This is a genomic window from Marinobacterium aestuarii (assembly GCF_001651805.1).
GTDB classification, from domain to species: domain Bacteria; phylum Pseudomonadota; class Gammaproteobacteria; order Pseudomonadales; family Balneatricaceae; genus Marinobacterium_A; species Marinobacterium_A aestuarii.
Genome location: NZ_CP015839.1, coordinates 113,390 through 171,060, shown reverse-complemented (window position 1 = coordinate 171,060; position 57,671 = coordinate 113,390). Strand labels below are relative to the sequence as shown.

Sequence of the window (57,671 nt, the reverse complement as noted above, 5' to 3'; positions counted from 1 at the left end):
GCCGCGCGGTGCGCTTTGCGCTGCAGATTGATGAACGCGCCGCCAATACGGTGCCCTCGACCAAGGGAAGCCTGTAAATGTCGAGCATTGCTGTTATCGATTACGGCATGGGCAACCTGCACTCCGTCGCCAAGGCGCTGGAGTTTGTGCAGCCGGGTGTCGAGGTGCGCGTCACCGCCGACCCCGAGCAGGTGCGCAGTGCCGACCGGGTACTGCTGCCGGGCGTGGGCGCCATCCGTGACTGCATGGCGGAAATCCGCCGTCTGGGCGTTGACCGCGAAGTGGCCGAGGCCATCGCCTCGGGCAAGCCGTTTCTGGGCATCTGCGTCGGCTATCAGGCCCTGATGCAGCACTCGGAAGAAAACGGCGGTGTCGACTGTCTCGGCCAGTTCGATGGCCAGGTGCGCTTTTTCGGCGACAGCCTGAAAGACAGCGCCGGTGAAAAGCTCAAGGTGCCGCACATGGGCTGGAACTGCGTCGAGCAGACCAGGGATCATCCGCTCTGGGCCCAGATCGACAACGGCAGCCGTTTCTACTTCGTGCACAGCTATCATGTTCAGCTGGGCCAGCGCGACCAGGTTGCCGCCACCTGCGAATACGGCACCCAGTTTGACGTCGCCCTGCAGCACAAGAACGTGTTCGCCACCCAGTTCCACCCCGAAAAAAGCCAGAAGGCCGGGCTGCAGCTGCTGAAGAATTTCCTGAACTGGGACGGCACCCTGTAGCCACGGCTGCAGACGCGTCTGAGTCCCACCCTGAACGACGGTGATGGCCCCTGCACAGCGGCGGTCACCGGCATCAAACGATCAGCGAGACCATTATGCTTATTATCCCTGCGATTGATCTGAAAGACGGTAAATGCGTACGCCTGCGTCAGGGCCGGATGGACGACTCCACCGTATTCTCCGACAACCCGGTCGAAATGGCCGCCAAGTGGGTTGACGCCGGCTGCCGCAGGCTGCACCTGGTTGACCTGAACGGCGCCTTTGCCGGCACGCCGGTCAATGGCGAGATCGTCAGCGCCATCGCCAAGGCCTACCCTGAGCTGCCGATCCAGATCGGCGGCGGCATTCGCAGCGCCGAAACCATCGAAGCCTATCTCAAGGCCGGCGTCGAATACGTCATCATCGGCACCAAGGCGGTGAAGGAGCCCGAGTTCGTGACCGAAATGTGCAAGCGTTTCCCGGGTCACATCATCGTGGGCATCGATGCCCAGGACGGCCTGGTAGCCACCGATGGCTGGGCTGAGATTTCCAGCGTCAAGGCGATCGATCTGGCCAAGCGTTTTCGTGACGACGGCGTATCGTCCATTGTTTACACCGATATCAGCCGTGACGGCATGATGCAGGGCGTCAACGTCGAAGCCACGGCGGAACTGGCCCGTGAATGCGGCATTCCGATTATCGCTTCCGGTGGCGTCACCGATATCAACGATATCCATGCACTGGCCGCCGTGGCGGATCAGGGTATTCTGGGTGCTATCACCGGACGCGCTATCTATGAAGGCACCCTGGACGTAGCCCAGGCCCAGCAGCTCTGCGACCAACTCGGCAACTGAAGTCGGCAACTGAAGGAAATACCGCCATGGCATTGGCCAAACGTATCATTCCCTGTCTTGATGTCGAGAACGGCCGTGTCGTAAAAGGCGTGCAGTTCCTCGATATCCGCGACGCCGGTGATCCGGTCGAGATTGCCCGCAAGTACGATGAGCAGGGCGCCGACGAAATCACCTTTCTGGATATTACCGCCAGCCACGAAGGCCGTGACACCATGGTGAACACGGTCGAAAAAATGGCCTCCCAGGTGTTTATCCCGCTCACCGTCGGTGGCGGCATTCGCACCTGTGACGATATCCGCCGCATGCTCAATGCCGGCGCCGACAAGGTATCCATCAACACCGCCGCAGTGTTCAACCCCGAGTTCGTGCGCGAAGCCGCGCAGCGCTTTGGTTCGCAGTGCATAGTGGTGGCCATTGATGCCAAGAAGGTGTCGCTGCAGGGCGAAGCGGATCGCTGGGAGATCTTTACCCACGGCGGGCGCAAGCCCACCGGGCTCGATGCGGTGGAGTGGTCACGCAAGATGGTGGAGTTTGGCGCCGGCGAAATCCTGCTGACCTCAATGGATCGCGATGGCACCAAGAATGGCTTTGACCTGGGCGTTACCCGGGCCATTTCCGAAGCGGTGCATGTGCCTGTTATCGCCTCCGGTGGCGTTGGCAACCTGGATCATCTGGTAGCCGGCTGCATCGAAGGCAAGGCCGATGCGGTACTGGCGGCGTCCATTTTCCACTTCAACGAATACAGCATCCCCCAGGCCAAGGCCTATATGCGCGAGCGCGGTATCGAAGTACGCCTCTGACAATCGCACTGCCCGCGAGTGACGCCGCCCGGTGTCACTCGCCTTTCTGCTTACGGCTTACGGCTTACGGCTTACGGCTTACAGCCTTCTAGCCGACCTCGACTTCCCCCAGCCGTTCCAGCAATTTATCCAGCGCCATGGGACGCCCAAGCAGGTAACCCTGGGCATGGGTCGCCTTCATTTCCCGCAGCGCCTGTAGCTGAGATTCCGTCTCCACGCCTTCGGCAATAGACTGAATGCCCAGCGACTTGGACAGCGCCAGTATGGCTTCCACCACCGGGCAGTAGCTGCCAGGCAGCTGGTTGCTGATAAAGCTGCGATCAACCTTGAGGCCGTCGATCGGCAGGGTGGTCAGATAGCTCAGGGAGGAGTAACCGGTGCCAAAATCATCGATCAGCACCCGCAGTCCTGCGTTCTGCCAGTGTTGCAGGGTTTCGGCGCACTTCTCGATATTGCGCATCATGGTGGTTTCGGTAATTTCGATACGCAGATTGCGCGGTGGCACCCGCTCGCGCAGCAGAATTTCAAGAATGCCATCACGCAGCCGATCAGACTGCAGTGCCACACCGGATACGTTCAGTGACAGCTTGAAGTCCGGCATTTGCGGCAGAATATGCTGGCGCAGCGCCCGGCAACTGCACTCCATCACCCAGAGCGTCAGCGCCTCGATGCGATCGGAATCCTCCACTATGGGGATAAAGCGTCCCGGTGGAATAAGCCCGTACTCCGGATGATTCCAGCGGATCAGTGCTTCGCCGCCACTGATCTGATTGGTCTGCAGGTCGAAAATCGGCTGATACTCCAGAAACAGCTGCGATTCACTGATCGCCGCGTCTATCCCCTGCAACACCATCAGGTGGTCCTGCAGCTGGGACTTCAACTCCTGACGAAAGAAGCAGTACTGATGACGCCCGGCGTGCTTGGCGGCGTACATGGCGATATCGGCGTGACGCATCATGTCCTGGGCCGTTTCACCGTCCTCGGGATAGAGAGTAATGCCGATACTGGCCGACACACTGTAACGCTGCCCGTCAAGGCTCACAGGCTCAACAAAGAGTTCACTGACGCGCTGGGCCAGGGTTTCGGTGCAGACGGAGTCACAGAGCGGAAACACCAGCGTGAATTCATCGCCGCCCAGGCGCGCAATCAGCGGCTTGGTATCACCGGCCAAACCGTCCAGCGATGCATCGACCACCAGCTGCTGCAAACGTGCCGCGACGACCTTCAGTACCTGATCACCGACATCATGGCCGGCCCCGTCGTTGACCTGTTTGAAGTGATCCAGATCGATAAACATCATGGCCAGGGATTTACCCCTTTGCTTGCAGTCCAGCAGCATCTGTTCAAGCTCCTGCTGCAACAGACGCCGGTTGGCCAGCCCGGTCAGGGGATCATGGAATGCGAGGCGTGACACCTCACCATGGCTGCTCTGCACCCGCAGGCGCATCTGCTCCAGCGCATCGGCCAGCTCTCCGACTTCATCTTCGCGCCCCAGGCTAAAACTGATGCAGTCGTCATGGGCACGGAACTTGCGGCTGCGGGCCGCCAGCTCCTTCAGCGGTCGCGTCAGGCCGCGACTCACCGCCACCGACAGCGCCAGGGTAAACAGCGCCAGCACGACAAAGCCAAGCAGCAGCACCAGCTTGACCTCCTGCCGCAATCCTCCCAGCGTCTTCGTCAGCTGCCGGGAAGCATTGTCGATATCGGTCTGGGCTGCGCGGTAAGACATCGAGAAACGCACCGCACCCAGGGTGACAGAGCCTGACTTGATGGGGTAAACCACATGCAGATACTCGCCCAGCGGCCGCGCACCCGGCTGAAAGTGGTTGCCCAGCCCCGCCGGAACGCGGTCCCCAAGAGGCTCGCCGTAGGACAGCAGGTCGGCGCTACCGTCGTGCAGAATGCGCCTGTCCGCATCGTAGACATAGATGTAGCCGATCTCGGTACGTTCTTTGAGCTGCGACAGTATGCCCTGAATCTGACTGAAATCGTGCAGGTACACAGGATCCAGCAGGCTATTGGCCAGGGTCTCCCCAAGCAGCAGGGCATCGCGACTGACCTGGCGCACCATGCTGGTTTCGATCGCATCCTGCCCGGCAATAGTGATGCGGCTATATACGCCCTGCAGGACGTAGAGCGAAAACACCAGCAGCGCGCTGCTGGTGCCAAAGGTGATCAGCATCAGAATGGCGCCGTAGCGGGTGGCGATGGAGCGCCGCAACAGGGCTACCACGTGCGGCTACTTTGGTAGATATCATTCAGCAATTGCATATCATCCGGCAGGATCGGCTCAAAACCAGTCGTTTGTTCGTAACGCGCCAGCAGATCAGGGGCGCTCTCGGGCGTCAGGCGCTGCAGCAGCTCTTGCAGCGCAGTCACCAATTCGGGCGCGAGCCCGGCGGATACCAGCTCCAGTGCCCGCGGGTACGAAGGCGAGCGAAAAATAATGCGCAGCTCATCTCGCAGCGCCGGCGGCACCCGGGCCGGGTTTTCCCAGTCATTATTATTCAGCGCACCGGCAACAATGAGCGACTTGTGCACCCAGAGTGCATTGTTGCGCTCATTACGACTGAAAATATAGCTGACACGCCCAGGCACTGGCGACTGATGCATGTCCAGCATCGGATTCAACGCCAATCCCTGCTGCTCCAGCAAACGGCGGGGCAGATAATAACTGCTAAATGAGTCGGCATGTTCAAAGGCAATAGACCGACCCACCAAATCCTCAAGGCTGTGCACCCCAGAATCCGCCCGGGTATAGATAATGCTCTGATAATCCCGCTGGCCGCGTTTCCACTTGCGCAACAGCAAGCGTGCGCCGGCTTCATGCACCAGGCGCGCGGCTGTATAAGGCGTTTCGGTCACCCAGTCCACTTCGCCCCGGCGCATCGCCGCTATCAGATCAGTGGCCTGCGCAAACAGTCGCACTTCTGCCGAGGTGATACCCAGGGGAGCCAGCTGCAGGGCGGCATACTCCGCCATCGGGCGCAATTGCTCGTAATCCTTGCCGGGCCTGTCACTCACCTGCCCCAATACCAGCACTCGGGCCTCGGCCGCAGAGAAAATAACCAGCCCCAACAATAAGGGTATCAGTCGTGACAACATCTTATTCTTCATATTATATGATTGGCCATCAAACCAAAGTACTTGAATTTATTGGGAAATAAAAGGCTCTCACAGAGTTTCAGAGCCCCATAGAGGCCCCGCAGACATCCGCACAAGACACTGTACACCGCGCCAAAGCCGCATGGCGCGGCGCCAGCCCCCCTCCCCGTGCGGTTCCCGCCAACGGGCGCTCAGCGTATCATTGGCCTAACCCTGTTGCAGCCGCCCGGCGCCGACCTGCTTTGGCTCCTGTTATCCGGCTGTCACACAAACGCGATCTAATTATTGACCAGACAAGAGGTAGTTTCCCGTGGCCTTTAACGACAGCCAGCGCATGTACCCGCAAACCCGCCTGCGACGCATGCGCGCTGACAGCTTTTCGCGCCGTCTGATGTGCGAGAATCAGCTGACACCGAATGACCTCATCTACCCGGTGTTTGTCATCGAGGGCAAGGATCAGACCGAAACGATCGCCTCCATGCCCGGTATCGAGCGCATGACCATCGACCGCCTGGTAAAGGATGCCCGCGAGGTACAGGCCCTGGGCATTCCCGCCATAGCCCTGTTTCCCGTCACTCCGGCGAGCGCAAAATCCGAGCTGGCTGAGGAGTCCTGGAACCCGGATGGCCTGGCCCAGCGTGCAGTGCGGGCAGTCAAGGATGCCTGCCCGGAGCTGGGAGTTATCACCGATGTGGCACTGGACCCCTTCACCACCCACGGCCAGGACGGCATCATAGACGCGAGCGGCTATGTACTGAACGACCGCACCGTTGAAACCCTGGTGCGCCAGGCGCTGTCCCACGCCGACGCCGGCGCCGATGTGGTGGCACCGAGTGACATGATGGACGGTCGCATCGTTGCCATCCGTGACATGCTGGAAGCCGAGAATCACGTCAACACCCGTATCATGGCGTATTCTGCCAAGTATGCGAGTGCCTACTACGGCCCCTTCCGCGATGCCGTCGGATCGGCGGCGAACCTGGGCAAGAGCAACAAGTTCAGCTACCAGATGGATCCGGCCAACAGCGACGAAGCACTGCACGAAGTCGCCATGGATCTGGCCGAAGGCGCCGACATGGTAATGATCAAGCCCGGCATGCCCTACCTCGATATAGTGCGCAGAGTGAAAGAAGAGCTCAAGGCGCCGACCTTCGTCTATCAGGTCAGCGGCGAGTACGCCATGCACATGGCCGCCTTCCAGAATGGCTGGCTGGACGAGCGCTCGGTAACGCTTGAATCCCTGCTGGCATTCAAGCGCGCCGGTGCCGACGGCGTGCTGACCTATTTTGCCAAGCGCGCAGCGCGGGCACTCAACGAATAACAGGCTGCCAGGCACAGGCCTGCGACAATAAGGAGCACAGGGAATGAATACTCAGATCGCAGAAGCAACCGCTGAAGTCAGCACCGCACCGGTGGTCATTGAGCAGGCCGAGATTGAAGCCGCGGAGGCGGCTCAGGCCCTGCTGGAGAGCCGCGAAAGCCTGCCCATTACTGAACCGGTGGAACAGACACCGCTGGATCTAAAGGCACCAGAGCTTTATATCAATCAGGAACTCAGCCATCTGCAGTTCAACGTGCGGGTACTGGAGCAGTCGCTGGACCCCAGTTATCCGCTGCTGGAACGGCTGATGTTCCTGCTGATTTTTTCCAGCAATCTGGACGAGTTCTTCGAAATTCGCGTCGCCGAGCAGCTGCGCCAGCTCAAGTATGGCCGCGAAGCTGTTGGGCCCGATGCCATGCATCCGCAGAAAATGCTCGAGCGCATCAGCGAAATTTGCGATATCAACGTCACCCGCCAGTACAAGATTCTCAACGAGACCATATTCCCGGAAATGGCCCAGCAGGGCATTCGTTTCGTCCGCCGCGGCGACTGGAGCGACGAACAGCGCGCCTGGGTAAAGGACTGGTTCGAACAGAATGTGGTGCCGGTTATCAGCCCCATCGGGCTCGACCCCTCGCATCCTTTCCCGCGGCTGGTCAACAAGAGCCTGAACTTCATCGTCCAGCTCGATGGCAAGGATGCTTTCGGCCGTGAAACGGGGCTGGCCATAATTCCCGCACCGCGTTCACTGCCACGCCTGGTGCGCCTGCCCGACGAACTCTGCGAGGGCGGTGACAACCTTATCTTCCTGTCGTCGATGATCCACGAGTTCGCCGAAGACCTCTTCCCCGGCATGAAGGTCGAGGGCTGCTATCAGTTCCGCATCACCCGCAACGCGGATTTGACCTTCGACTTCGAGGAAATAGAGGATCTGGCCCGCACTCTCAAGGGAGAACTGCACTCGCGCAAATATGGCGACGCGGTGCGACTCGAGATCGACAACCGCACGCCGGACAGGTACATCCACTTCCTGCAGCAGGAATTCACCATCAGCGACAGCCAGGTGTACCGCGTCGATGGTCCGGTCAACCTGACCCGCCTGATGGCGGTGCGCGACATGGTGGAACGCGCCGACCTGCGCTGGAAGCCGTTTTCACCCGGCATTCCGAACAAGCTCAAGGACGAGAAGACCGTCTTTGAAAGCCTCACGGCGAGCGAGCAGCTGCTGCTGCACCCCTGGCAGTCGTTCTCGCCGGTGGTCGACCTGCTGCGCCAGGCCGCCAAGGACCCCAAGGTACTGGCCATCAAGCAGACGCTGTACCGTACCGGCGTCAAGTCCGACATCGTCAACGCCCTGGTGGAGGCCGCGCGCAACGGCAAGGAAGTCACAGTGGTGATCGAGCTGCGCGCCCGCTTTGACGAGGAGAGCAACCTCAACCTGGCCAGCCGCCTGCAGGAAGCCGGCTGTCTGGTGGTGTACGGCGTGGTGGGCTACAAGTGCCACGCCAAGCTGATGCTGATCGTGCGCCAGGAAGGCACCCGGCTGGTACGCTATTGCCACCTGGGGACCGGCAACTATCACTCCGGCACCGCCCGGCTGTACACCGACTACAGCTTTATGACCGCCGATCAGGAAATGTGCGAGGACGTGCACAAGGTGTTCCAGCAACTCACCGGTATGGGCAAGATTCAGCGCCTGAAAAAGCTCTATAACGCGCCCTTTACCCTGCACGCCAAGATGCTTGAACTGATCCAGCGTGAAATCAAGCATGCCCGCGCCGGCAAGCCTGCGCGCATTATCGTCAAGGTCAATGGTCTCACCGAACCCAAGCTGATCCGGGGCCTGTATGAGGCCTCCCAGGCCGGCGTGCAGGTGGATCTGATCATACGCGGCAGCTGCCGCCTGCGCCCCGGTATCGAGGGTATCTCGGACAATATCCGGGTGGTGTCAATTGTCGGCCGCTTCCTGGAACACACCAGGGTCTACTACTTCGAGAATGCCGATCACAAACCCGATGTATTCTGCGCCAGCGCCGACTGGATGGAACGCAACATGCTGCACCGGGTGGAAACCGGCTTCCAGCTGTCGGGCAAGCATGCCGAGCGCATCAAGCGCGAGCTCGACTACTATCTGCGCGACAACACCCACAGCTGGATGCTGGCCTCGGATGGCAGCTATACCCTGCGCCAGCCCGCCGAAGACGAAGAAGCCTTCAGCGCCCAGCAGCAGTTGCTCAACGACTACGCCAGCTAGGCATCAGCCAGCACCCACCTGTGCGGCCCTGAATCCCAGGTCCGCTCCCCGTCGCAGTGCCAATTCGGCGCTGCGACTTCCCTCCGGCAGCCGCCACCGTTACACTTCCTGTTCAAGCCGTCAGCTCTTTCCCGGCGCTGTCGACGGCAAAATTTGCCTTTTGCCGATTTTTGCGGACAATAGCGCCCCTTTCCCGGCCGCGACACGCCGGGCAACAGGGAGATGTGGCGCCAACAGACACATCCCGGGGTGGTCACGCAGAGATCCTGTCTGAATCCGCCTTAAATTCAGGCGATAACGGAATCTACAAGATGTCCCAAGCTCAACCGGCACTTGAACTGGTCGACGTACACAAGTCCTATGGCGACCTGAGCGTCTTAAAGGGAATCTCTCTGAAGGCCAATGATGGCGATGTAATCTCTATTCTGGGTTCCAGCGGCTCCGGCAAGAGCACCCTGTTGCGCTGCATCAACCTGCTGGAAAGGCCCAATGCCGGGCGCATTCTCGTCGCCGGCGAAGAGCTGGTACTCAAGCCTGCCAAAGACGGTTACCTCGACGCCGCCAGCCGCCCGCAGCTGGAATCCATGCGCTCGCGCATCGGCTTTGTGTTCCAGAGTTTCAACCTCTGGCCCCACAAGACCATCCTGGAAAACATTATCGAAGCCCCCATGCGCGTGCTGAAACAGCCCCGTGCCCAGGCCGTTGCCCGCGCCGAAGAACTGCTGGCCCGCGTCGGCCTTGCGGACAAGCGCAATGCCTACCCCGGCAACCTGTCCGGCGGCCAGCAGCAGCGCATTGCCATTGCCCGCGCTCTGGCCATGGACCCGCAGGTGCTGCTGTTTGATGAACCCACCTCGGCACTGGATCCTGAACTGGTCAACGAAGTACTCAGCGTGATGCACTCACTGGCGGACGAAGGCAGAACCATGCTGATCGTCACCCATGAAATGCGCTTTGCGCGCGAAGTCTCGAGCCAGGTTGTATTCCTGCACCAGGGACAGATCGAGGAAATAGGCTCACCGGAACAGGTGTTCGACAATCCCAAATCCACACGGGTACGGGATTTCATGTCGAGCCACCTGTCCTGACACGCGGGCCCACAAGCGGCCTACAATAAGAAAGCCCATCAGCAAGAGAATCGACCTTTATGAATCTGCGCAAACTCATTGTGACCCTGAGCCTCCTAGCCGGCACCGCCCTGGCCGCCAGCGCCGCCCAGGCGGAAAAGATCCGTATCGCCACCGAAGGCGCCTACGCTCCCTTCAACATGATCGACGCCAATGGCGACCTCAAGGGTTTCGACGTCGACATTGCCAATGCGCTCTGTGCCGAAATGAAGGCCGATTGCGAACTCGTGGCACAGGACTGGGACGGCATTATTCCCGGCCTGCTGACGCGCAAATACGATGCGATCATCGCCTCCATGTCCATCACCGAAGAACGCCTGCGGGTGGTGGACTTTTCCGAGCCCTACTATTCCAACGTGCTGGCCTTTGCTGCCGCCAGGGACAGCGACTTCAAGACCGACAAGGACAGCCTGAAAGGCAAGGTCATAGGTGCCCAGCGGGCGACTATCGCCGGCCTCTACCTTGAAGACAACCTCGCCGATACCGTTGAGGTGAAGTTCTACGACACCCAGGATAATGCCTATCTCGACCTGGCCGCCGGCCGTCTCGATGGCCTGCTGTCCGACAAGTTCCCGGCCTACGACTGGATGCGCAGCGAGGAAGGCCAGGGCTTCGAGTTCAAGGGCGCCGATATCGACATTGACGACAAGATCGGCATTGCCGTACGCAAGAACGACCCGCTGAAAGAAAAGTTCAACGCCGCGATCAAGGCCATTGTCGACAATGGTACCTATGCGAAGATCAACGCCGAGTACTTCCCGTTCTCGATCTATTGATCCGCCAGGGTGGGGCGCTCGCTAGGCGCCGCACCTGCATTCCTTTCTGTCACAGGACACGCCACTAATGGATCTTCAGGGTTTCGGTCATCTGCTGCTTTCCGGCGCCTGGGTCACGGTGAAGCTGGCCCTGACGAGTCTTGCCTTCGGCCTGCTGTTTGGCCTGATAGGCGCAGCGGCGAAACTGTCGAACTTTCGACTCGCCCGTATTCTCGGTACTCTCTATACCACCCTGGTGCGGGGCATTCCGGAACTGCTGCTGGTACTGAGCATCTACTTTGGCGGCTCCATGCTGCTGATGTGGCTGGCGAGCTTCTTCGGCTATACCGACTATATCGAGATCAGCGCCTTTGCCGCCGGTGTGGCAGCGCTGTCCATCGCCTTTGGCGCCTATGCCACCGAGGTCTTCCGCGCCGCCCTGATAGAACTGCCCAAGGGGCAGTGGGAATCGGCCTACGCCCTGGGCATGTCGCGCCCCCAGACCTTCTTTCGCATTATCCTGCCCCAGGTCTGGCGCCTGGCGTTGCCGGGCCTTGGCAACCTGTTCCAGGTACTGCTCAAGGACACCGCGCTGGTGTCGGTCGTTGGCCTCGATGAGCTGATGCGCCAGGCCTATGTCGCCTCCGGTTCGACCAAGGAGCCATTCACCTTCTATATGGCAGCGGCCTTTATTTACCTGGGCCTCACCGCCATCGCCACCGCCTCCACCATGCTGATGGAGCGCGCCAGCAATCCCGTGTCCCGCGGATCTCGCGCATGAATCAGCCTTCCGCCCGCCTTAACATGCAAGAGGTTCCCCGATGAGCTGGGACTGGAGCGTCATACTGAAATACCTGCCCAGACTGCTGGAAGGCACCTGGCTGACGCTGGAACTGGTGGCCATCTCGGGTCTGATCGGTATTGCCCTGGCGGTGCCGCTGGCGCTGATGCGGGTATCACGCAGCCCCTGGGTGCGAGCCTTTCCCTTTGCCTATATTTTCTTTTTCCGTGGCACGCCCCTGCTGGTGCAGATCTTCCTGATTTACTACGGCGCCTCGCAGTTTGAAGCCGTCAAGCAGTCCGTGTTCTGGGAAGTGCTGAAGCAGCCTTACTGGTGCGCCATCATCGCCTTCTCGATGAACACCGCGGCCTACAGCGCAGAGCTGATTCGCGGCGCCATTCAGGCCATTCCAAAGGGCGAAATCGAAGCCGCCGAGGCTCTGGGCATGAGCAGGCCGCTGCAGGTACGCCGCATAGTGCTGCCGCGAGCCTTTGGCATAGTACTGCCAGCCTATGGCAACGAGCTCATCCTGATGCTCAAGGGCAGCTCCCTGGCCTCCACCATCACGCTGCTTGATCTCACCGGCATGGCCCGCACCATCATCGCCCGTACCTATACGCCGCTGGAGATCTTCCTCGCCGCCGGCGTCATCTACCTGCTGATCAGCGGTGTCTTTATCGGCTGTTTCCGGCTGCTGGAAAAACGCCTCAACCGCTACCAGCACTACAAGCACCAGGTGCCGGCAGAATTGACCAAGATAGACCCCCGCCTGCAGGACTGATCAGCGGTAAAAATCGATACGGCAGTATGGGTGAATCCGCCGCGACGGCTCGCGTAACCGGCTCCTGCCGGGATTAAAGGCGGTGCAACCCATCCTGCATCCTGCGAAATCTCGCTCCAGCATCAAGAGAACCAAAAAAAGCCCGCACAGGGCGGGCAAAGGACTACTTACGACTCATGTTCGGACCCCGGGTCAGCCCCGGGGCCTCGGAATAGCTATCAGGCGACGGACGACTCCAGCAGCTGACCGCAGCGATCCAGCCACTGCTGGCGCTCTGTGGTCTGATCACCCGCCAGCACGAAGCCGCGCAGGGTGCCGCAGGCCTGTACGAAGAAGGCACGCATGCCGCTCTCCAGCGTTTCCACCTGCCATTCACCCTCGATATCCGCCGCCGGTGGCAGCAGCGTCAGGGGCAGGGCGGGCGTCTTCACGATCACCGGCATCAGCGGATACTGTGCCATGGTCGGGCGCCCCAGCAGGGTGTCCGCCAGGGCCCGCATGCCGTAGTTGATCGGTGCTATATAGGGCAGCAGCTGGCCATTGATCTCGGCACAGTCACCCAGGGCAAAGATGTCCGGCGCACTGGTGCGCATACCGCCATTGATAACGATGCCGCGGTTAACCTTGATGCCGGCCGCTTCCGCCAGCGCCATGCGCGGACGCAGCCCCACCGCCGAAATCACCAGGTCAGACTCAAGTTCGGTACCATCGCGCAACTGCAGGCGATAACTGTCACCCCCGCGCTCGATGCGCTCAACGGTATTTTCCAGATACCAGTTCACACCCTGTGCCGACAGCCTCTGTTGCAGCTGCTCGCCCAGGGCCTGCGGCATCAGCCGATCCATCGGCCAGGCGGTGAGACCCACCACATCAACGCTGTAACCGGCACCGGCCAGATCATTGGCAAACTCGCAGCCAATCAGGCCGTTGCCGATGATGGTGACACGCTTGCAACCGTCCAGCTGGTCGCGCATCAGGCGGTAATCCAGCAGGTCATTGACGCTCAGTACATCAGCCGCACCCGTACCCGGAATGGGCAAACGAATCGGCTCGGCACCCAGGGCCAGTACCAGCTTGCTGTACTGCAACTCACCCATATCGGTTTGCAGCAGGTGTTGCTGTACATCAATACTCTTAACGCGGCAGCGCGTATAAATGCGGATATTCAGCCGCGCCTCGATCTGCAGCGGTGTTTCGCTGACCAGATCCGTCGCCGATTTTTCACGTGCCAGCGCGTTGGACAGCGCAGGCTTGGAGTAGTGGTGGCCATCATCGGTGGTGAACAGCACTATCGGTTTTTCCGGGCTGCGCTGGCGCAGCGCCTCGGCCATGCCGTAGCCGGCGTAGCCGCTGCCGATAATCACCACCGGCGGCTCATTGCTGATAACCGCAGCCGCAACCGCATCCGCCGGTTTCGCGTTCGCCGTAATTTCGATCATCTCGAAATCCGCCTTGCCGACGCCGCAATCCGGGCATATCCAGTCTTCTGGCACGTCTTCCCAGCGGGTACCGGCCAGAATGCCGTCCGAGGGCCAGCCCTTGGATTCGTCGTAGATCAGTCCACAGATGATGCACAGCCACTTTTTCATTTTTCAGTCCTCTTGTTCGCCCGCGGCATTAACAAGCTGCAGGTCCGGTGCCTGTGGAACCGGATGCAATGCACCGGCCCCAGCAGGCGCCTTTTATTATTAACGGGCGACGCGAATCGCCACGTTCTTGGTACGTACATAGCTGTACAGCGCTTCCTGGCCTTTCTCGCGACCATAGCCCGACAGGCCATTGCCACCAAAGGGCGTCTCTATGCCACCGGCAAACCACTCGTTGACGAACACCTGTCCGGCCTCCAGCGCACGGGAGGCACGCAGGGCGCGGCTGATGTCCTGGGTAAAGACGCCGGCGACCAGGCCGTAGTCGGTGTTGTTGGCCAGTGCGTAGGCTTCCTCTTCGGTATCAAAGGGGGTGATCGCCACCACCGGGCCGAAGACTTCGTCGCCGAACAGACGCATGTCGGTGGTCACATCGGCAAATACCGTCGGCTGTACGAAGGCGCCGGGCAGGCCGGCCGCCGCCGCGCCGCCGCACACCAGGCGGGCACCGTCTTCGATCGCCTGCTGGCAGATCTCCAGAATGCCGTCACGCTGGCCCATGGAAACCACCGGCGTCACGTCCGGATTGTCCTTGCCGGCGCCGATGCTCAGGCTGGAGGCCAGCTCTGCTACGCGCGCCACCACCTCATCATAGATATCACGCTGCACCAGCAGGCGGGACATGGCCGAGCACACCTGGCCTGCATTGAAGAAGATGCCCCAGCGCACGCTGCTGACCAGCTGATCCAGGTCCGCATCCGGGAACACTACAGCCGCGGACTTGCCACCGAGTTCCATCACGCAGGGCACGGCGTTTTCAGCCGCCGAACGCATGATGGCGCGGCCGGTCGGTACTGAGCCGGTGAATACGATCTGATTGGTTTCCTTGTGCGCCACCAGGGCGGCACCGATTTCACGCCCGGGACCCGCCAGAATGCTCAGCGCGCCTTTCGGGAGCCCCGCCCGTTCGCAGGCCGTGGCCAGCACGGTAATCGCCAGCGGCGACAGCTCGGGGGACTTGACGATAACGGCGTTGCCGGCCGCCAGCGCCGGTGCCAGGGAGCGGGCACAGATGGACACCGGGAAGTTCCAGGGCACGATCTGCACCGAGATACCCTGGGGTTCATAGCTGGTGAAATCGACATAGTCTTCACCCAGCGGGATGGACTTGCCTTCGATCTTGTCCGCCATGCCGGCGTAGTATTCGAAATACCGCGCCGCTTCGCTGACTTCGTCGCGGGCATCGTTGATCGACTTGCCGTTCTCACGCGATGCCAGTACCGCGGCGTCGTCCACCAGGGCGCGAATCTCGGCGCCAATGCGGTACATCAGCTCGGCCCGCTGCGCCGGACGCTGCCGGGTCAGGCGACCCTCGCGCACGCATTCACGCGCCGCGGCAATGGCGCGCTCGGCGTCATCCAGGCTGGCGCTGGCGATGGTGGCGAAAACTTCATTGGTGGACGGATCGCGCACTTCAATGGAGCTATCGCTGTCGACCCAGTCGCCGGCGATAAAGTTGAGCCAGTGGTTGGTGTTGCAATTCAGCATGGGAAAGCTACCCGTGAGTCTTGTGGCAGAAGAAGCCCTGAAATGAGGCCAGCCGCGCAGGTTTAACAACCCGGCGACCGGCTTCAGGTGCTCGAGGGTAGAATCAGCCCTGGGCTGATTCGGCGTACTTGTTGGCAACCCAGGTGTGGAAATGGTGGGTTGGTCCGTCCAGTACCGGCGAGAAGACGCCACCGGCGTAGCCCGGCGACTTGCGACCGGCCTGCATGCCTTCGACCGCGAAAACGTCTTCACCGAAGACCACTTTCCAGGCTTCCAGCACGGCCTGGCGGCAGGCGGAGAATTCATCGCCGCAGGCTTCTTCGCCGACGTAGAACAGGCGCAGATTTTCCAGCGTGCGGTTATGGGCACGCGGCTCCAGAATGATGGTGAAGAAGTGGTCGGCCTGAATGCCCAGCAGTACGTTGGGGTACAGGGACACATATTCAGCCTGACGCAGCTTGTCCTGCGGCCAGTCGGCAAAGCGTGGCAAGTGGGTGCCGGCGACATCGGACAGATTGTAGGTGTAGCTGCCCTGCCCGGACATGCCTTCGCTAACCACCAGGTTGTAGTGCTGATCCAGCGGCGAGTAAGTGTTCAGGCTCGGGTGTACCCAGGGCAGGTGGTAGGCTTCGCAGTAGTTCTCGATAGCCAGCTTGTAGTTGCAGTTCACTTCCAGCTGCATCTGGCTGCCGGTCTGGGCGATGTGCAGGTTATTCCAGCCATCCGTACCGCAGAACTCGCTCCAGCGCTGGGTCAGCGGTGCGATAAAGTCGTCGAAGGACTGCGCATCACCGGACAGGTTAATAAACACCATCCCCATCCAGACGTGGGAGCGCACAGTGCGCAGGCCGTGCTTTTCACACACAAAGCCTTCGGCCTTGTGAACGCCGACGCCGCCGATGTGTGGAGTACCCTTGAGGTTGCCATTCAGGTCGTAGGTCCAGGAATGGTACGGGCAGCGCACCATGCCTTCAACTTCGGTTTCCTCGCTCAGCAGAATCATGCCGCGGTGGCTGCAGACGTTGTGGAAGACATTGAACTCGCCGTCGCGGTTGCGCATGATAGCCAGCGGCAGGCCCATGAAGTCCACCGGCTTGGCAAAGCCGTTACGCGGCAGGTCGCTGGTGTAGCCGATGGCGGCCCAGGTCTTGCCAAGTACTTCTTCACGTTCAAACTCAAAGAAGGCGGGATCGTCATAGACGGCATTGGGCATGCCAGAGGCATCGGCAATCGGCTTGCGCACGCTGTCCAGGGTTGCCATCGGAATCATCTGAGACTTGATTGTCATCGCGCTTATCTCCACACACGGCCTGCACTTGGGAAGGCTGCTGGTTTCTCTTATAGACCGACAAGTACATGCCACTGGCGATGTCACCGTCGAGACTCTGTTTGAACGCATAGTACTGAATACAAAATCGCCCGGACAAACGACTTTTCAGCCCCGGGGTCATGATAAAAACTCACAAGTCTGCAAGCACCTGAGTTTACGAGGAAATTTCCCTTAGGCGCACAGGGACATAGGGAAGAACGGGGCGATTTATGAGGGTTTAACAGGCTGGAGTCCGACCTCAAAGGTCGCAGACAGCCGCCGCGCTCACCACTGGGGGCAGCACAGAAAGCATGATAAAAGGTAATGTCCTGGTTCAGGGCTGCGGCTTGCGTTGATGCTGCTGAGACAAACATGACTGTTCGTTTTTTGACCATCCCCTGCCCCTGCAGGCCAGCCATGCCGGCTGCTGCAGCACTGAATGCTGGCGGCAATGCTGTGCCACTGCCTCAGCGAATCTCACAGTGTCATTACAAAAACTCATTAGCTGGGGGTGAAAAAGTCGTTTGATCTGGATCAAGCTTTTGCACAAGATGGCGCCATCGCGAATTCCGGTTCGTAGCAGCCTTACAGGCGGCACTCTTCACGGCCCGCATCCGGCTCTGCAATCGAGCGGCAGGCATGACTTTATATAATAAGCAAGGTGGACAAAGCGATGAGATCCGACAGCGGACTTGTGCGAGGCGTGGACCCGATCGTCACCCTCATTTCCATGATGGTGGTGATTGGTTTCGTTATTTATTGCGGTCTGCAGGCCGAAGCGGCAGGCGCCTTCTTCCAGCAAGTATCCGACAACATTCTCAACAACTTCAAATGGTTCTACCTGAGCGTCGTCACCGGTGTGCTCGGGCTGCTGATCTATCTGATGTTCAGTCGCTACGGCAATATCCGCCTCGGCCGGGACGATGAAAGACCCGAATTCAGCTACCGCTCCTGGCTCGCCATGCTGTTCAGCGGCGGCATGGGCATTGGCCTGATCTTCTGGTCCGTGGCAGAACCCATGTGGCACTACGCCGGCAACCCTTTTGCCGCCGCGGGTCTCAGCGATGAGGCCGCCGCCACCGCCATGCGCATTACCTTCTTCCACTGGGGTCTGCATCCCTGGGCCATCTTTATTATCGTCGCCCTGACCATGGCCTATTTTGCCTATCGCAAGGGCCTGCCGCTGACCATGCGCTCGGTGCTCTACCCGCTGATCGGCGATCGCATCTATGGCCCCATCGGCCATGCGGTGGATATCCTCACCGTGGCGATCACCGCCTTTGGCGTGTCCCAGTCTCTGGGGCTGGGCGTCATCCAGATGAATACCGGCCTCAACAACGTCTTCGGCATGGATATCAGCATCGGCAATCAGCTGATCATGATTGCCGCCATCAGCTTCCTGGCGATTCTGTCGGTGGTCTCCGGTGTCGGCCGCGGCATCCGCCTGCTGTCCGAATGGAACATGCTGCTGTCGATCGTCCTGGTGATCGCCGTGCTGCTGATAGGCCCCACCCGCTATATTCTGCACACCTTTATCGAAAGCACCGGCGACTACGCCAGCAACCTGATTACGCTGAGCACCTGGAGCGACGCCCAGGCGGATTCGGGCTGGCAGAACTGGTGGACCGCCTTTTACTGGCCCTGGTGGATGACCTGGTCACCCTTTGTCGGCATGTTCATCGCCCGCATCTCCCGTGGCCGCACCATCCGCGAACTGATCGTCGGCGCCCTGCTGGTGCCCACCCTGGTGACCTTTATCTGGATGTCGGTATTTGGCGGCTCGGCGCTGAAAATGGAACAGCAGGACCGCGTCGCCCACCAGGAACTGGTTGAAGCCGGCAGCTTGAGCGGCGAAGCCGCTGAATTCAACGGCGGCGAGATCCTGCTGGCCACCAAGGCCGAAACCACCTCGGCGATCTTTACCCTGTTCGAGAAGCTTGATTCCGGCAGCCTGGGCCAGGGTCTGATGATACTGGTGACCCTGCTGCTGGCCACCTACTTCATCACCTCGGCGGACTCCGGCACCCTGGTGCTCTGTACCCTAAGTACAAGGGGCAGTATGGAGCCACCGCTTGCGCTACGTATTATCTGGGGCGCCATGCAGGCCTTTATCGCCGGAGGTCTGCTCTACGCCGGCGGCCTGAAAGCCGTGCAGACCGCCTCCATCGTTGCAGGCCTGCCGATTGCAGTGCTGACCCTGCTGATGTCCGTCAGCCTGATGAAGGCGCTGCGCGCGGAAGCCGGCCTGCTGCCTATTCCCCTCGGGCCACAGCGGGGCAGCAACAGGCCCCAGGCTCTGCACAGCAACACCCAGAGCCATGCTGCGACTCCGATCGACGCAGCCCAGCCCGCCATGTTGCGCGCCAGCGGCGAGCGCTGATTCCATGAACCGCTGACCACACCGGCCTTCGCCCTGCGCGAACGCCGGTGTTTTTGTTTGCAGGGGGTATAATCTTGGGCGCCTGTCTAAACAACCTGACTGCTACACTGCCGGCAAGGCGCCAGGCACGACGGGCACTCAACCCTGGCAGCCGATTAGCCGCCACGAAAATAAGAAAAGGAGAGCCCTGGTTGAAGATCAAGCCCTTACCGCCACTGAACAGCCTGGTTGCGTTCGAATCCGCCGCCCGGCATTTGAGCTTTACCCAGGCCGCGCTTGAACTGAGTGTGACCCAGGGTGCCGTCAGCCGCCAGATCCGCCATCTGGAGGAATACCTCGGACGCAGCCTCTTCGTGCGGGACAAGCGCCAGCTGAGCCTCACCCAGACAGGCGCCGAATACTACGACAGCGTGCAGCAGTCCCTGCTGCTGATCTCCAGCGCCACCGGCGCCATAGTCCAGTGGCAGGGTAACCAGCAGCTCACCGTGGTCACCTCCAATGCCATGGCCTCGCTCTGGTTGCTGCCACGGCTGCCGGAATTCCAGGATCTGCACCCCGATATAGACGTGCGCATCCTGGCCACCGATTCCCTGCTGGGGCTGCGCAGCTCCGAATTTGATGTCGCGCTCTTCTATTGCCGCACACCGCCGGCGGGGCTGGTGGCGACACCGCTGTTCAGCGAAAAGGTGTTCCCCGTTTGCAGCCCGGCCTTTCTGGAACGCAATCGCACTAGCGGCGCCGAAGCCGAAGGGCAGAGCACTGAAGATATTCTGGGTACCACCCAGCTGTGGCTGGATTCAGGGGAAGACTGGCTCAACTGGAGTCAGTGGTTCAGCGCCGCGGGTATTGCACCGCAGGAACCGCGTCGCCGTCTGAACCTGAACAACTACGCCATGCTGGTGCAGGCCGCACTGAATGGACAGGGCATAGCCCTGGGGTGGGAGCAGCTGGTGGCTGATTATCTGCAAAGCGGCCTGCTGGTGAGGCCCGTAGCGATGGAGCTGAACACCACCGCCCGCTTTTACATGCTGGAGCCCCAGGAGCCCATGCGGCGCAAGCCAGGCGTGGAGCAGTTTCGCCACTGGCTACTGCAGTGCGTGGGGGAATGCGAGGCTATTGAGGCGCCTACCGAGACCTCTGGTAATTGGTGAATCGTAATTGGTAATTGGTAATTGGTAATTGGTAATTGGTAATTGGTAAACAGGCAGCTTTCAGCCGTAAGCTGACAGCTGAAAGCTCTAAGCACCTCGAAAGCTTCGCTGCGGGGCGCAGCTCATACGGTAGTCAGGGGAGGTCTCTGGTAATTGGTGAATCGTAATTGGTAAGTCGTGAAACCGGAGTGATCGGTGCTCTACGAATCACGAATCACGAATCACCAATTACGCATCACGCTTTAAGTTAGTACAGCGCTTTTTCGTCGCGTACCACATCACGCAGCAGCTTGAGGAACAGCTTGTCCGCATCGCTGTGCTCAACCGGGATCTTGACGTTGGTGGTGGCGGACAGCTCATCGGCAATCAGCACATCAGCGTTTTTCTCGTTGATGTGTTTGCGGGCAATATCCAGCGCCTTGGTGTTGATATCGGGCTCAACCAGCACCTTGCGGATAAACAGCAGCAGCTCGTTAATCACCCGATCCTTGTTTTTGATTTCAGACACATTCATGGTGCGACTCCGCTAGACATTTTCCCGCACTATAACCTGTTTTCAGACGCCTTTGCAGCCGTTGTAGCGAGCGATGATACGGCCTTTAGCAGCGTCTTTTGGCAGATCCTCAGCCCCATCGGCAACCCCGCCATGCCCGCAAGGATCAAGGGTGCATAACCGCCAGGCCGGGGAAACGGCACCGATTTCTGCAATTTTATGGCCTAAATGCATGCAAATCGCCGCCAAGGCCGGCTTTTTGGGTCGATTCAGCCGCCATCGGTTGATCGAAACCTGACCCGGTGAGAGAATGTGCAGCTCGATTTTAGAGGCCTTGAGCGCGTAGGTAACCCCGAAGCTCTGGCGAGTCGATCTCCAGTATCGTCTCCCGCTGGTCTGCCGGCTGGGCAACCCTCAGCACCGGTAAGCACCCGAACCTGAGCCGCCACGTCTCTGCCCTGGAATGGTTGAGATTTTTACCACCAAAGCACCAACGTCGCTTAAGTGGGTGGGTCATGTTCAACGTTGCAGAAACAAAAACTGTTACGCGCCTTTTCCTTGCCGGGAACTGGTGCACCAGAGGGTGAATACTGTGGAATTATTATCAGGCGCAGAAATGGTTGTTCGTGCCCTTCATGACGAGGGTGTGAAGTACATCTATGGCTATCCGGGCGGTGCCTTGCTGCACGTCTACGATGCCCTTTTCCGTCAGGAAGATGTGCAACATATACTAGTGCGCCATGAACAGGCGGCAACGCACATGGCCGATGCCTATGCGCGCGCGACCGGCAAGGCCGGCGTGGCGCTGGTCACATCAGGCCCAGGCGCGACCAATGCCGTTACCGGCATTGCGACAGCCTATATGGACTCGATCCCCATGGTGGTGATCACCGGTCAGGTCATGAGTCACCTGATCGGTGAAGATGCGTTTCAGGAAACCGATATGATGGGTATTTCCCGTCCTATAGTGAAACACAGCTTCAGCGTGTCCCGGGCGGAAGATATTCCGGCCATTATCAAGAAGGCGTTCCACATTGCCCAGACCGGTCGTCCGGGGCCTGTGGTCGTGGATATCCCCAAGGATATGACGTCGCCGACCGAACGCTATGAATACGAACACCCCAAAACCGTCAAGCTGCGCTCTTACAGCCCGGTCACCCGCGGTCACAGCGGCCAGATCAAGAAAGCGACCGATCTGCTGCTGGCGGCCAAACGCCCGGTGCTCTACACCGGCGGCGGCGTCATCATGGGCAATGCCAGTGCCGAGCTGCTTCAGCTGGCGCGCATGCTCAACTACCCGGTCACCAATACCCTGATGGGGCTGGGTGGCTTCCCGGGTACGGATCGTCAGTTTATCGGCATGCTCGGCATGCACGGCAGCTACGAAGCCAACATGACGATGCACCATTCGGACCTGATTCTGGCCGTAGGCGCGCGCTTTGACGACCGAGTTACCAACGGTCTGGACAAGTTCTGCCCCACCGCCAAAATTATCCATATCGATATTGACCCTGCGTCCATTTCCAAGACCGTCAAGGCCGATATCCCCATCGTGGGCCCGGCTCAGGCGGTTCTGGCGGAAATGATCGAACTGGTGGCCGCGTCCAAGAAGCAGCCCGATGCGGCGGCGCTCAAGACCTGGTGGGAACAGATCGACGAATGGCGCACGCGCCACGGCGGTCGCTACCGCACCGACGACTCCGACAAGATGAAGCCGCAGCAGGTCATCGAAATGTTGAGCAAGGTCACCAACGGCGACGCCTATGTGTGTTCCGATGTCGGCCAGCACCAGATGTTCGCAGCCCAGTACTACAAGTTCAACAAGCCCAATCGCTGGATCAACTCAGGCGGTCTGGGCACCATGGGCTTTGGTCTGCCAGCGGCTATGGGCGTGCAGATGAACTTCCCCGATGCCGACGTCGCCTGCGTCACCGGCGAGGGCAGCATCCAGATGAACATTCAGGAGCTTTCCACCTGCAAGCAGTACGACCTGCCGGTGAAAATCATCAACCTGAATAACCAGTCCCTGGGCATGGTACGCCAGTGGCAGGACATGAACTACGAATCGCGGCATTCGCACTCCTACATGAAGTCCCTGCCCGACTTCGTCAAGCTGGCCGAGGCCTATGGCCATGTCGGCATGAAGGTCGAGAAGTATTCCGACCTTGAAGCCGCCATGCGCGAAGCCTTCGCCATGAAAGATCGTCTGGTGTTTATGGATATCTATGTGGATCAATTCGAGCACGTGTACCCCATGCAGGTACCGCGCGGCTCAATGCGCGACATGTGGCTGACCAAAACGGAGAGAACCTGAGCATGAGACGTATCATTTCAGTTCTGTTGGAAAACGAACCGGGTGCCCTGTCTCGCGTGGTCGGCCTGTTCTCCCAGCGCAATTACAACATCGAATCCCTCACAGTGGCGCCGACGGACGATGCGACCCTGTCGCGCCTGACCGTCACCACCGTCGGGGATGACCGTGTTATCGAGCAGATCACCAAGCACCTGAACAAGCTGATTGACGTTGTGAAGGTGGTCGATCTGACCGAAGGCGAGCACATCGAACGCGAGCTGATGATGATCAAGCTCAAGGCCTCAGGCGCCGCCCGCGCCGAGATCAAGCGCACCTCGGATATCTTCCGTGGCCAGATCATCGATGTGACACCCAGTACCTACACGGTGCAGCTGATCGGTGCGAGCGACAAGCTCGATGCCTTTATCAGCGCACTGGGCACCGCCACCATCATGGAAGTGGTGCGCTCGGGTGTTTCGGGTATCGCCCGCGGCGAAAAAACCCTCAGCCCCTGATCTCTGGATCAGCCGGCTACAAAAAAGCCGCTCCCCTGGGGAGCGGCTTTTTGATATCTGCCTCCTTTCAATGCCTGGCAGCAGCCTTCAGCACCGGTCTATGACTTGGCCGCCTGGGTGGCTAGCGATGCCGCGGCAGCAGCCCGAGCCTGCCGGGGCTCACGCCCGACCATACAAATGGCCAGTGCGGCGACCAGCGCCGGCACACCGACGGCAACAAAGTTCATCTCGACGTTCAGCTCCGCCGCCATCAGTACACCACCGAGGATCGGGCCCAGGATGGCACCAAGTCGGCCCACCCCTGAGGCCCAGCCGATACCGGTGGAACGGTTGGACACCGAATAGTACTGCGCCACATAGGCGTACAGCAGAATCTGGGTTCCAATGGTGCAGGCACCGGCGATGGCGATCAGCACATACTGCACCGTCATAGACCCCTTGAGGAAGCCCAGTAGCCCGATGGACAGCGCGGCAAGCAGGAACATGATGGTGATCACGCGCCGCAGGTGAAAACGGTCAGACATCAGGCCGCCACCGATGGCCCCGAACATGGCGCCAAAGTTCAGTACCAGCAGGAACAACAGACCCTTCTTCACTTCGTAGCCGGCCGCTTCCATGATCTTCGGCAACCAGGAGGCCAGAGCGTAGACCATCATCAGGCAGCAGAAGAAGCTGACCCAGAACATCAGCGTAGACATCAGACGGCCCTGGGTGAAAAGAGACAGCAGCGGTACGCTGCCGGGCTCCTTTCCGGTGGGCATCTGCAGATCGTCCTCGAGCTGTGCATTGCAGCCTGGATCAAGCCGGTTGAGCATCTTCACCGCCTCTGCCCTGCGGCCAGACTGCAGCAGATAGCCGACAGATTCCGGCAACATCAGCCAGATCAGCGGCAGCAGCAGTAGCGGGATGCCGGCGACGAAAAAAACCGACGGCCAGCCGTAGGCCGGAATCAGAGTCATGCCGATAAAGGCCGAGGCCATGCCACCGATGGAGTAACCGCTGAACATGATGGCGACCAGGGTGCTGCGCATCTTCTTTGGCGCATATTCGGTCATCAGGGCGACGGCATTGGGCATGACACCGCCAATACCAAGACCTGCTATGAAGCGGCAGAGACCAAACTCCAGCGGATCACGGGCAAAGCCGTTGAGGAAGGTGACGCCACTGAACAGGGCGACACAGATCATAATGGTTTTCTTGCGGCCGATTCTGTCCGACAGTGGACCAAAAAACAGGGCGCCGAACATCATGCCAAAGAGCGCCGTGCTCCCCAGGGTTCCGGCATCCACTGGGGACAGATCCCACTCAGCCATCAGCTTGGGCAGTACCACGCCGTAAATGATCAGGTCATAGCCATCAAAGATGATGATAAGCCCGGTCCAGAACAGCACCAGCCAGTGAAATTTGTTGAATCGAGCCTCATCGATAATTTTGTGCACATCTACCGTCTTCACAGTATTCTCCCGCCAGCCAACTTTATTTTTATGTCACCCGACCCACTCCAAGCGGGGCAGACGCACGCGACTCTGGTTACCTTTTGTACAACCCAGAGCCATACCCGCAGTATCAAGCAATTGGCAGGAATCAAAATGACGCAGCCTGCAATGACTATCCATTGGCTGCAAAGGGCAGAAAAGCAGGGGCAAGGGAGAAGAGCAGGGGCAAGGTTCAAGGTGAAAGGGAGCGCAGCTGATAGCTATAAGCTGTCAGCTTAGAGCTTACGGCTTACGGCTTACGGCTTACGGCTTACGGCTTACGGCTGTCAGCTTACAGCTGTTTGTTCACGATTCACCAATTACCAGAGGTCACCTCCCTATCGCAGGAGCGCGTCTGGGGGCAAGGAAGAGCAAAGAAGAACAAGGGACAGGGGGAGGGATCTTGCAAGCGGGCCGGGCTGCGTTCAGCAGCCGACCCGGTATCCGGTACGAATCAGTTTTTCACCACATCCACGAAGTAGTGATCTTCGCCGTTGACCTTCTCGCGCACCAGACCGTGTACATCGGTCTCGAAGCCCGGGAAGCGGCCATTGAAGTCACGCACGAACTGCAGATAGCTGACGATGATCTTGTTGTAGCACTCGCCCGGGATCAGCAGCGGAATACCCGGCGGATAGGGCGTTACCAGCATGGCGGTAATGCGGCCTTCCAGATCATCGATAGCCACACGCTCCACCTGACGATGCGCCATCTTGGCCCAGGCATCGGCCGGGGTCATGGCCGGCTGTATCTTGGACAGGTACATGTCGGTGGTGATGCGGGCAACATCGTACTGGCGGTAAACCTCGTGGATCTCGCTGCACAGGTCACGCAGGCCAACGCGCTCGTACTTGGGAAAACGCTTGGCGAATTCCGGCATGATGCGCCACAGCGGCTCGTTATTGTCGAAGTCATCCTTGAACTGCTGCAGCTCGGTTACCATCGAGTTCCAGCGGCCCTTGGTGATGCCGATGGTGAACATGATGAAGAACGAATAGAGTCCGGTCTTCTCGATGATGATACCGTGCTCGGCCAGGTACTTGCTGACGATCGCTGCGGGAATACCGACGTCGTCGAAGCTGCCATCCACGTCCAGGCCCGGGGTAATGATGGTGGCCTTGATGGGGTCCAGCATGTTGAAGCCCGACTCGATCTCGCCGAAACCATGCCAGCGATCGCCGGAATGAATCACCCAGTCGTCGCGATCTCCCATGCCTTCTTCCGCCAGACGATCCGGTCCCCAGACCCTGAACCACCAGTCATCGGCACCAAACTCGTCATCCACCTTGCGCATGGCTCGGCGGAAATCCAGCGCTTCCAGAATGGACTCTTCCACCAGCGCTGTACCACCCGGCGCTTCCATCATGGCCGCGGCCACGTCGCAGGAAGCGATAATGGCGTACTGCGGACTGGTGGACGAATGCATCAGGTAGGATTCGTTGAAGCGGTGTGTGTCGAGCTTGCGGTTCTTGCTGTCCTGCACCAGGATCTGCGACGCCTGGGACAGGCCTGCCAGCAGCTTGTGGGTCGACTGGGTGGCGAACACCAGGGTGTCGTCGGAACGCGGACGGCCGGAGCCGATGGCGTGCATGTCACGATAGAAGCTGTGGAAGGCGGCGTGGGGCAGCCAGGCTTCGTCGAAGTGCAGCGTATCTATGGTGCTGCCCAGGATGTCCTTGATAGTTTCGACGTTGTAGAGCACGCCGTCGTAGGTGCTCTGGGTAATGGTCAGAATGCGCGGTTTCTTGTTGACCGCATTGCGGGCAAAGGGGTTGTCGGCGATCTTCTGGCGAATGGTCTCGGGGTCGAACTCACTCTTGGGAATAGGGCCGATAATGCCGTAGTGGTTGCGAGTCGGCATCAGGAACACCGGAATCGCGCCTGTCATGATGATCGAGTGCAGAATCGATTTGTGACAGTTGCGATCCACCACCACTATGTCGCCGGGCGCCACTGTGGAGTGCCAGACCACCTTGTTGGAGGTCGAGGTACCGTTGGTGACGAAGAACAGGTGATCGCAGCCGAAAATGCGTGCCGCATTGCGCTCGCTGGCCGCCACCGGGCCTGTATGATCCAGCAGCTGGCCGAGTTCGTCCACGGCGTTGCAGACGTCTGCGCGCAGCAGATTCTCGCCGAAGAACTGGTGGAACATCTGCCCGACCGGGCTCTTCAGGAAGGCGACGCCACCGGAGTGGCCCGGGCAGTGCCAGGAGTAGGAGCTGTCGCTGGCGTAATCCATCAGGGCATCAAAGAAGGGCGGCGCCAGGGAATCCAGGTACTTCCTGGCCTCACGGATGATATGCCGCGCCACGAACTCGGGCGTATCTTCAAACATATGAATGAAACCGTGCAACTCACGCAGGATTTCATTGGGTATATGGCGTGAGGTGCGGGTCTCGCCGTACAGGAAAATCGGAATATCGGTGTTGCGCTTGCGCACTTCCCGAATAAAGCCACGAATTCCCGCCAGCGCCTTCTCGACATCGCCATCGCTGCCATCACCAAACTCTTCATCGTCGATCGAGACGATAAAGCTGGAGGCACGGCTGGCCTGCTGCGCAAAGGCAGTCAGATCGCCGTAACTGGTAAAGCCGATAACCTCAACGCCTTCCTGGCCGATGGCTTCGGCGAGGTCGCGAATACCGGAACCCGAGATATTTTCAGAACGGAAGTCTTCATCAATGATGACTACAGGAAAGCGAAATTTCATGTGGGGCCAGTCACTCGGTAAGAACAGGTGAGTAGGAGAAGTGTGCGGCGCCGCTACACGGACGATTGCGCCCCGGCAGCACACCATTCACATCACAGAATCAGCGGATGAAACCTATCCGGGGATTCCTGCGAACACGCTCGAAACAGCATAGCAGCGTGGCAAGTGCCTGCGACAGGCTGGACACTAGCTACCTATCGGACTTAACGCTGATCTACTACGGAAAAGCCCGACAGGCTGCCAGGCACTGGAAACCCTGACGCAGGATCGCAATTTTACCAGATTGATATCCATGTGATAGCAGAGAATACAATCTGCTAGAATCCCCACCCCGCAGCGGCGTTTCAGGATTGGTGCCCGGCGGCGGCAATCCCCGGCACCGGCAGACAGTGTCAGGGCTACACTTAGGCGACAGCCTTGTACGAATCTCAGGAAGATCTATCGGCATGAAGTGGCGACCAGGCCAGTCCAGCACTCCCCCGGATCGGCTAGAGCCCACACTGCTGAGCTTTGTCTGGCGCTACAGTTCACGCCATCAGTTTGCGCTGCTGGCCATTACGCTGCTGTCGTTTCCCGTGCTCTACGCCAGTCTCGAACTGCCCAAGCGCATCCTCAATGAAGCCATCGGTGGCACCGAATTCCCGGTGCAGATTCTGGGTATTAATTTCCAGCAACTGTCCTTTTTGCTGCTGCTCAGCTTTGCTTTTCTGTTCATGGTGCTCTGTGGCGGCCTGATCAAAATGCGGCTGAACATCTACAAGGGCGTCGTCGGCGAACGCCTGCTGCGGCGCCTGCGCTACCGCCTGATCACCCAGGTACTGCGTTTCCCCACCGCCCGTTTCAGGCGCACTTCCCAGGGCGAAGTGGTGTCCATGGTCACGGCCGAAGTCGAGCCCCTGAGCGGCATCATGGGCGATGCCCTGGCGCTGCCGCTGTTCCAGGCCGGTCAGATGCTCACCATCCTGACCTTCCTGTTTATCCAGAACCCCTGGTTTGGTCTCGCCGCCGTGGCGCTGGTACCGCTGCAGGCCATTATTACACCCCTGTTGCAGCGGCGTATCAACCGGCTGCATCGCGAGCGCGTGCGCCGGGTTCGCAAGCTGTCCGAGCTGATCGGCGAATGCGTACAGGGGCTGGATGACCTGCGCAGCAACGGCGGCACCCCCTATGCGCTGGCGATATTCAGCCATCGCCTAGGCGGCATTTTCCATATCCGCGGCGATATTTTCCGCAAAAAATTCTTCATGAAGTTCCTCAACAACTTCATCAACAATCTGCCCCCCTTCCTGTTTTACGCCGTGGGTGGCTACCTGGTGATTCAGGGCTCGCTCTCCATCGGTGCCCTGGTGGCCGCCATCACCGCCTACAAGGATATAGTCACGCCCTGGCGCGAGCTGCTCAATTACATCAGCCAGATTCAGGAAACCAGCGACCGTTACAAAAGCCTGCGCGACCAGTTCCAGCCCGATGACATTCTGGACGCCGAGCTGTTCGAGGAATCCGGCGATGAACTGCCGCGCCTCAACGGTGCTATCAGGTTTGACCAGGTCTGCATCACGGACCCCAACGGCACCCGGGTACTGTCGGATATCAGCCTGAGTGTACCGGCGGGCGCCATGGTGGCCGTCCAGAGCAGCAACAGCACGGTGCGCAAGGCCTTTTCCCAGGTTCTGTCCCGCAGCATCAGCCTGTCATCCGGTCAGGTCAATATCGGCGAACATGATCTGGGCCGACTGAATCAGGCCGTCATATCCGCCCGTATCGGCCTTGCCACCTCCACGCCCTACCTGTTTAACGCCTCTGTGGGTGAAAATATCTACATGCCGCTGCGCCGCAACCCGCGCGCAGATCTGGGCGCCCAGGAGCTGGACGACCCCGAGCTGCTGGAGTCCCTGGCCTCGGGCAACAGCACTTACCCGGTCAACGCCGAATGGCTGGATCTGGATATCGCCCGCTTCAGCAAGCTCGATGAACTGAATCAGTGGTGGCTGATGATCGTCGATGCCATGGGCAGCGAGGACTACCTGTCGCAGCGCGCTCTGGATGCCCGCTTTGAACCCTCGGACAGACCCTCCCTGGCCAAAAAAATGATCGAGTTCCGCCCCCGCCTGGCGCGCCGGCTGGCGGAGGAAAACCTGGCTCGCTTTATTCATCCCTTCGAGCGTGACGCCCTGAACCCGAGCCTCACCCTGACCGAAAACCTGCTGTTCGCGGTGCATCTGCATTCCAGTCGCGACGAGCACGTCGCCACCACCAGCCAGCTGATCAAACGTTTCACCGCCGCAGGATTTGGGCCTGAGCTTGAGCACTTTGCCCGGGGGCTGCTGGAAACCCTGGTACACACCTTCGCCTCCATCGGCTCCAATCACCCGATGTTCAAACGCCTCGGCGGGCTTACCCCGGAGATATTCCAGTCACTGCAGGACCTGCACCAAAAGCAGAGCACAGGCCGCCCACTGAGCAATACAGAAGCCGAATTGCGCCTGTCACTGCCCTTTATGGTGACCGTCGAGCAACTGGACATGCCGCTGCCCAGGCCCATCTGCACCGCTGTGCTGGCCATGCGCGATGAGTGCATCCCGCTACACGAGGCGCTGTTCCAGAGCCGTTACCGGCCGCTGGACGAAAAACGCGTCAACCCCGGCATTAGCGTGCTGGAGAACCTGCTTTTCGGCAAGCTGGCACGGGCCGGCGAAACCAACGAGCGCAACATTCGCAGCATCATCGCCGAAGAGCTGCTGCAGGCCGGCCTGCACGGCCCGCTGTCCATGCTGATCCGCAGTATTCCGGTAGGACTCGGCGGCGCCGAAGTGCCGCCCATCGCCCAGGAGCGTTTTGCCTTCCTGCGCGCCACCATCAAGAAACCGGATATTCTGGTGCTGGACCAGGCGCTGGCGAGCCATTCTGTCGCCCAGCGCAACGAAGCCCTGCGCAAGATCAGGCGCCTGCTGCCGGAAACTACCATCTTTGTGCTGGAGCCCGCTTTCAGCAACATGGAGCAGTTCGATCAGACGATTGATCTGCAGGACAGCCAGCCCCCTCAGCGTGGCGGCGCCCAGACGCCAGCCGAGTCGCCGACAGAAACCATCGAAGACTTCGAGAACAAGCGCAAGGTGATTGCCAGCACCGAAGCCTTCGCCAAACTCAGCCCCGCCCAGGTGCGCCTGCTGGCCTATGCATCGCGCTGGGTGCGGGTCGAGGCCGACGAGCTCCTGTTTCGCAGCGGCGACCTGCCCGATGGCGCCTATATAGTCGTCGAAGGCCTGGCCGAGCTGCGCTGGCCCGACGCCACAGCAGAGGACGAACCCATTTCCGAGGTGGGCCCGGGGCGCCTGATTGGCGATCTCTCGGTGATTGTCGATCAGCCGCGCAACATGGATCTGCTGGCCATCAAGCCCGTGCTGGCCCTGCGTATCGAGCGTCGCGAGCTGCTCGAAATCGTGGAAAACGACGCCGCCGTAGCCATGATCCTGCTGCGTACCGTGTCGGGACACCTGTTCAACGCCGCCGAAACCATTCGCGGTGAACGCACGGACGAGCGCTGATTTGATCAAGCTGCGCCCCTATCAGCAGGAAGCGGTAGACGCGACCCTGCGCCACTTTCGCGGTGGCGACGACCCTGCCGTGATAGTGCTGCCCACGGGCGCTGGCAAAAGCCTGGTCATTGCCGAGCTTGCGCGCCTGGCGCGACGCCGTATTCTGGTGCTGGCCCATGTGCGCGAACTGGTCGAACAAAATCACGCCAAATATGCCGCCTTCGGCCTCAGCGCCGGCATCTTCTCGGCGGGTCTTGGGCTCAAGGATGCCGGGCATCAGGTGACCTTCGCCAGCGTGCAATCGGTAACACGCAACCTGGCGCTGTTTCGCGACGCCTATTCGCTGCTCATCATCGATGAATGTCACCGCGTCAGTGACAGCGATGACAGCCAGTATCAGCAGGTGATAGCGACGCTGCGCGAGCAGAACGCCAACCTCAAGGTGCTGGGCCTAACCGCCACGCCCTATCGCCTGGGCCAGGGCTGGATCTATCAGTACCACTACCGCGGCTTTGTGCGCAGCGAAGACAGCCGGCCCTTTCGTCACTGCATCTATGAACTGCCGCTGTCACAGCTGATCCGCGAGGGTTTTCTCACCCGGCCGGAGCTGGTGGATGCGAGCATTGCCCACTACGACTTTTCAGCCCTGCAGGCCAACGCCAGCGGCCACTACAGCGAGACGGAAATCAACAGCCTGCTAAGCCAGTACCCGCGCGTGACCCGGGCCATCTGCGAGCAGATTCAGGAACTGGCCTGCGAGCGTGCCGGCGTAATGATTTTCGCCGCCACCATCAAGCACGCCCAGGAGATTACCGGCTACCTGCCCGATGACTGCACCGCTCTGGTAACGGGTACGACCCCGGCGCCTGAGCGTGAATCCCTGATCACGCGTTTCAAGGCGCATGAGCTCAAGTACCTGGTGAACGTGGCGGTACTGACCACCGGCTTCGATGCCCCCCATGTGGACCTGATTGCGATTTTAAGGCCCACCCAGTCGGTCAGCCTCTTTCAGCAGATCGTCGGCCGTGGCCTGCGGCTGGCCCCCGGCAAGACCGACTGCCTGGTAATCGACTACGCCGGCAACGGCTTCAATCTGTTTGCCCCGGAAGTGGGCAGCAAGAAACCCGACAGTGACAGTGAACCGGTACAGATTTTCTGCCCGGGCTGTGGCTTTGCCAATATCTTCTGGGGCAAGACCGATGGCGCCGGTACTGTAACCGAGCACTTTGGCCGCCGCTGCCAGGGGCTGCTCGAAGATGACACAGGCCACAAGGAGCAGTGCGACTACCGTTTTCGCTTCAAGGAATGCCCCCACTGTGGCGCTGAGAACGATATTGCCGCCCGCCAGTGCCACCAGTGCAGCGAAGCCATCATCGATCCCGACGACCTGCTCAAGCGCGCCCTGCAGCTCAGGGATGCCCGCGTAATCCGTTGCGCCGGCGTCAGCTTTGCCGAGCACAAGGGTGCGCTGCGCATCAGCTATCACGATGAAGAAGGCGAGGAGCTGCACGAGCGCTTCGACCTGCGCCAGGCGGGTCAGCGGGCGGTGTTCAATCGCCTGTTCGGGCGTCGTTTCAATGCCGCTACCGAACCGCGGCGTTTCGCCACCCTGGCCGAAGTACTGGCTGTGGCAGAGCAGTTCAGCGCACCGGACTTTGTCGTCGCCCGCAAGTCAGGTCCCCACTGGCGGGTACGCGAAAGACTGTTCGACTACAGCGGCCACTACCGCAAGGCGAATGAGCTGTAAAAGGCAGAGTTATTGGTAATTCGTGATTCGTAGAGCACCTCTCACCGACCACTCAGGCTTCACCAATTACCAATTACGATTCACTAATTACTAAAGGCCCCTTTTACGCCGGGCCGGGCTCCTGCAGGCATGCTGGAGCCCGGCCTGCGGGCGAATCGGGCGTCAGGCTCAGGCGCCGATCACGCCACCGTCTTCGCGGGTGACCATCACGATACTGGAGCGCGGCTTGCCGCCATCCCTGTAGTCCGGGAAACCGCCGGTGGGGTGCTGGATGCCGACGAACATGGTCTTGTAGTCATCGCTAAAGGTCAGACCTGTGACTTCGGCGCCGACGGGGCCCACCATAAAGCGGCGAATTTCACCGCTGGCCGGATCGCCACAAAGCATCTGGTTGTTACCCATGCCGGCGAAGTCACCTGCGTTGGAGTCGTCGCCGTCGGTCAGAATCCACAGCCGACCATCGCTGTCAAAGCCCAGGCCATCGGGGCTGTTGAACATGTTGTCGGCGTTAATGGCGTCGGAGCCGGCGTAGAGGCTGCCCTCATGCACCCTCGGGTTGCCGGCCAGCAGATACAGATCCCAGTCGAAGGTGTCCGCAGTATGGTCACCGTCCTTGGCTTCCCAGCGAATGATCTGACCATAGTGGTTCTCGGCCCGCGGGTTGGCGGCGTTAAGAGGCTGGTCGTCCTTCTTGCCACGGTTCTTGTTGTTGGTCAGGGTGCAGAACACCTGGCCGTTGTTCGGGTTATGGCTGATCCACTCAGGTCGATCCATGGTGGTGGCCTCAACCTGTTTGGCGGCCTGACGGGTATGGATCAGGACTTCAGCCTGGCTGTTAAAGCCGTTCTCCGGCGTCAGGCCATTCTTGCCAAAGGTCAGTTCGATCCAGCGACCGGTACCAGCATGTTCTTTGCCGTCACCACCGGCAAACTGCGCCACAAAGAGGGTGCCGTCTTCCAGCAGGCTGCGATTTACCGCGTCCTGGCCTTCGGCATACTTGTTTTTGGAGACGAACTTGTAGATGTGTTCGCCGCGCTCGTCATCGCCCATGTAAACCACCACATGACCGTCCTTGTTGACCAGCACGTCGGCGTTTTCATGCTTTACGCGGCCCAGGGCCGTGCGCTTCATGGGCGTGGATGCAGTATCGAATGGATCAATTTCGACGACCCAGCCAAAGCGGTTCGGCTCGTTCGGCGTCTGGCTAACATCAAAGCGTGCATCGTGCTGCCACCAGCGGTAGCGATCTTCAGCGGCCTTGATTCCGTAGTACTGCTTCTGCTGCGCCGGTACAGCCTCGTCGCTAGGGGCGCCAAAGTAGCCGTTGAAGTTTTCTTCGCACGTCAGGTAGGTGCCCCAGGGCGTGCGGCCATTGGCACAGTTGTTGATAGTGCCCAGTACCTTGGTGCCACTGCTGTCGGCGGCGGTTTTCATCAGCTCGTGACCGGCGGCGGGGCCTGTCAGCATAAACTCGCTGTTGGCGTGCAGACGACGGTTGTAGGCGGAATTTTTCACGTATTCCCAGGCATTGCCGGAGGTACGACACACTTCAACAATGGTGACACCGTGGGCAGCCTGCAGCTTGGCGACGTCTTCGGCGGTTTTGACTTCGCCGTGCTGCAGCATGTGTTCGCCGTTGGTGTATTCGTTGTTCACCGCCAGCATGGCGCGGTCCATATCCAGGCTGCCATCCGCCTTGCGGAAATGGAACAGAGACATGCCATCGGTATTGTCACCAAACTGCAGGGCCTGATCGGCGGCGCTATTGCCACCGGTGTGATCAAATTCAGGCGCGCCTGGAAGCACCGGATCACCCCAGGACATGAGAATCGAGGAGCGGTAACCGGCGGGCAGTACTATGGCGTCGTCGGTGGACGCCTTGATCGCCTTGAAGCCCATCAGGCGGGACGGCTCCATGGCGGCGGCAACCGCCTGAGCCATGGGCGACAGGCTGAAAAATCCGAGCATGCCGGCGGCCATGCCACCCTTGAGCAGGCTGCGACGGCTCAGGGCCTTGTCGACCAGAGCATCAAAACCGGTGCCTTCCAGACCATCGGTATCCTGGGCATTAACATCAGACTGTGTTGGTTTCATGGAACTTCCTCCTGCAAGAATGGCGTGCATGCTAGTCAGTAAAGATGACCATCCCATGACAGCCTGCCGGCACATCCGCCGCCTGAGCGCACAAGCGGGAATATGCTAAAGTGCCCATCAACCAATAGCAGGGACAGGAAGCATCTGGATGGCACTGCACGCAATTCTGTTTGATCACGACGGCACTCTGGTGGATTCCGAGGCGGTCAACCTGCAACTCTGGCGCCAGGCGCTTGAGCCCTGGGGGCTGACGATTAGCGACGAGCTCTACTGGAGTCGCATGCTGGGCGTGCCTATCCGGCAAAACGCCGCCGATATTCTGGCGCTGCACAAGCCCGATGCCAGCCTAGAACAACTGATGACCGCCAAGCTCGCCGCCAACGCAGCTTATCTCGCCCACAACTACTTTCCCCAGATGCCGGGCGCCGATACGGTGGTGCGCGAGCTGGCAGCCAAGCTGCGTCTCGGGCTGGTCAGCGGCTCGCAGCGCAACTGCGTGCAGGCATCGCTGCGCGGCCACGTCTGGGAGCCGCTGTTCGAGCATGTGGTCACCGGTGATGATGTTCCTCGCAACAAGCCGGCGCCGGATGGCTATCTGCGGGCACTGTCACTGATGCAACTCGAGGCCGCTAACTGCATCGCAGTGGAAGACACCGCAGTGGGCGTCACCGCCGCCCATGCCGCAGGCCTGCCTGTGGTTGCCATTCGCAGCCCAGAGGCCATCAGCCACGACTTCTCATCCGCCACCGTTATCGTCGACAGTCTGGTCGAGGCCCACGCCTGGATCAATCAGCAGCTAACCGACTCTTCAACGACACAGGAAACCCCATGACACAGCCATTTCGGCTTGAATTCCAGGTGCGGGACTATGAACTGGATATGCAGGGCATCGTTAATAACGGCGTCTATTTCAACTACCTGGAACACGCCCGCCACGAGTACCTGCAGGCAAAAGGGGTGGACTTCGCCGCCCTGACCCGCGACGGCATTCATCTGGTAGTGATTCGCAGCGAACTGGATTACAAGGCGCCCCTGAAAAGTGGCGACCGTTTTGTGGTCGAGGTCACGACCGAGCGCCTGGGCAAGGTCCGTTTCGGCTTTCGCCAGCGGGTCATTCGTCTGGCCGACGACAAGGTCATGCTCGAAGGTCTGGTGACAGGCACGGCACTGAACGAACGCGGCCGGCCCTATATCTCGCCGGCGATCGAATCCCTGTTCTAGCAGCCAGGGTCAGCGGCGGCGAAACAGATAATCGTCGAAGCAGTCGTCGTCGCGCGTCACACTCACACAGCTCAGCAGCTCAAGGGCAGGATCAATTGCCTTGAGTTCGCCGGGCGCTACACAGAAGCGGGCAGGGAAGCCGTGCCGCTCATTCTGCTGCAGGTTGAAGGTGCTGAATGCCAGCAGGCCGCCGGGCACCAGGGCACTAGCCAGTTGCGGCCAGAGCGCAGCTTCGGGCTTGTAGCGACACACCAGGATGTTATCGAAAGGCCCGAGGCCCTGCAGGCAGTCCGGCTGAGCCAAATCACGGCAGTGAGTCTGGATTGCCAGCTGTTCGGCACTGGCAAAGTCCAACAGGCGAGCCAAACCAACCCCGGCGATATCCACCGCCGTTACCGCAAAGCCCAGCCGCGCCAGCGCAAGGCTGGCAGCACCGTCGCCGGCGGCCAGGTCCAGCACCGAACCCGGCAGCAGCCCGGGCGCCGTCTGGGTCACAAAGGCAGGGGTTGCGGGAGCTACCTGCGAGCGGGCCTCGTAGCGACGATTCCATTTTTCCCGTGCGGCATTCATCTGCAAATCCTTGAAAAAACGAACTAAAAGCTGTCGAGCAGGCTTTTGAGGCTGTTCAGCGTGGCCTTGCCCCGCGCCTTGTTCTGGTCCTGATTGCGCTCCAGCCCCTCGATCACCAGGTCTTCCTGGGGCACTTCATCGATAAAGCGGCTCGGCAGGCAGTCCACCATCTCACCGTACTGCTTGCGCTGGCGCGCCAGGGTCATGGTGAGGGTTTCCCGCGCCCGGGTGATGCCCACGTAGGCCAGCCGGCGCTCTTCCTCGATGGTGCCGGTTTCGATGCTGTTGCGGTGCGGCAGCAACTCTTCTTCCATGCCCATCATGAAGACATGGGGAAACTCCAGTCCCTTGGACGCATGCAGCGTCATAAGCTGCACCCGGTCGGAGTCATCCTCTTCTTCCTGCCGATCCAGCAAGTCGAGCAGGATCAGGCGGGTAATGGTTTCCTCGATACCGGCATCGGGGTCGTCTTCACGCAGCCTGTCCAGGGTGGAACGGATGGAGTCGAGCAGAAACCAGACGTTCTGTACCCGCTTGTCCGCCGCCGCTTCACTGGCAGTGTTCTGCCGTATCCAGCCTTCGTAGTCGATATCCCGCACCATTTCGCGAATGGCATCCACCGGATCGACTGCCTGGCACTGGCGATAGATGCGCTGCATCCAGTCGCGGAAACGGCGCAGACGATCGATGGCCTGGGCCGGCAGCATCTGCTCGAGCCCCATTTCGTCACAGGCCGCAAACATGCTCACCTGACGTTCGGAAGCGTAGGTACCGAGCTTTTGCAGCGTACTGGGGCCTATCTCGCGCTTGGGCGTATTGATGATGCGCAGGAAAGCGTTGTCATCATCCGGGTTGATCAGCACCTTGAGGTAGGCCATCACATCCTTGATCTCGGCACGGGAGAAAAAGGAGGTACCGCCACTGAGCTTGTAAGGCACCTGGTAGGCCTGCAGCTTGACTTCCAGCAGACGGGCCTGGAAGTTGCCGCGATAAAGAATGGCGAAATCCTTGAAGGGCACGGCCTTGCGCAGGTGCCGATCGAGGATTTCGGTGGCGATGCGCTCGCACTCGGTTTCTTCGTTGCGGTTATAGATCACCCGGATCGGCTCGCCATAGCCCATGTCGCTCCACAGCGTCTTTTCGAACACGTGGGGGTTGTTGGCGATCAGGGTATTGGCAGCCTTCAGTATCAAGCGCGTCGAACGGTAGTTCTGCTCCAGCTTGACCACTTTCAGACTCGGGAAGTCTTCATTGAGCTGAATCAGGTTCTCGGGCCGCGCGCCGCGCCAGGCGTAGATCGACTGATCGTCGTCACCCACCACCGTCAGGGCGCCGCGATGCCCCACCAGCTGGCGCACCAGCCGGTACTGCGACAGGTTGGTGTCCTGATACTCGTCCACCAGCAGATAGCGGATACGCCCCTGCCAGCGCTGCAGCACCTCGGGATTGTTCTGGAACAGCCGCACCGGAATCAGGATCAGGTCATCGAAATCCACCGCGTTATAGGCGCGCAGATGGATCTCGTAGGCGTCATAGGCACGGGCCGCCAGCAGCTCGTCCGGGCCCTGGGCCTCGGCCAGCGCCTGGCTGGGCTCCAGCATGTCGTTTTTCCAGTTCGAGATCTGGTTGCGTACGGTGTCGACCTGGTCGGCATCCTCGTCCTGCTGCAGCATCAGATCGCGCAGCAACGCCTTGCTGTCCTGGTCATCGAACAGCGAAAAAGCAGGCTTCAATCCCAGGATACGGTGTTCCCGGCGAATGATATTGAGACCCAGGTTGTGGAAGGTGGACACTGTCAGGCCACGGGCTTCCTTGCCTTTCACTAGCTGACTGACCCGCTCCTTCATCTCGCGGGAGGCCTTGTTGGTGAAGGTTACGGCGGCGATATGGCGCCCTTCAACACCGCATTTCTGGATCAGATAGGCGATCTTGCGCGTGATAACGCTGGTCTTGCCGGAGCCTGCGCCGGCCAAAACCAGCAGCGGGCCACCCACATACTCCACCGCTTCTTTCTGTCTGGGATTGAGCTTGCTCATGAGTCAATAGTCAAAAAAGTGCTAAAGCCGTCGGAAACACGGCCGCTAACGGTCAATATCGGAAGGGGAAACCAGAACAGAGTAGGTTCTGGAGACATTCAAGGATTGACTGAAATGACAGCAACAAATGCCTGATTAAACGGGCTTTCGCTGTCATTTGTAGTGTTGGCGACTCGTGCTAAGTGTATCCTGCAAGCGCGCAGGACGGCGTATTATGCCACGAACAGGGCCACACAAGCACAAAGGATCCCTCACCAACCGCCGGCGGCAGTCCAACGCACGCACCTGTGTATTGCTGTCCATTTGTGGGGTATTAACCTGATGCAGTCTGCCCAGCGACAAAGCAGCGAGTCAGTGATCAAACTGCTGATCGTCGCAGATGACCTCCAGACATCGGACAAAATCAGCACTCTGCTCAACACTGAACATGTATACGACATACAACAATGTGCCGATGTGTCCCAGGCACTTATTCTGATCGGCTGCGAGAAGGTCGACCTGCTGTTTCTCTGCCTGCCGGCAAACTACTTGCTCGACAATGCCACCCTGCTGACGCTCCAGCGTTGCAACAGCAGCATTCCCATCATAGTGCTGGACGACGACATCAATGACCTGACCGGGCGCAAGCTGCTGAATCAGGCCGTGGCCGACTACCTGCCACTGCGGACACTGGCCGCCGACACTCTGCAGCGCGCCATTCGCTATGTGCTGGGCAGCCAGCGCCAGCACGCCCAGATCGATTACCTGCGCCATGCTGACCCGCTCACCTCCATTGGTAACCGACAGTTTTTCTACCGCCAGCTGCTCGAAGCCCTGGCGCGCATCGACAGCCACCAGCACGGTGTGGCGCTGATCACGGTGGATCTCGATGGTTTTCGCAAGTTCAACAACAGCATTGGCCATTCCGCCGGCGACGATGTGGTGCGCCAGCTGAGCCAGCGACTGCAAACCTGCCTGCAGGACGAACAGCTGTGCCGTATTGGTGGCGACGAGTTCGCCATTATTCTGGAAGCCGAGCCGGACACCGACCTGCGCGCCAGCACCCTTGGGCTCATTACCCGACTGATGCAGCATGTCAGCCACCCCTACCAGTGCTCTGAACGGGAAATCATGCTGCCCAGCAGTATAGGCGTTGCCTTTGCACCGGAGCACAGCCGGGAGCTGGACTCGCTTATTCGCCAGGCCTCCCAGGCACGGCTGCGGGCCAAGCAGCTGCACGGCTGCAGCTACGCCATATTCGAAGCCGACAAGGATACCGACCCCGCCACCCAGATTACGCTGGAACCGGAGCTGTGGAGCGGCCTGCGCCAGGAACAGTTCGTGCTTTACTACCAGCCGCGCATCGATCTGCGCACCGGCAAGATCATAGGCGCCGAAGCCCTGATGCGCTGGAACCATCCCGAACGCGGGCTGGTACAGCCGGATGAATTCATCCCCATCGCCGAGAAAACCGGCCTTATAGTCCCCATGGGTTACTGGGCGATTCACCAGGCCGGCCAGGACATGCTCAAATTCAAGGAAGCGGGTTTTCGCTACGGCAGCATTGGCGTCAACCTGTCATTTCGACAGTTCAAGGATGATTTCCTCGCCAAGACGATCCGCCGCATTATCGACAAGAACCAGATAGACCCGCACCGGCTGGAGTTCGAACTCACCGAAACCGCACTCTTCTCCGACGAGGCCCATGTACAGAGCTGCCTGAAAGAACTCAGTGCCCTGGGCATTGATTTCTCGCTGGACGACTTCGGCACCGGCTACTCGTCTTTTTCGCTGCTGCAGAAACTGCCGATCAGCACCCTCAAGATCGACAAGTCCTTCGTCGCCGGTGTGAATCAGAACAAGGATGATGAAGAGATTGTGCGCGCCATCATTAATCTGGCGCACAACCTGCAGAAAAAGGTCATCGCCGAAGGCGTCGAAAACAAGGCCCAGCTGGAGTTTTTGATCCGTCACGACTGTGATCAGGTGCAGGGGTATTTCTTCAGCCCACCCGTACCGATCGAAGACTTTATGCGTATGCTGCGCGGGAACTGACAAGGCTCAACGCGCCCCTGAACCGCCCTGGCGCAGCAATCCCTGGCGAAAGCTCAGCGCTTCCAGCAACTGTGCTTCACCGACCCGTTCCTCTGCAGCCAGATCCGCCAGGGTGCGCGCCACCCGCAAAATGCGGTGACAGGCACGAGCCGAAAGCCCCAGCTTGGTTGCGGCATTCACCAGCAAGTCCCGCTGCGGCGGTGCCAGGCCACAAACCTGATCCAGTTCAGCCGCACCCAGATCCCGATTGGGCCGTCCCTGGCGCGCCTGCTGCAGGCTCATGGCAGCGGCCACGCGCTGGGCCACCACGCCACTGGCTTCACCCCGCCCGCTCGCCGGGTCCAGCAGCTGGGCCGGGTCCAGCGCCTTCACATTCAGCTGCATATCGAAGCGATCCAGCAGTGGGCCCGAGATGCGCCCCTGATAGCGCTGAATCTGATCCGGCGTACAGCGACAGCGGCCCGACGGATCACCGAAATAGCCACAGGGGCAGGGATTCATCGCGGCCAGCAATTGAAATCGAGCTGGGAAAAGCATCTGACTGGCGGCGCGGGAGATCAGAATTTCACCGGTTTCCAGTGGCTCGCGCAGTACATCCAGCACAGCGCGGGGAAACTCCGGCAGCTCATCCAGAAACAGTACGCCCTGGTGCGCCAGGGAAATTTCACCGGGCCTTGGCTGACTGCCGCCGCCCACCAGCGCCACCGCGGAGGCCGTATGGTGCGGATTGCGAAAGGGCCGGCTGCCGTGACCCACTGTATCAATGGCACAGCCCGCCACCGAATACACCGCCGCCACTTCGAGCCGTTCCTGCTCCCCCAATACTGGCAACAGCCCCGGCAAGCGCGCCGCCAGCATGCTCTTGCCACTGCCGGGCGGGCCGCTGAAAAGTAAATTATGACTGCCGGCGGCAGCGACCTCGAGCGCCCGGCGCGCCTGATACTGTCCCTTGACCTCGATCAGGTCCGGCAGGCCCGTTACGGCCGGCGGCGGCACTGCTACTGCAGACTCCAGAGTGCTGTCGCCACGCAGGGCTGAACAGACCTGCAACAGATGATCGGCAACCCGCACATCGCAGCCCTGCACCAGGGCCGCTTCAGCACCGTTAAGGCGGGGCACCAGCAGGGCGCGGGACAGGTCACGGCAGACCATCGCCGCCGGCAGCACACCTCGCACTGGCCTGATCTCCCCCGCCAGAGTCAACTCACCCAGCACTTCCCAGCCGACCAGGGACTGCGGGGGCAGTTGTTTCGAGGCCGCCAGAATGCCCAGCGCAATCGCCAGATCATAGCGTCCGCCTTCCTTGGGCAGATCAGCCGGTGCCAGGTTGATGGTGATGCGACGCTGCGGATAATCAAAACCCGAGTTGATCAGGGCGCTGCGCACCCGATCCTTGCTTTCACGTACAGCAGCTTCGGGCAGGCCAACGATATTCAGGGATGGCAGACCCCCGGAGAGGTGTACTTCCACCGTAACCGCCGGCGCGCCTATACCCAGCATTGCGCGGGCATGAACCACTGCAAGTGACATAGTTACCATCCCTGGTGTGCGGTTGCTCCCAAACGGTGCTGTCGGGTGTTGCGCGCTCTTGCACCATCCTTGTGCATTTTTTAGCCAGCTCGGTCGAGCATCCTATTGATGCCTGGCTCTATGGCGTCTTTTTTACTCGCCGCTGGCGTTATCCAGCCGCTGTTCAATTTCACTCAGCTTTAGCTCCAGCTGATCCACCTTCTCGCGGGTACGCCCCAGCACGGCGGCCTGGGCATCGAACTCGTCCCGTGTCACCAGGTCCAGACGGGCAAAACTGCTCTGCAGCGCCGCCCGCACCTGCTGGCGCATCGCTTCCTGACCCGGCAGGCCACGACCACCCTCAAACAACTCGCTCAGCTGGGTCGAAAGCGTCTCAATAATCTTTTGATTAAGCATTGCACAATCTCCGCTAATTTCGCGAAAGCTTAGCATTTTTCGCCTGCACGGAGCAGCCGAGTCCGGGTCTTGCGGCTGACCTGGGCTGGCTGCGGGCCCACTTTGCACCGTCTTGGTGCGCGCACTCAAATCGTGCACACAATAATCACCTGACGATGCCCAATCCGGCGTCATTTTCCGACCCTGAACTCTAATATAGCCGCAATTCATTGTTATTTATGAATTTATTAAATATGGCACAAGTTTCGCTTAGAAATAATCAACCGTTACGGGTCAGTCGCAGCCGAGGGCCCGTAAAAGGAACCAGTCCAAATATGAGGGACAGACACATGAAACTTATATCGGCGATCATCAAGCCCTTCAAACTGGACGATGTCCGTGAAGCGCTCTCCGAAATTGGTGTTCAGGGCATTACCGTGACCGAAGTCAAAGGCTTTGGTCGCCAGAAAGGTCATACCGAACTTTACCGCGGCGCCGAATACGTCGTCGATTTCCTGCCCAAGGTTCGTGTCGACGCGGCCGTGTCGACGGATCTCGTGGACCAGGTGGTGGAAGCCATCAGCAAGGCGGCACACACCGGAAAAATCGGCGACGGCAAGATTTTTGTCACACCGCTGGAGCAGGTTATCCGAATCCGCACCGGCGAAACCGGTAACGACGCACTTTAAATTCACCAATCGCGCCTGAACGGAGGGCTGTCGAGATGGAAGAGCTTCTTAAAACGACCGCTGCGGATTTATCCCAGCTCAAATACGCCGTTGATACCTTTTACTTCCTGGTATGCGGCGCCCTGGTAATGTGGATGGCCGCAGGTTTCGCCATGCTCGAAGCGGGCCTGGTGCGCGCCAAGAACACGACCGAAATCCTGACCAAGAACATCGCGCTCTACGCCATCGCCTGTACCATGTACCTGCTCTGCGGCTACTACATCATGTACAGCTCCGATGCCGGTGGCGTACTGCCAAACTTCGGCGCCCTGATCGGTACTGAAAACGGCGTCGATGCGGTGCTGGCAGGTGGCGATGACGCCCCCTACTACTCGTCCCGTTCAGACTTTTTCTTCCAGGTTGTGTTCGTGGCCACGGCCATGTCCATCGTCTCCGGTGCTGTCGCCGAGCGCATGAAACTCTGGGCTTTCCTGGCCTTCGCAGTGGTCATGACCGGTGTTATCTATCCGGTTGAAGGCTACTGGACCTGGGGCGGCGGTTTCCTCAGCGAAGCCGGTTTCTCTGACTTCGCAGGTTCCGGTATCGTCCACATGGCAGGTGCTTCTGCAGCCCTGGCCGGTGTACTGGTACTGGGTGCCCGCAAAGGCAAGTACGGCAAGAATGGCGAGATCAATGCCATTCCGGGTGCCAACCTGCCGCTGGCAACCCTGGGTACCTTCATCCTGTGGCTGGGCTGGTTCGGCTTCAACGGTGGTTCCGAGCTGAAACTGTCCGACGTTGGTGAAGCCAATGCGGTCGCTCAGGTCTTCGTTAACACCAATGCCGCTGCAGCCGGTGGCGTTATCGCCGCCCTGATCGTAGCGCGCCTGTGGTTCAAGAAGGCTGACCTTACCATGGCACTCAACGGTGCCCTGGCAGGCCTGGTGGCTATCACAGCCGATCCGCTGTCGCCCAGCGCCCTGGTATCGACCCTGATCGGTGGTGTTGGCGGTGTGCTGGTGGTGTTCTCCATCGTCACTCTGGACAAGATCAAGATTGACGATCCTGTTGGTGCCATCTCTGTACACGGCATCGCCGGTGTCTGGGGTCTGCTGGCGGTTCCCTTCAACAATGCTGATGCGACCTTCGGTGCTCAGCTGCTGGGTATCGTTACCATCTTCGGCTGGGTCTTCCTCGCCAGCCTGCTGGTATGGCTGCTGCTCAAGGCTGTCATGGGTATCCGTGTCACCGAAGAAGAAGAATACGAAGGTGTCGACCTTGCCGAATGCGGCATGGAAGCCTACCCGGAATTCAGCTCCAGCAAGAAGTAATGCTGCCGTAGCTGGAACTCAAGGGCGCCGCAGGGCGCCCTTTTCGTTATCCCGCACAAGGGTGACTGCTCTGCTCTGCGCACACAGGGCAGCGTAGGCGCCAGGCTTATTTTACGGGTATACTGACGTGAATTTTTCGAGCATTCAGGCTCCGGGGCGGCATCATCCAACCCGGCACCGGGCTTGTAAAGTCGGGCCAGAGCACGGATTCTACTTTCCATCACAGCGACCAGCGCCGTATCTGGCACAGGATCGCATAGGGAGCACGCTATGAAGTTGATTACTGCGGTTATCAAACCATTCAAACTTGATGATGTTCGCGAAGCCCTGTCCGAAATCGGCATCCAGGGTGTTACTGTAACCGAAGTCAAAGGCTTCGGCCGCCAGAAAGGCCACACCGAGCTGTACCGTGGCGCCGAGTACGTGGTCGACTTCCTGCCCAAGGTCAAGATTGAAGTGGCCGTAGACAGCGACATGATCGACCAGGTCATTGAAGCCATCACCAAGACAGCCAACACCGGCAAGATCGGCGACGGCAAGATCTTCGTCACGCCGCTCGAGCAGGTTATCCGTATCCGCACCGGCGAAACCGGCCCGGACGCACTCTAAGCACAGATATTTTCCACCGGCAATGCTCGACGCTGCCCACCTGTGGATAACTTAATGCACCAAAAAGCACCCATCAGGGTGCTTTTTTTGTGCCTGTCAAAACGCTAAACGGGATCTGGAAAACTTTCTGCCAACAAAAAACCCACAGGATACTCACAAAACACAAGCTGTGCATAAGCTGTTTCAAGCCTGTTACTTAATCAAGGAAAATAAACCCAACTAATTGTTTTATATAAATTTACTTAGGCGAAAAACGACTTATAACTTTTTATGCACAGCATGCAAAAACACCACTCTGAAAAGTTACCCCCATTTTAGGCCCCTACGCCTCACTCCCGCTTTCCTGTTTTTATCCATGCCTGTTCCTGTGGTTATTTAACGCCGCCAATACGCGCGTGGCACCCACAGCAGGCACCGCAGCCCCCGCGGCGCCTAATTGATGGCAGAGCGTCTAAACTGACATTGGCAATAGCAATGGTGTGACCATTGCGTTGTAACACGCTGCGGGATAATAGCGGTGCAACCAATCCTGAGGGGGTGCGTTATGAAACGCGAGCAACTGGATCAAATGCTGGAGACGCTCTGGCAGGACTTCCTTGCACGAACCCCTGATGCCCGCCGCATTCACAGCCTGCTGCTGACTGATAATCCACAGCTGTGCATTGACCACCTGAGCCTGCACACCCTGGCACTGCCAAGGGTTAATATTGCCCAGCTGGCCAAACCCTTCGAGCGCGCCGGCTACCGGGCCTGCGGCGAATTCGACATTAGCGGCACCCGTCTGTTTGCCCGCCACTATGAACACCCCGACACCAGACTGCCGAAACTGCTGTTCACCGAGCTGAATGTCGATTCTCTTGGCGATGAGGTGCGCAATATTCTGCATCAGCTGATAAGTCAGATCCCGCCAGCAGCATCGCAGCAGGACGACTTCTGCATATCGGGCCGGCACTGGAAAATCGATTTCGACAGCTATCAGCAGCTGCAGCGCTATTCCGAGCATGCCGCCTGGATCGCCGCTTTTGGCTTTCGTCCCCACCACTATGCTTTACTGATCAATAGCTTGAGTCACGACGACGGCATTGATGAGCTGAATGACTATCTGCTGGAGCAGGGCTTTCGCCTCGACAGTCGCTTTGGCCTGGTGCAGGGATCTGCCGATGAGTACCTCGAACAGTCCGCCACAGTCCCCGCCAGTACGGAGGTCGAATTCAGCGACAGGCAGGCACAGGTTCCAGGCAGTCATTGCGCCTTTATCCGCCGCTATCCCGGCAGCGATGGCGAGCTCTACCGGGGCTTTATCAGAACATCCGCCGCGTCATCGGCGCCTTACCCGCAATACCGCTGACCCCATGGCAAGGAGAGTTGCATGATCATAATGAGGCCGATCCGCGAGAGCGATCTGGATGTGTTGTGTGACATCGCCAGGGAGTCCGGCCCCGGATTTACCTCACTGCCGGATAACCGCGAGCTGCTGCAGGCCAAGATCGAACGTACCCGCCACACGCTGCAACAGGAGGCCGTGCTGGACGGTAGCCAGGGTTATCTTTTCGTGATGGAGGACCTTGCCAGCGGCCAGGTGATAGGCACCAGCGGCATCGAAACCGCCGTGGGCCTGAACGAGCCCTGGTATCACTACCGTATCGGCACCGTCGTGCATGCTTCGCGCGAACTCAAGGTCTACAACAATTTCCGCACCCTGGACCTGTGCAACGACTACACCGGTTGCGCCGAGGTCTGTACCCTGTATCTGAAACCCGACTTTCGCAAGGGCAGCAACGGCAACCTGCTCTCCAAGAGCCGTTTCATGTTCATGGCCGAATACCCGGAGCGCTTTTCCGAGCGCGTCATCGCCGAAATGCGTGGCTACTCCGATGAAAAGGGGCGTTCGCCCTTCTGGGACGGTCTGGGGCGGCACTTTTTTTCCATGGAATATTCCCAGGCGGATTACCTCACAGGCTCCGGCAACAAGATCTTTATCGCCGAGCTCATGCCCAAGCACACCATCTATCTGCATCTGCTGCCCAAGGATGCCCAACGGGTGATCGGCCAGGTGCATCGCAATACCGAACCCGCCAAGCGCATGCTGGAAAACGAAGGCTTTCGGTTTGAGGGTTATATCGACATCTTCGACGCCGGCCCCACAGTCGCGACCCGCCTCAACGATATCCGCAGCGTGCGTGACAGTCGTTACGTCAAGGCCCGGATCAGCGACAGCTCCTGCAGAAGTGACCACCTCTACCTGATCAGCAACACCCTGCTGGAAGACTTTCGCTGCACAGTCGCGCCTCTTCAGCCCGAGGGCAGCGCGGCCCAAATCAGCCACGAACTGGCCGAGGCGTTACGCGTCTCCAACGGTGACCCGCTGCGCATAGTCCCCATCAAAGCGAGACAACCCGAATGACCGAACCCGCTTCCCTGTTTATCAATGGCCAGTGGTGTCAGGGTGATGACGCCGACATGGAATCCTTTAACCCTGGCAACGGCCAGCGTATCTGGCACGGGCGCGCCGCCAGCAGTGAACAGGTTAATGACGCTGTTCTGGCGGCCCGCAACGCTTTCGAGCACTGGCGCCTGATGACGTTTGAGCAGCGCGCCACCCTGGTACGCCGTTTTGTCAGCCAGCTGGAACAGCACCGCGACCTGCTCACTGATACCATCGGCCAGGAAACCGGCAAGCCGCAATGGGAAGCCGCCACCGAAGTGGCCGCCATGATCGGCAAGGCCGATATCTCGATTCAGGCGGCACTGGAGCGCAGTGGCGAAAAACGCCAGCACAGCAATGGTATTACCTCGACGCTGCGGCATCACCCCCATGGCGTGGTGGCGGTGTTCGGCCCGTACAATTTCCCCGGCCACCTGCCCAACGGACACATCATTCCGGCGCTGCTGGCGGGCAACACCCTGCTGTTCAAACCCAGCGAGCTGACGCCCCGGGTGGCGGAGCTGTGCATGCATTTCTGGCAGAAGGCCGACCTGCCGGATGGTGTGCTGAACCTGCTGCAGGGCGGGCGCAGCACCGGCCAGGCCCTGGCCGCACACCCTGGGCTCGATGGCCTGTTCTTTACCGGCAGCGCCGAGACCGGCAGCTACCTGCACCAGCAATTCGCCGGCCATCCGGAAAAAATTCTGGCGCTGGAGATGGGCGGCAACAACCCGCTGATCGTGGCCGATACGCCGGATATGCGGGCTGCTGTGCTGATGACGATTCAGTCAGCCTACCTGAGCGCAGGCCAGCGCTGTACCTGTGCCCGCAAGCTGCTGGTGCCAAGAGGCCGCAGCGGCGACACCTTTATCGAACAGCTGCGTCAGGCCGTGCTGGATATTCAGGTGGGGCCCTACAACCAGCAGCCACAGCCCTTTATGGGCGCGCTGATCAGCGAGCAGGCGGCGCAGCAACTGTTGCAGGCCCAGCACGAACTGGTGCAACTCGGCGCCCGGGTGCTGGTGTCCATGAGCCAGCTGCGCCCCCGCACCGGCCTGCTGTCGCCGGGGCTGATTGATGTCAGCGCCGTACGGGATCTGCCCGACAAGGAATATTTCGGTCCGTTGCTGCAGATCATCCGCTACGACGACTTCGATGAGGCGCTGGATCTGGCTAACGCCACGGCCTTCGGCCTGAGCGCGGGCCTGTTCAGCAGCGACGCCCAGCTGTATCAGCGGTTTTTACAGCGCATCCGCGCAGGGATCGTCAACTGGAACCGCCCGCTCACCGGCGCCAGCAGCGGCCTGCCTTTTGGTGGCATAGGCCGCAGTGGCAATCACAGGCCCAGCGCCTGGTATGCCGCGGACTACTGTGCCTATCCGGTGGCATCCCAGGAAGCGGAGCAACTCGATATGCCGGCCACTCTGCCACCGGGTCTGACGCTTTAAGCTTTTGATCTTAAATCCTGGTCCTTTGGCTCTGGCCTTGGCCTTTCAACTTTCGACTTTCGACTTTTAACCTTGAATTGCTCAGGCCACCGGCAGCCGAACCAGCAGTTCAAGCCCACCCTGGGGGTGATTGCGCGCTTCGATGCTCCCCCCCAGAATGCGCAGCGCACGGCGCGCAATGCTCAGCCCCAGACCATAGCCATCGGCATCAACACCGCTACGCTGGCGGAAGAAGGGATCAAACAGTTGCTCCAGGGTATCGGACGGCACGCCCGGGCCATGATCCCGAATCCGCAGCTCGTGCAGGTTGCCGACCGCTGCGTAACTCAGTTCGATCGCAGTCCCCATCGGCGTGTGCTTGAGGGCGTTATTGAATACATTGCCCAGGGCACGTTCCAGTAATTGGCGGTTGCCCCGCGCCCGGCAACCTTTGGGCACCTCAAAGGTCAGGGTGCGTTCAGGCTGCTGAAAGTGGATGTCCTCCCTCAGTTCGGTCACCAGCTCCTGCACGCTGAAGGCATCGGTCCCCGGCTCCAGCGCCTCAAGGCGCGACAGCGAGAGAATTTCGGTAATCAGGTGATCGATACGACCGCACTCACGATTAAGCCTTTGTAACAGGGGATCACCTTCGCCCAGGCGCTGCTCCAGCAACCCGGCCGCGGCCTGCAAACGCGCCAGAGGGGCGCGCAGCTCATGGGATACATCCTGCATCAGCCGCTGACTGGCCCCCAGGGTGCGCTCGACATAGTCCGCCATGGTATCGAACTCCCGCGCCAGCTCGCCGATCTCATCGCCCCGGGTGCTCAGTTGCTGATCGCTGCGTACTGCCAGATCGCCCTGGGCCAGCGCCCTGGTATGCAGCCGCAGGCGCTTGAGCGGCCGTACCACCAGCCAGGTCAGCACCAGGCTGGTCAGCGCCGACACCAGCAGTATCAGCACGATCTGCACCGACACCAGCAAGCCCAGGAAACGACCAAACTGCTCCCGCGGCGGCCAGGCCCCAACCTCCACGCGGTAACTGCGTCCGGACTCGGACACCAGCTCGAAGGTCAGCACAGGCCTGGCACCGGGCCCGCGTTTGGGCAGGGAGTTAAATACCCGCTCGTTGCTGCTCAGCTCCACAATGCGCATGCCGGGAGCCCCGCGGGATAACTTGCGCTGCAGCCGCTCCAGTCCATGACCTTCCTCGTAGCGCTCCAGCATGCGCTCAGCCAGGGCCCGAGCACGGGTTTCCTGCACCTCGGCATCGCGCTCGTGGTGCGACATGCCACCAACAATCACCACTGTGGCCAGGATCACCAGCACGCTGCTAAGCCAGATGGCCAGGAAGATCTTCCAGTACAGACTGCGATACCACTTCATCCCGCCTCCAGCACCAGCAGGTAACCTTCGCCACGCAATGTCTTGATCAGCTCCTGGCTATCGCCGCCGCGCTGCAGCTTTTGCCGCAACCGGCTCACGTGCACATCAATAGCGCGATCATAGGCCGTGAGCGGACGGTGCAGTACCCGTTCGGTCAGCTCGGCCTTGGACATCACCCGACCGGCGTTATGCAGCAGATAGGCCAGCACGTTGAACTCGGCGGAGGTCAGTTCCAATACCTCGCCCGCCACCCGCACTTCCCGCTGGCCTGGATCAAGGCGGATCCCGTGCAGCTCGATGGGCTGTTGCGGGAACTCCGTCTGCTGCGCAGGCACTTCACTGCGCCGGCGAATGGCCCGGATGCGTGCCAGCAGCTCGCGGGGATTGCAGGGCTTGCCCAGATAATCATCGGCGCCCATTTCGAGGCCCAGAATACGGTCGATTTCTTCACCCCGGCCCGTCAGCATGATCACCGGCAGCTGCACCCGCGGGCGCAGCTGCTGCAACAACTCCAGGCCGCTCTGGCCCGGCATCATCACATCCAGCACCATCAGGCTATAAGGATGACTGCCCTTTAGACGTTCAAGAGCTTCAAGGGCGTTATGGGCATAGTCAATCTCATAACCTTCATGACGCAGATAGTCGCCCAGCAGTTCGCACAGCTCGACGTCATCATCCACCAGCAGCAGTCGTTCTTTCATTCCGGCCCCCGTTATTCAGGCTCCATGATAACGCCGTCACCCGTCCCATACGGAGCCTTTACCTAACTTTACAGTCGATCTGCCAGATCAGGCGTCAGACACCGCCGTATCCATCAGATAGACATTATCAATGCTGTCGCGGGGCTCCCTGATCACCTCGGAGGGCGGATAGCCAAAGCGGCTCTTGAATGCCTTGCTGAGATGGAAGGCATCACTGAAACCGAGTTTGAACGCGGCCTGGGAAACATTCAGCGAGCTTCTGTTGAGCAGCGCATGGGCCATGTCGAGCTTGAGGTTCATGAAGTATTCCTTCGGCGTCTGGCCGGTGTATTGCAGGAATACCTTGCGAAACTGCTGCTCACTGGCGCCGTACAGGCGGGCCATGTCCTTCACCGCCCAGCGTTCATCCGTATGGCCATGCATCTGGCTGATCACCGTTTGGATGCGCCGCAGGGGCGCAGGCTCGGCATGGTGGTTCGACAGCGCCACCCACTGATAGAGCACCTTGGTGAAGATGGCGGCGGCATAGGCCTGATAATTAGTGTCGCCCACCCGAACGCAGCTCACCAGCTCGCTGAACTCGCGGCTATGGGCCGTCGGATCCCGCAGCAGCACCGGCGTATTGAGCGGCAGGGTGACCGGGCCATGCAGTACGAACTCGACCCAGTAGAGTTCCCACAACAGCCCCTCGCAGGCATAGCTCAGGATGTCACGGGCTTCGAGCAGCAGCACGCAGGCTCCCTTGGCGTGAATTTCCCGACCCGACCTGAGGCGGATAACGCCATGCCCCTGGCGGGTAAAGACACAGACATGGGCGCTGGACAGCAGCGGCAGTTTCTTGTCCCTGGGCCAAAGCACCTGATAGCTCTCATCGGCATAGATATCCCACACCGACCTCAGGGTGATACCAAAGGCCGTGGCGGGGCTTTCCAGCAGTACAGGGGTGTTTTTCATGCGTCACGCATTCATGGCAGGGGGCTTTGGATATTAGGCGTTGCGCCAAGGGCGGTCAAAACAGCCGTTACCAGGCGCTGTCTCGCTCCCGAAACAGGGCTGGCGAGGCTGCCAGCCCTGCGTTGTCGTGCTTACCCGAAGAGATGACACCTCAGAGCTGTGGCTTCAGCATCTGTATGTCATCCAGCGACTCATCCATGAAATGCTCCATGTTGTGCAGCCGGAAAGACGCGAAATAGCCGCTCCAGCGCTTGTCGGCGCGCATCACGGATCCTGCATGCCTGACCATGCGGGCACGAATGCCTGCCAGCGCCGGATCGTCGATGGCATTGACCGGTTCCACCGCGCCCAGGTCATACAGCTCTTCGCAGCCGGTGGTGGCACTGTAACCATAGAACCAGGCGGTATCGCCAAACCTCGCCTGGCAGCCAAAGCCGAAATTGGTGCCCACATGAATGCCCAGCTGATAGACCTGCTCAAGCGCGGGCCGCGTACCTGTGGCCATAATATCCAGCAGGCTCGCGCCTTCCATCTGCAGCGGCGTTTCCAGGCCTGCGGCCTGCAGTATGGTCGGCGCCAAATCCACCAGGGATACAGGCGTTGCTATATCAGCCGGTGCACCGATGCTGCCACCCGCCGGCTTGACCAGCATGGGCGCGCGGAAAATATCGGGATGGAAGTAGGCGCCCTTGTCCGCCAGCCCCAGCCGGCCGTTCATCTCGCCATGGTCGGCGGTGAACAGAATCAGCGTGTCATCCCACTGGCCCTCGGCCTTCAGATAGGCAAACAGCTTGCCGATGGCGTAGTCCACCAGCTCCACCTGCAGCAGGTGACAGGCGATATAGTCTTTCACCAGCTCCTCGTCGTACAGGCCCCAGTAGCGGTGATACAACCGGAATATTGGGTTCTGGCTACCGCGACCCTCGTCCTGCAGCTCATGGAAGGATGCCGGTACCTGCACCACGGACCTGAGGTATTCGTAACGCTCCTCATAACCCTGGGGAATGGAGTAGGGCTGATGCGGGTCGAAGAAGTCGATCTGCGAGAACACCGGCTTGCCAGGGGCCTGCAATGCGGACGCCTTGAGCTGGCGTATCGCCAGATCCGCCAGAAACACCGAGTAGTGCGCATCCCTTGGAAAGACGTCGCCGTTGCGTTGCCGAATCCAGCCACCAAAAGACGTGCTGGCGGTGGCCCTGTCCGCCAGAGTACCCCTGAGCTCGCGGCTGTAAACCGGCGCCGTCACGCCCATGGCGCCTATGTACTCAACGTAACGGTCATCATCCATCACCGGCGGGCCCCAGCGATCCCAGGCATGCACGTTCTCGCCAAAGGTATCGACAAACTTGGGCGTACCTACATGGCACTTGCCCACATGCTTGAGGTTATAACCCTGCTGTTTCAGGTAATCCTGAAAAATCGGATCGTCGAGCTCCAGGTCAGACTTCATGCCACTGGGGGTACGCTCGCCATTAGATAGATAGGGCGGATGCATGCCCGTGCACAGGGCTGCCCGGGCCGGCCCGCACAGTGGGCTGGGCGTAAAGGCGTTATTGAAGCGGACACCCTGATCCAGCAGGCTGAGAATGTTCGGTATCTGTATATGCCGGGACAGCGGGCGCGAAGGCAGATAACAGTCGGGCGAGATCATATCCACCGTGATGAGGATAATATTGGGCCTGTGTTGCTGCTCTTTCACCTCGAACGCGCCCTGGCGGGTTTTGGGGTGCAGAAATTTTACAGTCATGACTTGGATGCTCCTGGCATGGTTTGCTGACGGTTACTTGTAGGCACGGGTGTCGGCAACAGGAGCCGCTTTCTGCGCAGCAACGGAGCTATCTGATCTGAGCCAGGCCGGAATTTTCAGCAGGGCGTAAATGGCCGTAACCCCAGTGACCATGGCTGCTATTACTTTCAGTACAGAGCCGTCCGTACTCAGCAGACCGAGACCGGAGAACATGGCGTAGAGCCCAATCAGCATGATGACAATGATCCAGCAGGCATACCTGGCATACTTCCAGTGCGTGATATCCACTTCCTGGGTATGCACCTGGATATAGGGCGTGGCCAGGGGCTTGAGGTAACGCACCAGTAGCATGATGCCGAACATCAGCGCGAAGTTGACGCCCACCAGGTGCAGCCAGTTCAGCTTGATAAAGCCCAGATCATCCTTGAGCACGAAGTGGGTGATATAGAAGAAAATCATGCCAAAGGGCAGGGCGATATAGCCGGCCAGGGCAGGCGTTCTTTTCGACAGAATGCCCATCATCACGACCGCCAGAATCGGCACATTGATCACCGCCATGATGGTTCGCATCAGCGTATAAAGGCCATCGGCCGTGGCCACAAAGGGCGCGATCATAATGCACACCACTATGGTCGCCAGGCCAAACACCCGCCCGACCCGCACGGTCTGTGCATTGGAGGCCGTCTTGTTGATGTACTGCTTGTAGATATCCAGGCTTGCCAGGGTCGACAGGCTGTTGACGCCGCTGTTAAACGAGCTCAGTACGGCACCGAAGAGCACGGCGCCAAAGAAACCGCTCAGCCAGCTGGGCAGAACTTCGCGCACCAGCACCGGATACGCCATATCCTGCGCCAGTATGACCTGGCCGTTGGCGAGCACTTCCTTGACGGGAATATTGATCATGCCTTTCTGGTGCATGTGCCAGGCAATGATACCCGGCAATACCAGCATGGCCACGCCGAACACCTTCATCGCCGCGGCCGCCAGTACGCCTTTCTGCCCCTCGGCCAGGTTCCTGGCGCCCAGGGTGCGCTGAATAATCGCCTGGTTGGTGCACCAGTAGAACAAGTTGATCAGAAGGATGCCGCTGAACAGCGTATGCCAGGGAATTGCCGCCTCGGCGCCAATACCGGCGGCCTGCATGCGCTCAGGCGATTCGCTGATCAGTATCTGGAAGCCCGCTGCCATGCTGCCATCCCCCAGGTGCATCAGCGCCAGCACAGGTACCAGAAAGCCACCCAGCAGTAGCCCAACGCCGTTAACGGTGTCGGACACCGCCACCGCTTTCAGACCTCCGAACACCGCATAGATACCACCGACAACCCCCAGAGTCACCACCATAATCCAGGTGGTGACGGTATCGGATGTACCGAACACTGAGTTCAGATCAAACAGTTTGCTTAGCGTGATGGAGCCTGCGTAGAGCACAAATGGCAGAAAACCGATGACGATGGCGTACAGAAAAATACTGGATGCCACCAGGCGCATGCGCTTGCCAAAACGGTCTTCCAGAAACTGGGGCACCGTCGTGATACCGCCTTTGAGAAAGCGCGGCAGGAAAATCAGCGCAAAGGCGATCATCGCCACCGCCGCCACCGTTTCCCACGCCATCACGCTGGCACCCCTGGAAAAGGCGTTGCCATTGAGGCCGGTGAGCTGTTCGGCGGAAATATTGGTCAGGAACAGGGAGCCTGCGATCACATACCAGGGCAGGCTGCGTCCGGCGAGGAAATAGCCAGTTTCGTGGCTTAGGTCTTCGTCCCGGGTCTTGTAGTAGGAGATAACAGCTACTAGCAGGGTAAATCCGAGGAAGGAGATAATAGCAAACATGCTTGCCTCCAGAACTGAGTTCTTATCGTTGTTATGTTCTGCCGCCGATCCGATGATCGCACGACCAGAGTGCCATGATTACAGACCTGCCCGGGTGGCGTGAATGTAATAAGAGCACCGATGCATGTACAAAACGAAACCTGCTGAATTTCCTGCTACCCAGTCGTGACGCTAACGCCGGGCGACAGTCAGAACCCACCTTTACCAAACTTTACAGTGTCGTAACCCAAGTTTGCAGGCCAATACCGGATACTGGACTCATCAAAACGCGTCATATCAAACACAGCAGGAGAGACACCATGCGCAAGCCCATGATGATAGTTCTGACCACCCTGGCTCTGGCCGGCACCGCAAGCGGACTGGCAATGGCCCACGGCAAGGGCGGTGACAATGACGAGCGGCAGCAGCGCCACCAGGAGAAACGCCTGGAACACATGAGTGAAAAGCTTGGACTGAGTGAAGAGCAGCGTGCCCAGATGAAAGAACTCATGGCTGCACCCGCCGACCGCAAGGCAGACCGGGACGAGAAACGTGACCTGCAGCGTCAGATCCGTGAACTGGATACGGCGGCTGCCGATTACAATCAGCGCCTTGATGGCCTGATCGAACAGGCACAGCAGCAGCTCGGCGAGCAGATTCGCGAGCGCCAGGCCAAACACCAGGCCATGCAGAATATCCTCACCGACGAGCAGGAAACAAAACTCGCTGAAATGATCCAAAAGCGCATGGACAAGATGGAGCACCATGGACGCCACGGCGGTGAACGTGACAAGGGCTGGTGAGCACCCGACCAAAAAAACCTTTGCGGCCCCGCCGGGGCCGGCTTTTTACTTTTTAAGACCCTCGCGAGGGGCAGGCTGAAACCCTGCTCACCCCTCGTATCAGGACGACCGGGATCCTAATATGTTTGCAACTTTACTGAAAAAACTGCATGTTCTGCTGCGTGGCAGTGCCTTGCCGCCGCCGCGACCTGCAGCAAGGCCCGGCACTTCTTCGCCAAGAGCCGACCGCTGGCAACAGGCCGCCTGAACCTGGAACATAGCGTCGAGAAAGAACAGGGTTAACATCTGCAACGCCATGAACAGAGTGATGAAAAGATACCTGACTGCGGCACTGCTGCTCCTGAGCCCCGCGCTCAGCTCCCTCGCACAGGCCAATACATTCGTTTGCGACCCGCAGGATCTGCAGGGTCACTACAGCCGTGATCCGGCCTTTTCCGATCACGGAGCCTTGTTGCGCATGCAGTATCTGGCGCCGACGCAAGAATCACACAATCGGGCTCTGAACGACTGGGCCACAACGGACAGGCTGCAGTCCAGTCCCGACTCTGAGTCTAGCCCGCGCTTGCCCCAGTCCAGCGCCTGCCCACCCGAGCTGGTGCCACCGCAGAATCAAAGCCCGCAGCCGCGGCAAGCCCCCGAGCGCGTCTGGCTTTAGCCCTCGTTATTAATTAACAGCAAGAGCCGCACTCAGCTCAGGGGCGGCCCGTGCCAGACCCTTCGGAATCAAAC

The 57,671-nt window shown here is 59.7% G+C and carries 45 protein-coding genes (1 of these 45 cut by a window edge); 27 read left to right on the top strand and 18 right to left on the bottom strand.

What is annotated here, in order from left to right:
* The 4 genes from hisB to hisF form a co-directional block, all read left to right on the top strand.
* Positions 1-77, top strand: partial view of an imidazoleglycerol-phosphate dehydratase HisB gene (gene hisB, locus A8C75_RS00735; protein ID WP_067376697.1) — the 3' portion only. Its footprint begins 517 nt before the window's first position; only the last 77 of its 594 coding nucleotides appear in the window; its start codon lies beyond the left edge, outside the window; the stop codon is at positions 75-77.
* Positions 78-725: an imidazole glycerol phosphate synthase subunit HisH gene (hisH, locus tag A8C75_RS00730; protein WP_067376695.1), complete on the top strand. Its 648-nt coding sequence runs from the start codon at positions 78-80 to the stop codon at positions 723-725. It abuts the gene before it with no gap.
* Positions 726-820: 95 nt separating this feature from the next.
* Positions 821-1,558: a 1-(5-phosphoribosyl)-5-[(5-phosphoribosylamino)methylideneamino]imidazole-4-carboxamide isomerase gene (gene hisA, locus A8C75_RS00725; protein WP_067376692.1), complete on the top strand. Its 738-nt coding sequence runs from the start codon at positions 821-823 to the stop codon at positions 1,556-1,558.
* A 26-nt stretch (positions 1,559-1,584) separates the two neighbouring features.
* Positions 1,585-2,358, top strand: coding sequence for an imidazole glycerol phosphate synthase subunit HisF (gene hisF / locus A8C75_RS00720; RefSeq protein WP_067376689.1), 774 nt, complete (start codon positions 1,585-1,587; stop codon positions 2,356-2,358).
* An 88-nt stretch (positions 2,359-2,446) separates the two neighbouring features.
* Here the strand turns inward: hisF and A8C75_RS00715 are convergent, their stop codons facing one another.
* Entirely contained in the window at positions 2,447-4,591 is a 2,145-nt protein-coding gene (locus tag A8C75_RS00715; RefSeq protein WP_067376686.1) for a putative bifunctional diguanylate cyclase/phosphodiesterase, read from the bottom strand.
* Positions 4,585-5,463, bottom strand: coding sequence for a phosphate/phosphite/phosphonate ABC transporter substrate-binding protein (locus A8C75_RS00710; protein ID WP_157890188.1), 879 nt, complete (start codon positions 5,461-5,463; stop codon positions 4,585-4,587). Before A8C75_RS00710 ends, A8C75_RS00715 begins: the two co-directional genes overlap by 7 nt.
* Before the next feature lie 310 nt (positions 5,464-5,773).
* Between A8C75_RS00710 and hemB the strand changes: the two genes are divergently transcribed.
* The 6 genes from hemB to A8C75_RS00680 all read left to right on the top strand — a co-directional run bounded on the left by hemB (position 5,774) and on the right by A8C75_RS00680 (position 12,482).
* Complete coding sequence (gene hemB, locus A8C75_RS00705; RefSeq protein WP_067376682.1) at positions 5,774-6,784, top strand: porphobilinogen synthase; 1,011 nt, start codon at positions 5,774-5,776, stop codon at positions 6,782-6,784.
* A 43-nt stretch (positions 6,785-6,827) separates the two neighbouring features.
* Positions 6,828-9,038: a polyphosphate kinase 1 gene (gene ppk1, locus A8C75_RS00700; RefSeq protein WP_067376679.1), complete on the top strand. Its 2,211-nt coding sequence runs from the start codon at positions 6,828-6,830 to the stop codon at positions 9,036-9,038.
* Positions 9,039-9,349: 311 nt separating this feature from the next.
* Positions 9,350-10,126 (top strand): ABC transporter ATP-binding protein, encoded by a 777-nt coding sequence (locus A8C75_RS00695; RefSeq protein WP_067376674.1) that lies wholly within the window; start codon positions 9,350-9,352, stop codon positions 10,124-10,126.
* A 59-nt stretch (positions 10,127-10,185) separates the two neighbouring features.
* Positions 10,186-10,941 (top strand): transporter substrate-binding domain-containing protein, encoded by a 756-nt coding sequence (locus A8C75_RS00690; protein ID WP_067376671.1) that lies wholly within the window; start codon positions 10,186-10,188, stop codon positions 10,939-10,941.
* Positions 10,942-11,008: 67 nt separating this feature from the next.
* Positions 11,009-11,701 carry an ABC transporter permease gene (locus A8C75_RS00685; protein ID WP_067286785.1) on the top strand — a complete coding sequence of 231 codons (693 nt, stop codon included), beginning with the start codon at positions 11,009-11,011 and terminating at the stop codon, positions 11,699-11,701.
* Positions 11,702-11,741: 40 nt separating this feature from the next.
* A complete protein-coding gene (locus A8C75_RS00680) occupies positions 11,742-12,482 on the top strand; it encodes an ABC transporter permease (RefSeq protein ID WP_067376668.1) in 741 nt (246 codons plus the stop codon).
* Positions 12,483-12,700: 218 nt separating this feature from the next.
* Here A8C75_RS00680 and A8C75_RS00675 read toward each other — a convergent pair whose 3' ends face one another.
* The 3 genes from A8C75_RS00675 to A8C75_RS00665 all read right to left on the bottom strand — a co-directional run bounded on the left by A8C75_RS00675 (position 12,701) and on the right by A8C75_RS00665 (position 16,904).
* Complete coding sequence (locus A8C75_RS00675; RefSeq protein ID WP_067376665.1) at positions 12,701-14,071, bottom strand: FAD-dependent oxidoreductase; 1,371 nt, start codon at positions 14,069-14,071, stop codon at positions 12,701-12,703.
* A gap of 99 nt (positions 14,072-14,170) precedes the next feature.
* A complete protein-coding gene (locus A8C75_RS00670) occupies positions 14,171-15,616 on the bottom strand; it encodes an aldehyde dehydrogenase family protein (RefSeq protein WP_067376662.1) in 1,446 nt (481 codons plus the stop codon).
* Between the two features lie 103 nt (positions 15,617-15,719).
* Positions 15,720-16,904, bottom strand: coding sequence for an aromatic ring-hydroxylating oxygenase subunit alpha (locus A8C75_RS00665; protein ID WP_227819797.1), 1,185 nt, complete (start codon positions 16,902-16,904; stop codon positions 15,720-15,722).
* Between the two features lie 694 nt (positions 16,905-17,598).
* Between A8C75_RS00665 and A8C75_RS00660 the strand changes: the two genes are divergently transcribed.
* Entirely contained in the window at positions 17,599-19,305 is a 1,707-nt protein-coding gene (locus A8C75_RS00660; protein WP_067376659.1) for a BCCT family transporter, read from the top strand.
* Between the two features lie 191 nt (positions 19,306-19,496).
* Positions 19,497-20,456: a LysR substrate-binding domain-containing protein gene (locus tag A8C75_RS00655; protein ID WP_067376656.1), complete on the top strand. Its 960-nt coding sequence runs from the start codon at positions 19,497-19,499 to the stop codon at positions 20,454-20,456.
* A 247-nt stretch (positions 20,457-20,703) separates the two neighbouring features.
* On the opposite strand, the gene A8C75_RS00650 is transcribed toward A8C75_RS00655, so the two are convergent.
* Positions 20,704-20,970: a hypothetical protein gene (locus tag A8C75_RS00650; RefSeq protein ID WP_067376653.1), complete on the bottom strand. Its 267-nt coding sequence runs from the start codon at positions 20,968-20,970 to the stop codon at positions 20,704-20,706.
* A 571-nt stretch (positions 20,971-21,541) separates the two neighbouring features.
* Between A8C75_RS00650 and A8C75_RS00645 the strand changes: the two genes are divergently transcribed.
* Together A8C75_RS00645 and ilvN are read left to right on the top strand one after the other, a co-directional pair.
* The gene (locus A8C75_RS00645) at positions 21,542-23,263 is read left to right on the top strand and encodes an acetolactate synthase 3 large subunit (RefSeq protein ID WP_067376650.1); all 1,722 of its coding nucleotides are present in this window, start codon (positions 21,542-21,544) and stop codon (positions 23,261-23,263) included.
* A gap of 2 nt (positions 23,264-23,265) precedes the next feature.
* Entirely contained in the window at positions 23,266-23,757 is a 492-nt protein-coding gene (gene ilvN, locus A8C75_RS00640) for an acetolactate synthase small subunit (protein WP_067376647.1), read from the top strand.
* Positions 23,758-23,855: 98 nt separating this feature from the next.
* Here the strand turns inward: ilvN and A8C75_RS00635 are convergent, their stop codons facing one another.
* Positions 23,856-25,211: an MFS transporter gene (locus A8C75_RS00635; protein WP_067376643.1), complete on the bottom strand. Its 1,356-nt coding sequence runs from the start codon at positions 25,209-25,211 to the stop codon at positions 23,856-23,858.
* 475 nt (positions 25,212-25,686) lie between these two features.
* Positions 25,687-27,942, bottom strand: a complete 2,256-nt coding sequence (locus tag A8C75_RS00630; RefSeq protein ID WP_067376640.1) for an arginine/lysine/ornithine decarboxylase — start codon at positions 27,940-27,942, stop codon at positions 25,687-25,689.
* 446 nt (positions 27,943-28,388) lie between these two features.
* Between A8C75_RS00630 and A8C75_RS00625 the strand changes: the two genes are divergently transcribed.
* Together A8C75_RS00625 and radD are read left to right on the top strand one after the other, a co-directional pair.
* Positions 28,389-31,487 carry an ABC transporter transmembrane domain-containing protein gene (locus tag A8C75_RS00625; protein ID WP_067376637.1) on the top strand — a complete coding sequence of 1,033 codons (3,099 nt, stop codon included), beginning with the start codon at positions 28,389-28,391 and terminating at the stop codon, positions 31,485-31,487.
* Between the two features lies 1 nt (position 31,488).
* Positions 31,489-33,225, top strand: a complete 1,737-nt coding sequence (gene radD, locus A8C75_RS00620) for a DNA repair helicase RadD (protein ID WP_067376633.1) — start codon at positions 31,489-31,491, stop codon at positions 33,223-33,225.
* Positions 33,226-33,393: 168 nt separating this feature from the next.
* Here the strand turns inward: radD and A8C75_RS00615 are convergent, their stop codons facing one another.
* Positions 33,394-35,319 carry a PhoX family protein gene (locus tag A8C75_RS00615; protein ID WP_067376629.1) on the bottom strand — a complete coding sequence of 642 codons (1,926 nt, stop codon included), beginning with the start codon at positions 35,317-35,319 and terminating at the stop codon, positions 33,394-33,396.
* Between the two features lie 148 nt (positions 35,320-35,467).
* Between A8C75_RS00615 and A8C75_RS00610 the strand changes: the two genes are divergently transcribed.
* Together A8C75_RS00610 and A8C75_RS00605 are read left to right on the top strand one after the other, a co-directional pair.
* Complete coding sequence (locus tag A8C75_RS00610; RefSeq protein ID WP_067376625.1) at positions 35,468-36,151, top strand: HAD family hydrolase; 684 nt, start codon at positions 35,468-35,470, stop codon at positions 36,149-36,151.
* Positions 36,148-36,540 carry an acyl-CoA thioesterase gene (locus tag A8C75_RS00605; RefSeq protein ID WP_067376622.1) on the top strand — a complete coding sequence of 131 codons (393 nt, stop codon included), beginning with the start codon at positions 36,148-36,150 and terminating at the stop codon, positions 36,538-36,540. Before A8C75_RS00610 ends, A8C75_RS00605 begins: the two co-directional genes overlap by 4 nt.
* A gap of 9 nt (positions 36,541-36,549) precedes the next feature.
* Here the strand turns inward: A8C75_RS00605 and A8C75_RS00600 are convergent, their stop codons facing one another.
* Positions 36,550-37,110 carry a class I SAM-dependent methyltransferase gene (locus A8C75_RS00600; RefSeq protein WP_067376620.1) on the bottom strand — a complete coding sequence of 187 codons (561 nt, stop codon included), beginning with the start codon at positions 37,108-37,110 and terminating at the stop codon, positions 36,550-36,552.
* Between the two features lie 23 nt (positions 37,111-37,133).
* Positions 37,134-39,146, bottom strand: a complete 2,013-nt coding sequence (gene rep / locus A8C75_RS00595; RefSeq protein WP_067376617.1) for a DNA helicase Rep — start codon at positions 39,144-39,146, stop codon at positions 37,134-37,136.
* A gap of 354 nt (positions 39,147-39,500) precedes the next feature.
* Between rep and A8C75_RS00590 the strand changes: the two genes are divergently transcribed.
* Positions 39,501-41,180 carry a two-component system response regulator gene (locus tag A8C75_RS00590; protein ID WP_227819796.1) on the top strand — a complete coding sequence of 560 codons (1,680 nt, stop codon included), beginning with the start codon at positions 39,501-39,503 and terminating at the stop codon, positions 41,178-41,180.
* A gap of 6 nt (positions 41,181-41,186) precedes the next feature.
* Here the strand turns inward: A8C75_RS00590 and A8C75_RS00585 are convergent, their stop codons facing one another.
* Both A8C75_RS00585 and A8C75_RS00580 read right to left on the bottom strand, forming a co-directional pair.
* The gene (locus tag A8C75_RS00585) at positions 41,187-42,710 is read right to left on the bottom strand and encodes a YifB family Mg chelatase-like AAA ATPase (RefSeq protein ID WP_067376614.1); all 1,524 of its coding nucleotides are present in this window, start codon (positions 42,708-42,710) and stop codon (positions 41,187-41,189) included.
* A 132-nt stretch (positions 42,711-42,842) separates the two neighbouring features.
* Positions 42,843-43,106: an accessory factor UbiK family protein gene (locus A8C75_RS00580; protein WP_067376611.1), complete on the bottom strand. Its 264-nt coding sequence runs from the start codon at positions 43,104-43,106 to the stop codon at positions 42,843-42,845.
* 329 nt (positions 43,107-43,435) lie between these two features.
* Between A8C75_RS00580 and glnK (A8C75_RS00575) the strand changes: the two genes are divergently transcribed.
* From glnK (A8C75_RS00575) to astD, 6 genes are all read left to right on the top strand, one after another.
* Positions 43,436-43,774, top strand: a complete 339-nt coding sequence (gene glnK, locus A8C75_RS00575; protein WP_067288876.1) for a P-II family nitrogen regulator — start codon at positions 43,436-43,438, stop codon at positions 43,772-43,774.
* Positions 43,775-43,809: 35 nt separating this feature from the next.
* Complete coding sequence (locus tag A8C75_RS00570; RefSeq protein ID WP_067376608.1) at positions 43,810-45,084, top strand: ammonium transporter; 1,275 nt, start codon at positions 43,810-43,812, stop codon at positions 45,082-45,084.
* Positions 45,085-45,354: 270 nt separating this feature from the next.
* A complete protein-coding gene (gene glnK, locus A8C75_RS00565; protein WP_020679463.1) occupies positions 45,355-45,693 on the top strand; it encodes a P-II family nitrogen regulator in 339 nt (112 codons plus the stop codon).
* A 544-nt stretch (positions 45,694-46,237) separates the two neighbouring features.
* Positions 46,238-47,041 carry a DUF1338 domain-containing protein gene (locus A8C75_RS00560; protein ID WP_067376605.1) on the top strand — a complete coding sequence of 268 codons (804 nt, stop codon included), beginning with the start codon at positions 46,238-46,240 and terminating at the stop codon, positions 47,039-47,041.
* A gap of 21 nt (positions 47,042-47,062) precedes the next feature.
* Positions 47,063-48,097: an arginine N-succinyltransferase gene (astA, locus tag A8C75_RS00555; protein WP_067376602.1), complete on the top strand. Its 1,035-nt coding sequence runs from the start codon at positions 47,063-47,065 to the stop codon at positions 48,095-48,097.
* Positions 48,094-49,566: a succinylglutamate-semialdehyde dehydrogenase gene (astD, locus tag A8C75_RS00550; protein ID WP_067376599.1), complete on the top strand. Its 1,473-nt coding sequence runs from the start codon at positions 48,094-48,096 to the stop codon at positions 49,564-49,566. The genes astA and astD overlap by 4 nt, the downstream gene beginning before the upstream one ends.
* An 81-nt stretch (positions 49,567-49,647) precedes the next feature.
* On the opposite strand, the gene A8C75_RS00545 is transcribed toward astD, so the two are convergent.
* The 5 genes from A8C75_RS00545 to A8C75_RS00525 all read right to left on the bottom strand — a co-directional run bounded on the left by A8C75_RS00545 (position 49,648) and on the right by A8C75_RS00525 (position 56,160).
* Positions 49,648-50,928, bottom strand: coding sequence for a sensor histidine kinase (locus tag A8C75_RS00545; RefSeq protein ID WP_067376596.1), 1,281 nt, complete (start codon positions 50,926-50,928; stop codon positions 49,648-49,650).
* On the bottom strand, positions 50,925-51,629 hold the full coding sequence (locus A8C75_RS00540; RefSeq protein WP_067376594.1) for a response regulator transcription factor: 705 nt from the start codon (positions 51,627-51,629) through the stop codon (positions 50,925-50,927). The genes A8C75_RS00545 and A8C75_RS00540 overlap by 4 nt, the downstream gene beginning before the upstream one ends.
* A gap of 87 nt (positions 51,630-51,716) precedes the next feature.
* Positions 51,717-52,583 (bottom strand): helix-turn-helix transcriptional regulator, encoded by an 867-nt coding sequence (locus tag A8C75_RS00535; RefSeq protein WP_067376591.1) that lies wholly within the window; start codon positions 52,581-52,583, stop codon positions 51,717-51,719.
* A 151-nt stretch (positions 52,584-52,734) separates the two neighbouring features.
* Entirely contained in the window at positions 52,735-54,330 is a 1,596-nt protein-coding gene (locus A8C75_RS00530) for a sulfatase-like hydrolase/transferase (RefSeq protein ID WP_084783608.1), read from the bottom strand.
* A gap of 33 nt (positions 54,331-54,363) precedes the next feature.
* Entirely contained in the window at positions 54,364-56,160 is a 1,797-nt protein-coding gene (locus A8C75_RS00525; protein WP_067376589.1) for a solute:sodium symporter family transporter, read from the bottom strand.
* A gap of 299 nt (positions 56,161-56,459) precedes the next feature.
* Here A8C75_RS00525 and A8C75_RS00520 point away from each other — a divergent pair, with 299 nt between their 5' ends.
* The gene (locus tag A8C75_RS00520) at positions 56,460-56,942 is read left to right on the top strand and encodes a Spy/CpxP family protein refolding chaperone (protein WP_067376587.1); all 483 of its coding nucleotides are present in this window, start codon (positions 56,460-56,462) and stop codon (positions 56,940-56,942) included.
* A gap of 307 nt (positions 56,943-57,249) precedes the next feature.
* Complete coding sequence (locus A8C75_RS00515; RefSeq protein ID WP_067376584.1) at positions 57,250-57,597, top strand: hypothetical protein; 348 nt, start codon at positions 57,250-57,252, stop codon at positions 57,595-57,597.
* Positions 57,598-57,671: the final 74 nt, after the last annotated feature.

What these genes read in the sequence shown, in the direction of transcription:
- A8C75_RS00625 (WP_067376637.1), top strand. Translation starts at nt 28,389, where the DNA reads ATGAAGTGGCGACCAGGCCAGTCCAGCACTCCCCCGGATCGGCTAGAG.
- A8C75_RS00580 (WP_067376611.1), bottom strand. Translation starts at nt 43,106, where the DNA reads ATGCTTAATCAAAAGATTATTGAGACGCTTTCGACCCAGCTGAGCGAG.
- A8C75_RS00535 (WP_067376591.1), bottom strand. Translation starts at nt 52,583, where the DNA reads ATGAAAAACACCCCTGTACTGCTGGAAAGCCCCGCCACGGCCTTTGGT.
- A8C75_RS00600 (WP_067376620.1), bottom strand. Translation starts at nt 37,110, where the DNA reads ATGAATGCCGCACGGGAAAAATGGAATCGTCGCTACGAGGCCCGCTCG.
- hisA (WP_067376692.1), top strand. Translation starts at nt 821, where the DNA reads ATGCTTATTATCCCTGCGATTGATCTGAAAGACGGTAAATGCGTACGC.
- A8C75_RS00610 (WP_067376625.1), top strand. Translation starts at nt 35,468, where the DNA reads ATGGCACTGCACGCAATTCTGTTTGATCACGACGGCACTCTGGTGGAT.
- A8C75_RS00665 (WP_227819797.1), bottom strand. Translation starts at nt 16,904, where the DNA reads ATGACAATCAAGTCTCAGATGATTCCGATGGCAACCCTGGACAGCGTG.
- A8C75_RS00630 (WP_067376640.1), bottom strand. Translation starts at nt 27,942, where the DNA reads ATGAAATTTCGCTTTCCTGTAGTCATCATTGATGAAGACTTCCGTTCT.
- A8C75_RS00710 (WP_157890188.1), bottom strand. Translation starts at nt 5,463, where the DNA reads ATGTTGTCACGACTGATACCCTTATTGTTGGGGCTGGTTATTTTCTCT.
- A8C75_RS00515 (WP_067376584.1), top strand. Translation starts at nt 57,250, where the DNA reads ATGAAAAGATACCTGACTGCGGCACTGCTGCTCCTGAGCCCCGCGCTC.
- A8C75_RS00615 (WP_067376629.1), bottom strand. Translation starts at nt 35,319, where the DNA reads ATGAAACCAACACAGTCTGATGTTAATGCCCAGGATACCGATGGTCTG.
- A8C75_RS00605 (WP_067376622.1), top strand. Translation starts at nt 36,148, where the DNA reads ATGACACAGCCATTTCGGCTTGAATTCCAGGTGCGGGACTATGAACTG.
- glnK (WP_067288876.1), top strand. Translation starts at nt 43,436, where the DNA reads ATGAAACTTATATCGGCGATCATCAAGCCCTTCAAACTGGACGATGTC.
- A8C75_RS00660 (WP_067376659.1), top strand. Translation starts at nt 17,599, where the DNA reads ATGAGATCCGACAGCGGACTTGTGCGAGGCGTGGACCCGATCGTCACC.
- astD (WP_067376599.1), top strand. Translation starts at nt 48,094, where the DNA reads ATGACCGAACCCGCTTCCCTGTTTATCAATGGCCAGTGGTGTCAGGGT.
- hisF (WP_067376689.1), top strand. Translation starts at nt 1,585, where the DNA reads ATGGCATTGGCCAAACGTATCATTCCCTGTCTTGATGTCGAGAACGGC.
- A8C75_RS00570 (WP_067376608.1), top strand. Translation starts at nt 43,810, where the DNA reads ATGGAAGAGCTTCTTAAAACGACCGCTGCGGATTTATCCCAGCTCAAA.
- ppk1 (WP_067376679.1), top strand. Translation starts at nt 6,828, where the DNA reads ATGAATACTCAGATCGCAGAAGCAACCGCTGAAGTCAGCACCGCACCG.
- hisH (WP_067376695.1), top strand. Translation starts at nt 78, where the DNA reads ATGTCGAGCATTGCTGTTATCGATTACGGCATGGGCAACCTGCACTCC.
- ilvN (WP_067376647.1), top strand. Translation starts at nt 23,266, where the DNA reads ATGAGACGTATCATTTCAGTTCTGTTGGAAAACGAACCGGGTGCCCTG.
- A8C75_RS00670 (WP_067376662.1), bottom strand. Translation starts at nt 15,616, where the DNA reads ATGCTGAATTGCAACACCAACCACTGGCTCAACTTTATCGCCGGCGAC.
- A8C75_RS00520 (WP_067376587.1), top strand. Translation starts at nt 56,460, where the DNA reads ATGCGCAAGCCCATGATGATAGTTCTGACCACCCTGGCTCTGGCCGGC.
- A8C75_RS00585 (WP_067376614.1), bottom strand. Translation starts at nt 42,710, where the DNA reads ATGTCACTTGCAGTGGTTCATGCCCGCGCAATGCTGGGTATAGGCGCG.
- A8C75_RS00530 (WP_084783608.1), bottom strand. Translation starts at nt 54,330, where the DNA reads ATGACTGTAAAATTTCTGCACCCCAAAACCCGCCAGGGCGCGTTCGAG.
- rep (WP_067376617.1), bottom strand. Translation starts at nt 39,146, where the DNA reads ATGAGCAAGCTCAATCCCAGACAGAAAGAAGCGGTGGAGTATGTGGGT.
- A8C75_RS00540 (WP_067376594.1), bottom strand. Translation starts at nt 51,629, where the DNA reads ATGAAAGAACGACTGCTGCTGGTGGATGATGACGTCGAGCTGTGCGAA.
- A8C75_RS00560 (WP_067376605.1), top strand. Translation starts at nt 46,238, where the DNA reads ATGAAACGCGAGCAACTGGATCAAATGCTGGAGACGCTCTGGCAGGAC.
- A8C75_RS00690 (WP_067376671.1), top strand. Translation starts at nt 10,186, where the DNA reads ATGAATCTGCGCAAACTCATTGTGACCCTGAGCCTCCTAGCCGGCACC.
- astA (WP_067376602.1), top strand. Translation starts at nt 47,063, where the DNA reads ATGATCATAATGAGGCCGATCCGCGAGAGCGATCTGGATGTGTTGTGT.
- A8C75_RS00545 (WP_067376596.1), bottom strand. Translation starts at nt 50,928, where the DNA reads ATGAAGTGGTATCGCAGTCTGTACTGGAAGATCTTCCTGGCCATCTGG.
- A8C75_RS00695 (WP_067376674.1), top strand. Translation starts at nt 9,350, where the DNA reads ATGTCCCAAGCTCAACCGGCACTTGAACTGGTCGACGTACACAAGTCC.
- A8C75_RS00680 (WP_067376668.1), top strand. Translation starts at nt 11,742, where the DNA reads ATGAGCTGGGACTGGAGCGTCATACTGAAATACCTGCCCAGACTGCTG.
- A8C75_RS00675 (WP_067376665.1), bottom strand. Translation starts at nt 14,071, where the DNA reads ATGAAAAAGTGGCTGTGCATCATCTGTGGACTGATCTACGACGAATCC.
- glnK (WP_020679463.1), top strand. Translation starts at nt 45,355, where the DNA reads ATGAAGTTGATTACTGCGGTTATCAAACCATTCAAACTTGATGATGTT.
- A8C75_RS00685 (WP_067286785.1), top strand. Translation starts at nt 11,009, where the DNA reads ATGGATCTTCAGGGTTTCGGTCATCTGCTGCTTTCCGGCGCCTGGGTC.
- A8C75_RS00525 (WP_067376589.1), bottom strand. Translation starts at nt 56,160, where the DNA reads ATGTTTGCTATTATCTCCTTCCTCGGATTTACCCTGCTAGTAGCTGTT.
- A8C75_RS00650 (WP_067376653.1), bottom strand. Translation starts at nt 20,970, where the DNA reads ATGAATGTGTCTGAAATCAAAAACAAGGATCGGGTGATTAACGAGCTG.